Raw genomic sequence first — 57,671 nt, forward strand, 5'->3', positions numbered from 1 at the left:
AAACTTATGAAATTATGCGGGCGGAAGATGTCGGCTGGTCGGCTAACCGTATGGTGTTGGGCAAGCATTCGGGGCGCAATGCGTTTAAGAGCCGCATCACTGAATTGGGTTTTGAATTTGCTTCCGAAGCCGAGATTAACGACGCGTTTGCCCGCTTCAAACTGCTCGCCGATAAAAAACATGAGATTTTTGACGAAGACTTACAGGCTTTAATTTCCGAAACCAGCACCGAAGGCGAGGAAGAGCGCGTTAAGCTGATTTCGTTAAAAGTCTGTTCCGAAACGGGCGAAGTCCCAAATGCGCAAGTGACCTTGCGTATTGATAATAAAGAAGCGGTCGGCTGTGCCGAAGGTGGCGGCGTGGTCGATGCGACCTTAAAAGCCATCGAGCAATTGGTGAAAACCAAGGCCACCTTGGCGTTGTATTCGGTTAATAACATCACCAACGGCACTGACGCGCAAGGCGAAGTGACGGTGCGGCTGGAAAAAGCAGGCCGTATTGTTAACGGTTTGGGCGCGGATACGGATATTGTCGTGGCTTCGGCGAAGGCTTATATTAATGCCGTCAATAAGCTGCACCAGCCTAACGAACGCCAGCATCCGCAGATGGCTGAGGTATAAGGCCGCTCTTGGCTAGCCCAGACGGTTTGGGCGGGATCATGGATTATTATGGATAACACGCTACGTCTGCACTACTTAGAGGCTATGGGTATCGACGTTTGGTTGCCTAGGGTGGCTAGCGTAGTGCCGGAGCTAAGCGCGGCGGAGCCTGTGCCGCCTTTGCCCGAACCGCAAGCGTTGGCCGAGTTGCCTGCGCCGCCGGAACCGCAGCCCTTAGCGGATATTGGCGCGGCTGATGCTGGCGCAGACAATTGGGAGGTGCTGGCTGCCGAAGTTGCCGCTTGCACCCGTTGCGGCTTATGCAACACCCGCAAAAACACCGTGTTCGGGTCGGGCGATAAGATGGCGGATTGGCTGTTGATCGGCGAAGGCCCGGGCCAGCATGAAGATGAACAGGGCTTGCCGTTTGTCGGCAATGCCGGGCAATTGCTGACGGAAATGATCCGCGCCCTCGGCCTTAGCCGTGACGAGGTGTTCATCACCAATATCGTCAAATGCCGCCCGCCCAATAACCGCGACCCGCATGTCGATGAAGTGGCAAGCTGCCAAGGCTATTTGCAACGGCAAATTGCCCTGATCCGCCCGAAAATCATTTTGGCGGTCGGGCGTATCGCCGCGCAAACCTTATTGGCGACTGACGCGCCCTTAGGGAAACTCAGGGGGAAGGTGCATACCTTGCACGGGGTTCCGGTCGTGGTCGTTTACCACCCTGCCTATTTGTTGCGGTCATTGCCGGAAAAGCGCAAAGCCTGGCAAGATTTGCAATTGGCACTGCACACCGTAAAAGCACAACAATAAGAAGAAGAAAAGGAAGCCCACCATGCGCGATTTATTCGATAAACTCAAGACCTTGGTCGTCTATGATGCCGACAAGGAGTTTTATGCCAAAGTCTTTCCCGGTTCGGTGCCGCGCCGCGATTTGTTCCGCATGAGGCGGATGGGCATGGCGGACTTGCCGCAAGTCTTGGCGATTGAAAGGCAAAATTATCTGTTCCCTTGGGAAGAGGACATTTTTGAAGACTGCCTGAAATCCGGCTATAGCTGTTGGGTGTGCGAAGAGCTAGATCGGGTGTTGGGCTATTGCCTGCTGTCGGTCGCGGTCGGCGAAGCGCATATCCTGAATATTTCCGTAGATCCCGCCGAGCAAAAGCAAGGCATAGGCCGGAAAATGCTCCAGCATTTGATTGATAGTGTCAGGGGCAGGGCGGAGACCGTATTTTTAGAAGTCCGCCCCTCTAACGAAGTGGCGATTGCCTTATACGAAGACATGGGCTTTAACGAAATCGGTATCCGCAAAAACTACTACCCCGCCGAAAATGGCCGTGAAGACGCGATTATGTTGGCTTTGCAGTTGTTTTAACACCCGTTAAGCATATTAGGCTAAAAGCCTTTGCCGACGGCTTAAAAGTAATTTATTTTAGTCTCGCCGCCGCCCTTAATAATGGGTAGGAGGTTGGATCGCGGGTATCTTGCCCGCGCCCCAAAGAAAAAACCGCCTCACGATAAGATTTGCCGAGGTTATTTTATGCACGTTCCTTAGCGTCACCCAGCCTAACCATTCCCCCTGCCTTTTTTATTCCGCAACCCCCCAAAACTATCATGCGTGTTTCCAGACTCTACACTGCTTTGCCGTTGGCGCAAGGTGACACTATCGACTTGGACGATGACAGCGGCCATTATTTGCGGACGGTGCTGCGCTTAAAAAAAGCGGATGAGCTGATTTTGTTTAACGGCGACGGCGGCGAGTATTTGGCGCGGGTTGAGGAGGTGGGGCGTAAGGCGGTGGCGGTGGCTATCGGGGTGCGGCAAGAACGCAGTGTCGAATCGCCGCTACAGGTTAATTTAGGCTTGGGGATTGCGCGGGGCGATAGGATGGACTGGTCGGTGCAAAAAGCGGTGGAATTGGGGGTGAACCGGATTACGCCTTTAATGACCGAGCGTTGTGTGGTGCAGTTTAAGGGCGAAAAAAAGCCCCAGCGTTTGCTGCATTGGCAGAAAATCGTCCAACACGCCGCCGAGCAAAGTGGCCGGACGGTTGTGCCTGCTTTGACCGAGATTGCGCCGCTGGCAAGTTGGGTCGGTCAGCAACAGGGCTTGCGGGTGTTTCTTGACCCGTATGCGCAAACCTCGTTAGCTCAGTTGCAACCGGAGGCTATGCAAGTGACTTTGCTGACCGGGCCGGAAGGCGGATTTAGTGCGCAAGAGCGCGAGATTGCCCAAGCGGCGGGATTTATCCCGGTGCGCTTAGGCAGCCGCATTTTACGGACAGAAACGGCCTCGCTGACGGCTTTGGCGGCGGTGCAGATGTTATGGGGCGATTTTAAATGATGCGTTCGGTCTATTACGCGCTGGTGCCGCTGGGGGTGTTGTTGGGTGCGGCGGTTATCGCCAGTATCGGCGGGTTTTTGCTGGTGCAGGTGTTCGATACCTGGTCGGTACAGAAAGTCATCAATAAAACCACCCAAGCCTTGTTAGTGCTGAGCATTTTTCCGGCGATGGCTTGGCTTAAGTTGAATAAAACCGATTTGGGTTTTGCTGGCCGTAAGCAGTTTGGCAGGCAATTGTTGCAAGGCTTCGGCTTGGGCTTTGCCACCTTAATGCCGGTGTTTATTGTCTTGACGGTGCTGAAAATCAATGTCCTGGATGAATCGCAAGCCTGGACGCTGAGTTGGTTTTTCGGCAAAGCCAGTCTGGCGGTATTGTTGTCCTTGTTAATTTCTTTGATTGAAGAGCCGTTGTTTCGGGGCATTTTATTGGCGGGATTGCTGCGCAAACTACCTGTTCCGGCGGCGATTATCATCAGTGCTGCCTATTATGGTTGCCTGCATTTTATTAAAAGCCCACATAACATCCCTGCGTCGGAACTGACTTTAGGCGGCACGTTTGGCCTGCTGGCCGATGCGTTCGCCAATTTGCTCAATCCTGATATTTTTAGCGCGTTTTTGGCCTTGTTGATGGTCGGGGTGTTTTTAGGGTTGCTGAGGACGGAACGTCAAGCCAGTTTAGGCTTGTGCATCGGTTGCCATACCTGCTGGGTGACGCTGATAAAAATGAACAAGACGGTGTTCAACACCGATTTTAACGCCGATTATGCGTTTCTGGTCAGCCGTTATGATGGGGTGATTGGGCCGTTAGTGACGGTGTGGCTGTTGCTGGCGGTGTTGGGGTATGGGTTTTGGCGGCATAGATACAGCACTACTGGCTCCAAAAATGCGTAAAGGGGTAATTCCGTTATGACCAGTCAGGCCTTTCAGGTTGCCAAAACCTGAAAGGCCTGACTGGTGGCTGTGCCGAGGTAGCGGCAAATAGGCTTACCGCTTTACTATTGTCATGGGCACGTCATTGTCTGGGCTTAGGGTGACTTTGCAGATAGGGGTAACTTTTAACCCAGGTTTGGTTTGTGGGCGGAAGTGTTGCGCCAATAGGGCTACGGACAGGGTTAGTTGCAAAGTGCTGAACTGTTTGGCGACGCACTCCCTCGCCCCGAAGCCAAACGGCAGGTAGGTGAAAGGGGTCGGTTTAACGGGTGCATCGGCCAGAAAGCGTTCGGGGATGAAGTGGTCGGGTTTTTCCCAGTAGGCTTTATGGCGGTGCAACAGCCAAGGCACGATAAGTATAGTGGCGCCGGCAGGAATGGGTTTATCGTGAAAGGTGTCGGCGGCAGCGGCTTCGCGTGACAGCATCGGGAAGGGCGGATACAGGCGCAGAGTTTCGTCGATGATGGCGCGGGTGTAGGGTAGTTGTGTGGGCAGGTCAGCCAAGGCCTCAGTGCCGTTTAGCACACTGTCGATTTCTTGGTGTAGGCGCTGTTCGACATCAGGGCATTGGGCGAGCAAATACCAGACCCAGGTGAGGGTAGTGGCGGTAGTGTCGTAACCGGCCAGAAAAAATGCCAGCAGTTCATGGCGGATTTGGGCGGGGCTTAAGTCGGGCAAGCTAAGGAATAACCCCAGTAAGGAGTTGGCGTTAGCTGGGCTATAAGTGGCGATGATTTTGTCTATGCACTCATGCACCGCTTTGGCGGCTTTGCCGCTTTTGTTGCCGCCCAAGCTCGGTACCCAGGTGGGTAAGCCGAAAAAGGTGTTAACGTCCAAGTCTTCAATGCTATGCAGGTACGCGGCCACGCTTTTGGTTAAGGCTTGGCAGTCCGCGTCGCTTATCTGGGAGCCAAAGAGGATGCGGCACAGCATGGTCGCGCTTAAGGCACGCATTTCCGGCAGCATGGGTAAGGTGTTGGTGGTTGGCAGTTTGCCCCAGCGTTCTTGCTGTTCGTGCAGGGTTTGCTGCATCACGGCACTGAATGTAGTGAGCTGTTCGGGGCCGAAAAAAGGTCTGATGAGGTGGCTGTGCTTTTGCCAAAGATCCCCGTGGCTAATCAGCAGGCTGTCCGGTATTAACGGCATCAGGCTTTTTTGCATCAAGGAGCTTTTTTTCTGATAATTATCATAATGTTGGATTAAAATATAATTCACCGCCTCAGGTAAGTTGGCGATAATCAGCGTGCGGTTGAGCAGTTTCATGGTGATGAACTTGCGGGTAAAGGCATTTTCTGTCCAGAATGACAGCAAATCGCGGCGCAGGTGCTTAATGGTATCTAAACCACCTAGGGTTTTCGGGTGGCGGATAGGGTAGGGGGGGATAAAGTCGCTCATGCGGTTGCTCTTCAGTTAATGGTTAAGGCGTTCAGGCCATTCAATTTAGATGCGGGTTAAAAACGACAAGCTGGAGAAGCCGCCTAAGGGTCTAGCCTTTAAGCGGGGGCGGAGGGTTTAATAAGAGAAGTCATGGCAGGCTTTGATGTCGCTGACGATTTGGCCGCGTAAATTAGTGACCGTCCGGTTTGCTACGCCAAACACATGGATGTGTTGTTTGATGATGCGGGTGTAATTTTCATGCAAATGGCCGTGAAAAATATGTTTTACGCCCATAGCGGCGGCCAGTTCGCCAATAACGGCAAAACCGTGCCGGTGTGAGCCTGGTGCCTCGTGAGTGACGAGGATGTCGGCCTTAAGGCTTCTGAGCGCTTCAAATTCGTCATGCCAAATTGCCGAACGGTATTTCAGCGACATATCGGCATTTTTGATATGGGCGGCTTGATGCTCTAAGTATTCCTGCTTGTTGCGCCATTTCGGCACTTGCGGCGGATACCAGACCCGCCCTAAGAAAATGCCGCCTAGCCCGGCAATCCGTAGTCCCGCCACTTCGGTGACTTTAAGGTGCAGGCTCTTATGGGCCAGGGCGGAATGGAACAGGTTATGGTATTTGCAGGGCGTTTCAAAATCGTGATTACCCGCAATCCACCAGACCTGGGTCAGGTCGAGAATCTCCGCCAAATAGGTTTCTAAAGGCTGTTCAAGATCATAGTCACCCAGCATCACCACCGCTTCCGGGCGGTGCTTGTGTACGGCGGTAATCAGGGCGTTAAAGTTTCCGTGCGGGTCGCCGGCAAATAATAGTCTGTCGTATTGGCTCATGTTGTCACACCATCTGTGGTATTAACCCTCATGCCAAAAATAACAGTGTATTGCCGTTATTGCCCGTGGGTTTTTGTGTCCTCTGGTATCAGTATAGTTGCTGAATGGGCAATTGTCAGGATTGCCCATTCTAAAAAAAAACGCCTTAAACAAGCTCTCTGGCTTTGCCAAATGCCGCCCTAAAATCCAGATACTGCGGTTTTTCGGCGGTTAGCATCAGCCTTAACAGCTCATTTTGCAACTGATATTTCACATTGCCGACGGCTAAGGCACCGACCCCGACTGCATTCAGGTCGGGGTTGGCATGACGCAGGGGTGTGCCTAGGTCATTGCGCTTAATACCTTCAATGCCTGCTGGCGGCACGGCATTGACATCACCCGCAACTTTAAGCTGTAAGGCGGTTTCCAATGTGGCGGCGTTCAGCACTTGGATACCGGCTTTAGCGGTACAGAAAATAATGTCGGCATCACGCAGCAGTTCGGCCTTTTCGGCATCCGTGCGTCCGCACGCCCCGGTCAGGGTGCAGGCAAACCGGCGGTTGTAGGCTTTGGCGACATCGTCGGCGGTTTCTGCCGAGAGATGGTCGACTAAGGCAGTTTGCGCCCCTGCCAGGGAAGCAATCACGCCGGTGGCAATACCCACCGGCCCGGTACCGCCAAACACCAAGGCCTTGCAGTCGGACAAAGCCTTACCATGCTGGCTTTGGAGTTGTTTTTCCACGCAGGCGACCAAGGCGGCGGCCGTAGTGAATGCGCCGCTGGGGTCGGCAAACACCGACACTTCAAAAGGCGGTACCATCGCTTGCTGGCTGGCTTTAAGCATATCCATCGCCAGCCCCAGATCACGGCCACCGATAAATATGCCGGTGCGTCTGACACCCGCAGGGCCCCGTGAAAAGATAGCGTCCTGAGTCAAGCCATAAACGCTGTCGAGTTTGACATTGCTATAGGGCATCAGCACATCAAAGCCAGCGTCCATGGCCATATTAATGTCGAACGGGCTGTTGTGCGGCATGGGGTCCAGCATGTGTAAAATGCTACGTTTTTCCATTAGACATTCTCATAAAGTGACGGGTTGAAAGGTAAGCGGATTAGGCTTGGGATTTTATGTAATCTCTGGCCACAGCAAAAGCATGTTCAAAATGCAGGTATAACGGTTTGTCGGTGCTGAGCATACTTTTTAATAAAAGATTTTGCGCTTGGTATTTAATGTTGCCTATCGCCAACGCGCCAATGCCGACTGCGCCGCTGGTAGAGGCGGGTATGGGGGTGCCGTTATCGAAGGCATCGACACCCGCGATACCGGCAGGCGGTACGGCGTTAACGTCGGCGGCAACTTTCAGTTGGGGGGCGGAAGCGATCAGTTCGGCGCTTAACAGTTCGATACCTGCCGCGCCTGTGGCAAACACCACGTCGGCAGTTTTGATGTATTCGGCTTTGTCGGCATCCGCACCGGCGGTAATGGTGATTTTACCATCGCCAAACTCATTGCTGCATAAATCGGCAATGGCTTGGGCTTTTTCCAATTGTCTGCCGATAATGCGCACATTCGCGCCGGCTTGTGCGGAAATGACCGCCGCCGCTTGGCCGACCGGACCGGTGCCCCCCAGCGCCAAAATGGTTTTGCCTTCTAAGGTGGTGTTAAATTTGGTGAAGAGTTCATGTTCGACAGCGGCGACCATGCCTGCCGCTGTGGTGAACGCGCCGCTAGGGTCGGCAAATACGGATACTTCAAAAGGCGGTACCATCGAGCGTTTGGCGGTTTTGAGCATGTCCATCGCTTGTTTGGTGTCGCGTCCGCCGATAAAAATGCCTGTCCGCTTGAGGTTTTTGGTGCTACGCGAAAAAATCGCATCCTGAACTAAGCCCTGTACCTCGCTAGGTTCAACATTAATGTAAGGCAAAGCGGAAACCCAACCGGCATCCAGAGCCATGTTAACATCGAATGGGCTGAGGTTTTTTGCTGTCGTCAGCATGTGTAAGATAAATGGTTTTTCCATGATAGCTCCCTGTTGGTAGATAGGCGTAAAGTTAGCTGGCAAGTATAAAAGAAAAAAACCGAGAATAACAATGCCGTTATGTATTTCGGGCATTTTGAGGGTTATTTTTGTTAGTGGACGGGTAAAAATAGGCGGGAAAGTTGACAGGCGGGTATTTGTCGCCCATAATTAAATCAAACGATTGATTTAATTATGGGCGACTGATGATGTATGGGATAGATGGCTAAGCATACCGATAATCTGACCGAACCGCAGGATGCGCGTAGCTGTTTGGTGATGGCGGCGTTGCGCATTTTTGCCGAAAAAGGCTTTGCGGCGGCAACGACGCGTAATATTTGCCAATTGGCGGGGGCGAACATTTCGGCCATCCGCTACTATTTTGGTGACAAAGCAGGCTTGTACCGGGCGGCATTTATTGAACCGATGGGCGACACGCCTTGCCATTTGGCTTTGGCGGCTTGTGCGGACTTGCCTTTGCCGCAAGCCTTGGCACTCTTTTTCCGCGAATTTTTAGCGCCGTTAAAGCAAGGTGAAACTTCGCGATTGGCGATGAAATTGCGTTTTCGGGAAATGGTTGAGCCTACGGGGGTTTGGCAGGAAGAGATAGATGCTGAAATTAAGCCGCTGCATGATGTTCTGCTTGCATTGCTCCAGCGGCACTTTGCCTTGGCAGAGCCGGATGACGATTTGCAGCGCTTGGCGTTTGCGGTAATCGGTATGGCGGTGCATTTTTATGTCGGACAGGATGTGGTGGCTTGTCTTGCCCCGCAGTTGCTAGCTACGCCCGCTGATATTGAGATATTAGCGGAACGTTTGGTGGGCTATGCGGTGGCGATTATTGCCGATGAGGTGCAGCGCAGGCTTTCAGTGGGCAGTGACTCATTAAGCGACACAAAGACAAGCTAACCGGACATACTGGATTAGGCGCGAGGTTAAAGCCCTCGGCAAAGGCTAAAGACCTTTGTACTCCACCGAAGACGCCGCACCGGACGGAGTGCGATGCTCTTCAGCCATTGCACGATGGCCTAACCCGTGTGTACCAACATTTAGTCTGTCGTTTGCTTAACATCGGACTTTATAACGGTGTATTCACATTGTGGCGGATAGAATCGGTAAGTTTTTCTGCCGCTGTTCATTTGCCGCGACAAATACAGCATTTTTAGGTGTGCCCTGCGTGGTAAATAATTTTTGCAATGACGGTTTTCACGATATTTAGAGCAGGTTTTATGAAAAACTTGAACATCAAGTGTAATGCCCTCCTGAGTGGGGTGATGTTACCGTTACTATTGTCCGGTTGCGGTTTAAAAGGTGGTTGGTTAACGACAGTGGGGCCGGATTACCACACACCCGAACTGCCGGCCGCCAAACGCTGGTATGCGCCACCCCCGGTGTTGGCGCATCACGGCGAATTGACGGAATTGGCGCACTGGTGGGAAAAATTTAATGATCCGGTGCTGAACCGTTTACTGGCGGCGGCACAAGCGGAAAGCGCCGATGTCGCCAATGCCAAAGCGCGTATTGGGCAGGCGCGGGCTAGTCTGGTCAGCAGCGGTTCGCAGTTTTTGCCGAGTGTGGATGGCAGTTTAAGCAGTACCCGTTCGTCGTTTTCGTTCGGGCAAGCGCCGTTTATCCGTAACCAACATCAATTGGAGTTGCAGTCCAGTTGGGAGTTAGATTTGTTTGGTGGTCTGGCGCGGCAGCAAGAGGCCGGGCTGAGCCAGTTGGCTTCGCGCACGGCGGCTTGGCACGACGCACGGGTGGCGGTGGCGGCGGAATTGGCAAATGCTTATCTGGCGCAACGCTATTGTGAGGCGCAGTTGCGTCTAAATCAGGCCGACGCACAATCTAGGCAGGCCTCGGCGCGGGTGGTAGGGATTGCTGCCCAAGCCGGGTTCCGCACGACCGCCGATGCGGCTTTAGCCCGCGCCAGTGCCGCCGAGGGGCAAAATACCTTATTGCAACAACAGGCGAGCTGTGACCGCTCGGTCAAAAGTTTGGTGGCGATGACTGGGCTGGAAGAGCCGCAACTGCGGCAACTATTGGCGCAACCCTCAGGGGCGGTCGCCAGTTTGCCTAAACCGCCACCGTTTCCGATTAATGCCGTACCTGCCAAGATGCTGTTGCAACGCCCGGATGTTGCCGCCGCCGAGCGGGATATGGCGGAAGCCAGTGCCAAGATCGGGGTGGCGCAAGCCAAGCGTTATCCTAAGTTGAGTTTGTCGGGCAATATTGCGCCGGTGCTCCAAAATATTAACGGTGGGGCGTTGACCTTAGCGCAAACCTGGTCAATTGGCCCGACGCTGAGCTTGCCGTTGTTTGATGCGGGGAAACGCGCTGCTGATGTCGAAGCCGCGAAGCAGGATTATGCCGCTGCCACCGCGCAATTCCATGCGGTTGTCCGCACGGCGGTGAAAGAGGTGGAGCAAGCCTTGGTGCGTTTGGCGAGTGCCGGGCAACGCTTGCCTCAAGCCCATGCGGCTACCCGTGATTATCAGAGCCATTATCAGGCCGCTAAGCAAGCTTATGAGGTGGGTTTGGGGAATTTGTTGGATGCGGAAACGTCGCGGCGTTCGGCAGTGGCGGCGGATTTGGCGGTGAAGGATTTGGAGCAGGAACAAGTTAGCGCGTGGATTGCTTTGTATCGTGCTGTGGGCGGCGGTTGGGTGGATTGAGGGATAAGGATAACCTTATCGGACTATGGACGGTTAATCCTGTTTTGGCTTTTTTGAAAAAAATTTAACGGCAACACATTGATTATTAATTATCGGATTAATGGCAGTGGGCGCTGGGCGTGGGAACGGGAAAACACCTATTTGGATAACGCCTGTGCGGCAACTGTAACTGGAGCAAGAGCATGAAAACAGCCAATGTGTTGGCGATAGTGACGGGTATTTGTTTGGCCTTAAGTGTGGGCGAGAGTATCGGGCAAAGCGATGCGCCTGCCGAAGGTAACGCGGCGGTGCGCCCAGCCTTGAGCGTTACCGTTAGCCGACCTAGCCAACGGGATATTCCGTTGACTTTAACGGCCAACGGTTCGGTTTCGGCGTGGCAGGAGGCCATTATCGGTGCGCAAATCAGCGATTTACGTTTAGATGAGGTGCGGGTGCAAGTGGGCGAAACGGTGCGTAAAGGCCAAATTTTGGCGGTATTTGCCGATGATCGGGTGTTGGCGGATGTCGCCCAAACCCAAGCGGCCTTGGCGGAGGCGGAGGCGAATCTTGCCGATGCCCGCGCTAATGCGCAACGGGCGCGGCAAGTGTCCGGTTCGGGGGTGTTGAGCGGCCAACAAGTCGCCCAGTATGAAACCAGTGAAAAAACCGCCGCTGCGAAAGTGCAGTCGGCTAAAGCCCAGTTGGATAGCCAGTTGCTGCGGAAAAAGCATACCCGTGTGGTCGCCAGTGATGACGGCGTTATTTCTTCGCGGTCGGCGACCTTAGGGGCGGTGGCGACGCCGGGTCAGGAGTTGTTCCGCTTGATCCGGCAAAACCGTTTGGAATGGCGGGCGGAAGTGACGGCGGCGGAAATGGCGCGGCTTAAGCCGGGGGTGGCGGTTACAGTGATTATCCCCAACGTGGCAAAAGTGGCGGGTAAGGTACGGGTGCTCGCCCCGACCATAGATACCCAAAGCCGTAATGGCTTGGTCTATGTCGATCTGCCTGCTACGGCCAGCAGCCAAGGGCTACGCGCCGGGATGTTCGCCCAAGGGGAATTTGTCTTGGGCAGTAGCTCTGCTTTGACTGTGCCGCAAGACGTTTTGTCTTTACGCGAAGGCTTTAGTTATGTGTTCCGTCTGAATGCAGGGCAGCACGATCAAGCGACGGTCAGCCAAGTCAAAGTGCAATTAGGGCGGCGTTGGGCTGAGTATTATGAAATTTTATCGGGCATTAGCCCTGATGACCGTTTGGTGGCCAGCGGGGCGGCGTTTTTGGCGGATGGCGATACCGTGCGGGTGGTGGGCAAATGAATATTTCAACCTGGTGTATCCGTAATCCCATTCCGGCCTTGATGCTGTTTTTACTGCTGAGCATCGGCGGTTTGCTATGTTTTAAGGCCATGAAAATCCAAAACTTCCCGGATTTGGATTTGCCGACTGTCGTGGTGTCGTGCAGTTTGCCCGGCGCGTCACCGGGGCAGTTGGAAACGGATGTGGCGCGGAAAATTGAAAATTCGTTGGCGACACTGCAAGGTTTAAAGCGTCTGACCACCACAATTAAGGACGGTAGCGTTACGATCACCGCCGAATTCCGGCTAGAAAAACCCGTACAGGAAGCGGTCGATGATGTGCGCTCGGCAGTCAGTAAAGTGCGGTCGGATATGCCCGCCGATTTGCGGGATCCAATTGTCAATAAATTGGATTTGGCATCATCGCCGATTTTGGCATTTACGGTGGCTTCGGCGCAGCGGGATGAAGAGGCTTTGTCATGGTTTGTCGATGACACCATTACTAAGCGGCTGTTGTCGGTGCGCGGGGTAGGGAATGTACAGCGGGTTGGCGGGGTGACGAGGGAGGTGGCGATTGCCTTGGATCCGATTAAGTTGCAGTCTTTAGGCGCGACGGCAACAGGTATTTCCCAACAACTGCGGCAGATTCAACGCGAGAGCTCCGGTGGGCGCACCGATTTGGGCAACGGCGAACAGCCGGTGCGTACTTTGGCGAATGTCACGTCGGTAGCACAACTGCGGACGCTAGAGATTTCCTTGCCGGATGGGCGGCGGGTGCGTTTGGATCAGATTGCCGAGATTAACGATACGGTTGCCGAACCCCGCGCATTGGCGTTTTTTAACGGTAAACGTGTGGTCGGGTTTGAGGTGACGCGGAGCCGGGGGGCGAGTGAGGTGGAAGTCGGGGCTGGGGTGCAAAAAACCTTGGCACAATTGCGCCTGAGCAATCCTGATGTGGAGTTGAACGAGGCATTTAACTTTGTCGTGCCGGTGCAGGAAGAATTCGACGGTTCGATGGCTTTGCTGTACGAAGGTGCGGTTCTGGCGATTTTGGTGGTCTGGTTGTTCCTGCGCGATTGGCGGGCCACTTTTATTTCGGCGGTCGCCTTGCCCTTGTCGGCGATTCCGGCCTTTATCGGCATGGATTATTTCGGCTTTTCTTTGAATGTCGTCACCTTATTGGCCTTGTCGCTGGTCATCGGTATTTTGGTCGATGATGCGATTGTTGAGGTCGAAAACATTGTCCGCCATTTGCGCATGGGCAAAAGCCCGTATCAGGCGGCGATGGAAGCGGCGGAAGAAATCGGTTTGGCGGTGGTGGCAACGACGCTGGCCTTAGTGGCGGTGTTTTTGCCGACCGCTTTTATGAGCGGTATCGCCGGACGGTTTTTTAAGCAATTTGGCTGGACGGCGGCGTTGGCCATTTTGGCCTCGTTGGTGGTGGCACGGATGCTAACCCCGATGATGTCGGCATATTTGTTAAAGGATACAGGCCATAAAGCCCAAGCTGACGGGCTTATTATGCGCCATTATTTAAGTTTGGCGGCGTGGTGCTTGCGGCACCGGTTATTGACGATGGCAGGGGCGGTGGCGTTTTTTATCGGCTCGCTCATGTTAATCCCGTTATTGCCGACTGGCTTTGTCCCAGCGGATGATAATCCGCAAAGTCAGGTGTTTGTCGAATTGCCGCCCGGAGCGACGTTGGCGCAAACTAGCGCGACAGCGGAAACAGCGCGGCAGTTAGTCGCTGCCATACCTTATGTGCATGCCATTTATACCACGATTGGCGCAGGTACGGCAGGGGCTGACCCGATGGCGATCCAGGGTGGCGGTGAGGTGCGTAAGGCGACCCTGACCGTTTTACTGGCGAACCGCCAAGATAGGCCCGTGCGCAAACAGGTTATTGAAAAAGATATTCGTACCGCTTTACAAGCGTTGCCTGGAGTGCGCACGAAAGTAGGCTTGGGTGCGTCTGGGGAAAAATATGTGTTGGTGTTGAGCGGGGAAGACCCGCAGACGCTGTTGACCGCCGCCCGCGCGGTCGGGAAAGATTTACGCACGATACATGGCTTGGGCAATATTGCGTCCAGTGCGTCGTTGGTCAGGCCGGAAATTGCCGTGCGGCCAAACTTTGCCCGTGCCGCTGATTTGGGGGTCACGTCCGCCGCTATTGCCGAGACGCTGCGTATCGCCACTATCGGCGATTACGATACCTCATTGCCCAAGTTTAATCTGGCGCAACGGCAAGTGCCGATTATGGTCAAGCTGACGGAAGACGGGCGGCGTGACCTTGCCATATTGGAGCGTCTGGCCGTACCGTCAGGTAAAGCGAATAGTGGCCCGGTGATGATTGGGCAGGTCGCCGATTTGACCCTGTCTAGCGGCCCTGCGGTGATTGACCGTTATGATCGGGCGCGCAATATTAATTTTGAAATTGAATTGGCCGATTTGCCCTTAGGCGATGTCGCCGCCGCTGTGGAACAATTGCCCAGTATCCGTAACTTACCTGCGGGGGTGAAGCAAGTGAATGTCGGCGACGCGGAAATGATGATAGAACTGTTTACCAGTTTTGGCACGGCGATGCTGATTGGCGTGTTGTGTATTTTTATTGTGCTGGTGCTGTTGTTTAAGGATTTTTTACAACCGATTACCATTTTGGTGGCGTTGCCGCTGTCGTTCGGCGGCGGCTTTGTCGCCTTGTTGCTGGCGGATAAAAGTTTTTCCATGCCGTCTTTAATCGGCTTGGTGATGCTGATGGGCATCGCTACGAAAAACTCCATCTTATTGGTCGAATACGCCATTGTCGCCAGACGCGACCACGGCATGAGCCGCCATGAAGCCTTGTTGGATGCCTGCCATAAACGCGCCCGCCCGATTATTATGACCACGATTGCGATGGGCGCGGGAATGTTGCCCATTGCTATGGGTTGGGGAGATTCCGATTCGTCTTTCCGCAGCCCGATGGCGGTGGCGGTGCTGGGCGGCTTGGTGACCTCTACCTTGCTAAGTTTATTGGTGATCCCGGTGGCGTTTACTTATATGGATGATGTGAAGGAGTGGGTTTTGCGGTGGTCGGGGCGGGGTACGGCCATTAAGTTGAAAAATATGGCTTGATCATCCGTTTGTTGTTAGGAAATAAGCGGAGGCTTTTTGTGTAGGGCGAGGTTGGTGGTGATAGTGCGTACCCCAATAAAATTCGGGCGCATGGTCTGGAAGGTAAAAAGGACACGCGGCTATAGCCGGGTGTCCTTTGGGGGGGTACTAGAGGTTTAGGGTGTAATCACCCTAGTCTTTTGGGCCTATCAGTCGTCGCCGCCGAATACGCCTAAGATTTGCAGCAAGCTCAGGAACAGGTTATAGATGGACACATATAAGTTGACGGTCGCCATAATGTAGTTGGTTTCGCCGCCGTTGACCATCAGGCTGGTTTGGAACAGGATCATGCCGGACATCAGCAGGATAAACATCGCCGATACCGCCAAGGACAGGGCGGGGATGGAGAACACCACCGCGCCGATACCCGCCAGAAAGGCCACCAAGATGCCGACCATCAAAAAGCCGCCCAAGAAACTGAAATCTTTGCGGGTGGTCAAGGCGTAGCCGGACAGGCCTAAGAAAATCGTGCCAGTGCCGCCTAAGGCCATCATAATCAGCTCATGGCCGTTAGTGAAAGCTTTGATGTACATAGTCAGGATAGGGCCTAAGGTCAAGCCCATAAAACCTGTCAGGGCAAACACCAGGACAATGCCGACCGCGCTGTTGCGGAATTTGGTGATCGCGAACAGCAGGCCATAGAAACCGACTAAAGTCAGGATCATACCAGGGTGGGGCAGGTTCAGATACATGGACGCACCGGCGGTCATGGCGCTGAACAATAAGGTCATGGACAATAACAAGTAAGTGTTACGCAGCAACTTATTGGTTGCCAGTACGCCCGCTTCGGGGCGTGATAAAACGGTATCGGCTTTCATAAAGGATCCTTAAAGAGTGGTTAACGTTACAGTGACCTGTAAATGCGGGTAGAGTTTCGTTAGGGGTTAAGATTGTGCGCGTTGGCTGATGGTTGTTTGCCAGTGTGGCTAGGCCAGCGGCAAGCGCGGCACGGGTTAAACCCGCAGGTCTGAAACATCATAAAACGCTTTCGGGTCTGATGCAAACCCTATTACTAGGGTTTCTGGCGATAACAGGCCGCCAGCAAGGCCTGCATCTGGTTTAGGCCAAGTTGGCGGGTATGCCGGATATTGCGTTCGGGTATGCCGTCCGGGTCAGGATGGCTGCTGACCGCCTGTTCGATATCGCTTTCCCGCAGCAGATGCAGCATGGGGTAGGGTGAGCGGTTGGTGTAATTGGCGGCATCGTCGGCGGCGGCTTGGGCAAAACAATAATCGGGGTGGAAACTGGCGAGTTGGTAAACGCCTTCATAGCCTTGGGAGGCTAATAAGGCTTCGGCCAAGGCCAAAAAATCCAAGTAAGCATAAAAATCGCTAAAGCCGTGGCTGTAAATGATTAGGGTGGTGGCGATATTGCTGTCATTATCTAGCCGGACGCATTCGCCGATCAGTTGGTGCAGGCAGGTTTCGGGGTCGGTGTCGGCTTCGGTGCAAAAATGGATGCTGCCGCGCTCTAATTCGCGTTTGGCGAACGGGCACAGAGTATGGCCGATAATGACGGATTCCAGCCATAAGCGGGTGGCTATGATAGGGGGGTTGGGCATAATAGGAAGTAAATGGGCAAAACAGCTATTTTAGTCTGAACCGTTGGCGCTATAACAGTTACTTTTTTAACGCTATCTTCTGCTACACTGTCCATTTTGCAAAAGGATTGATGACAATGGCATTTGCCTCCGCGTCCGCTTGCCCGCATTGCCGGCTCGCCGAATTATGTTTGCCCTACGGGTTGCACCATGAGGCGGTCGCCCAGCTTGCCACGGCGGTTAAAAGCCAACGGCTCTTACAGGCGGATGAGTATGTGTATCGTCAAGGGGGGGATGGCCTCTATTGGTATGCGGTAAAATCTGGCTCATTCCGCAGTTTTATGGCGGATTCGGATGGCTTTGAGCAGACAGTGGGCTTTTATTTGCCGGGTGAGATCATGGGCTTGGACGCTTTGCAGCATGGCCGTTTCAGTTGTTCGGTGGTGGCTTTGGAGACGGCGGCGGTGTGCGAGGTGCCGGTAGCGCGGCTACAAGAGCTGTGCACCGAAATTCCCGGCCTGCAAATGCAGATGATGCGGATTTTAGGCAAAGAAATCGCCTCCGACCATGAGCAGATCGTTTTGCTGGGGCACCGTAGCGCGAAGGAACGGGTGGCGACCTTTTTGTTGATGCTGTCAAGGCGCTATGGGGCATTGGGTTTTTCCGGCACCGCGTTTAATTTAAGTATGCGGCGGCAGGACATCGCCAATTTTTTAGGCCTGACGATTGAAACGGTGAGCCGCCAGCTTGCCGACCTGAACCGGCAGGGGATCATCCGTATCAGGCAGCGCAATGTCGAGATTAGTGACTTGGCGCTGTTGACCCTGATTGTCGAGTCCTGCGCTTTGTGGCGCTCAGCATAAGAAAGGCCACGCTGTGCCTTTCTATGTTAGGCAGATAATGCGGTTGTTATTGCGCAGAAGACGCGGCAGTGGCGCTGGCTGGTTTGCTTGGGCCTTTACCTGAATCGCAAGCGGTTAAAGTGGCGACAGCGATAACTAACAAAATGATTGAGCTGATTGATTTCATAATTTCTTTTCGCAAGTGATATTAAAGGATGTAGTGGCCCCGTGCTTAGGGTGGGGCTATTGTGCCACGCCCTTTTTCGGATGGTTTTGATATAGATCAAATGGGGCTTAAATACTGTTTCGGCGCTTGCAAAAACCGCCCGACTTCCGCCAAAAACGCGGCCGGTTGCTCGACGTGTAACCAGTGTCCGGCATTGGCGATTTGGCTAAAATGGGCGCGGGGAAATAACGTTTGCGCTTGGGTTTGCCCTGCCGATAAATACGCGGAACGGGCCCCGGAAATAAACAGGGTCGGCCCGGTAAATGGTTGCAGGTGTAGGGCGGGCGGAAAGGCGACAATGTGGTGGGCGGTGCGGGCGAAAATATCCAAATCTATCCGCCATTGGTAGTGGTGATCTATCAGTACCAAGTTTTGCAGCAAAAATTGCCGGTAGCTTAATTCGGGTATGGCGGCGCAGAGATAAGCCTCCGCTTGCTTGCGGTTGTCCAGATCCGCTAAAGGCAGGGCTTTTAAGGCGGCAATGAGTGAGGCGAAGCTATGGCTATAGCTGACTGGGGCAATATCGGCGACAATCAGCTTATCGACGTACGTCGGGTAGTTGAGTGCGAACCACATGGCGGTCTTGCCGCCCATGCTGTGCCCTAGCAGATTGACAACCCCTAAGTCGTGGCAGTCGACAAAGCGGCGGACATCGGCGGCCATTGTCGGATAATCCATGGCCGGATGATGTGCCGACGCACCGTGGTTACGCATGTCCAGCACATAAACCTGTTGGTGCTTCGCCAATTTTCCGGCCAGTTGCCGCCAATTGCGTGAGGAGGCGAAAAAACCGTGCAAGATCAGCAGGGGCGGTTGTGAGCCAGGGGTACCGAAAACTTCAAAGGCAAGGTCAAGCGCCGCCATTTAGGCGAACCCGAACAATGCGCCCAACAGGCCACCGAATACCCCGCCCCAAACCACTAACCAGCCTAGATGTTCGCTGATGATGCTTTGCACCATTTCTTTGACCAATTGCGGGGTCAGTTCGCTCAGGCGCTTGTCGATGACGCTTTCGATTTTATTGACAATGTCGGCACTGATCTTGTGTGCATCCAAGCCTTGTTGCAGGGCGGTGTTGAATACTTCGGAATGCACCATTTCGGTCAGCGTGTCACGCATTTTTGCGCTGAACGGCTCTTTAAGCGGGGTTAAGGCTTCAGCACCGCCCATCATCAGCAACATGCCGCCGAATGAGGATTCCATGATTGATGACACTAGGCCGTCATAAATTTTGTCATAATTGACCGCATTGAGCAGTGGTTCTAGGTTGAGCAGCTTACCGCCTTGTTTTTCTTCATTTTCAATAAACTGGCCGATATTGCGTTCGGTAAAAAACTGCTCCATCATCAGGCGTTTGATAGATTGTTTAAATTCTTCAAAACGTTCGGGGATAACCCCTGAACCGTACAGGTAAGGGACTTTTTCAAACAGCATGTAAATGGCCAGCCAGTTGGTGATGGCACCCGACAAGGCAAAAAAACCAATGGATTTGACTAGTTCCTGTTGTACCGGGCAAACGTAGCCGACAACAATAATGAGTGCCGATAGCGCATTAGTCAGTAAGCTTTTGTTGAGATATTTTTTCATGACATTAAAATAATTTTTTAAATCAAAAGGTTGATTTTTTATGTGGCAATACCCCGGAGCAGGGGGGCGGTATTATAACCTGCTTAGTTTGGCTAATTCGATATTAAGCACGTTATATACCCAATATCTATAAAAAATCGCAAATAAATAGATAGATATCTTATAGGGATAGAATGTTAGAATGGTAACAATTAACATTAACCGATGTAAACTCCTCTCCGATTATGATCGCCCAGTGGTATCCAGCAAGTATTAGGCTCATCGTTAAGATTACTCTTCAAGAGATAAAGCTATGGTTGAATCGAATAGAGTGATGGCGGATATTCTGGATTATTTCAGTGCGGAAATTGCTAGCCAGACATTTCGTGTCAAAATCAGTTCCCTAACCCGTGAGTTGGGGTTATTTTCGGGTTTTTCGGGGTTGGAACCGCCGAAAATTAACGCTTATTTGCTCCGGTTAAATGCCGACTTGGCGCAAACGGCGACCCGTCAGGAACAGCAGCGCTTATCGGCACTGAGCAGCGCCTTTAGCCAGTTAAAAGATTCGGCGCGTACCCATGCCAAACGTGATTTGGTATCGGGCGCCTTATCCGGTTTTTATAGCCTGTCCAGCATCTCTGCACAAGGCAACACCGGCTCTTTTAGCCATAAGGAATTGCGGTCTTTAGCGTTTCTGGGTCTGGCGGCGGCTTACCATGAATTAGACGATGCCGACGAACTGGTGGCCGAGAAATTGGCCTTAGCCATTTATGAACACCCCCCAACTGCCGCGCAATTTGTCGATAGAAGCTATGCTAAGCCGTTTGGGCATATTTTCGCTACGGCAGGTGAAGACAGCCAGTTTATTCTCAACGGCGGCATTGCTAAAGATGTCCATAACGGGCTGATGTGGTTGCGCTTTGCCTTGGGGCAAGAGTGGTATCATGAGCAAGTTCAGGGGCGCTTGGAGCGCTTTGAGTGGAAAGAGGCGTTTGCAGCGGCTCAGGCGTTTAACCGCCAAGGCGGTTATGAAGGTTACACCGATTGGCGGTTGCCCTTAGTCGAGGAGCTAAAGACGCTGATCGACTTCGAAGCGGGCGATACCCGCAAAGGCCTACATTTTATCAATAACCGGGTGTTCCCTGGCCATTATGACTTGATGTGGTCGGCCTCGGCCGGTTCTTATAATAACAATGTCGCGTGGATTGTCGATTTTACCAGCGGCAGCGCGTTTTATGGCAATATCAATTACGGTTATGGTGTCAGGCTAGTGCGTAAGGCCTAAACATTGCCGGGTGTCTTTTTTCCACTTTTATTATCCCCTCTTCTGCATGACCTCTTCACTTTTGCGTATTGCCCTGACTCCTGGCGAGCCTGCGGGTATCGGCCCTGACCTTTGTATCCAATTGGCGCAACAGGCGTTGCCTTGTGAGTTGGTGGTCATTGCCAGCCCTGAGTTGATGGTGCAACGTGCGGAGCAATTAGGCTTGCCTTTGCAACTGCATAATTTTGATAGCCAATTGGCGGCTCGGCCGCACCAGCCCGGCAGCCTGACCCTGTTACCCGTCGAATTGGCGGCGGCTGTGCAGGTGGGTCGCTTGAATGCCCTGAATAGCCGCTATGTCTTAAAAACCATTACTAAAGCCACGAGAGGCTGTTTGGACGGGCACTTTGCCGCAATGGTCACAGCGCCTGTCCATAAGGGCATAATTAATGATGCCGGCTTACCGTTTACTGGCCATACCGAGTTTATTGCCGAACTGACCGGAGGGCATCCGGTGATGTTGCTGGCCACCGAGGGTTTGCGGGTCGCTTTGGTGACTATCCATTTGCCGCTGGCCGAAGTCAGCGCGGCTTTAACCCATAGCCGATTAAGAACGGTCATCCGGGTTTTGGAACACGATTTGCGTGAGCGTTTCCATATCGCTAAACCGCGTATTTTGGTCTGTGGCCTGAATCCCCATGCGGGCGAGGGAGGGCATTTGGGCAGGGAGGAAATTGACGTTATCGAGCCGGTTTTGGAGAGCTTCCGTCACCAAGGTATTGATGTGGTCGGCCCTTTGCCTGCCGATACCTTATTCACCCCGAAATATCTCAGCCAGGCCGATGCTGTGTTGGCCATGTACCACGATCAAGGTTTGCCTGTGCTCAAGTATAAAGGCTTTGGGCAAGCCGTCAATATCACCCTCGGCTTGCCGATTATCCGTACTTCAGTTGATCACGGCACGGCTTTGGATTTGGCCGGGACTGGCCAAGCCGATGTCGGTAGCTTGTCCGTCGCCTTACAGACTGCTTTAATGATGGCTTCGCCGTCGCTTGCCGCTACTTCTTCGCCATTATGACCCATATCCCCCGCAAACGTTTCGGGCAGAATTTTCTGCATGACCATTCAATTATTAATGACATATTGTCCAGCACCGCCGCCCACCCCGATGAGCATTGGGTAGAGATAGGGCCGGGCATGGGGGCGTTGACCGACCCCCTGCTAAAGACGGGTGTCCGCTTGGATGTCGTAGAACTGGATAGGGATTTGGTCGCTTTTCTGACAGATAAATTCGGTGCCAGGCCACGTTTGACTATCCACAGCGGCGATGCCTTAGCGTTTGATTTTGCGCGGTTGGCGGAAGGCGACGGCAAACTACGGGTTATCGGTAATTTGCCTTATAACATTTCCACACCGTTGCTGTTCCATTTGCTGGAAAATACCGCCTGTATTGAAGATATGCATTTTATGTTGCAAAAAGAGGTGGTCGACCGTATGTGCGCACAGCCGGGCAGCAAGCAGTACGGTAGGTTAAGCGTTATGATGCAGTATTACTGCGAACCGGAGCTATTGTTTGTGGTGCCGCCGGAAAGTTTTGACCCTGCCCCCAAAGTCATGTCCGCCGTGGTCAGGCTGATACCGCACCCGCAACCGCCAGTGGCGGTGCGTGATGTCGCCAACCTGAGCCGTCTTGTTACGGCGGCCTTTTCGCAACGCCGTAAGACTTTGCGCAACGCGCTGGGCAAACTTTTAACTGCCGAGCAAATCCAGGCCGCTGGTGTCGACCCTAGTGCCCGCGCCGAAACGCTGGCCTTAAGTGATTTTGCCAGATTGAGCGACTTGTTGTAACAGATAGCCTGCTGCGACAATCCGCCGCGCGGCAATGTGCCACATTTTCATGCCGCACATTTGCGCGTAAGATTAGCCCAACTCTTGAGATGCGCTCCCCCCTAGGGGGTTTAGAGTTTTTATATCCTTCTCTTTAAGCGGCTTATCTAAGCCGCTTTTTTTTGTCCGCAGAATTCCCCCTTGCTGTTTATGTGACCGTTAGCTGCGACAATCCGCCGCGCGGCAATGTGCCACATTTTCATGCCGTGCATTTGCGCGTAAGATTAGCCCAACTCTTGAGATGCGCTCCCCCCTAGGGGGTTTTAGAGTTTTTAAATCCTTCTCTTTAAGCGGCTTACCTAAGCCGCTTTTTTTTTGCCTGCAATTTCCTATTTTTTTCTGGCATTCTTAGTGCTTTTCTTGGCGTCGGCAGAATTTTTGATGAAAATTTTTTTGAAATGTGAGATTGTTACTATCAACTGTCGGGCTGCCATGCTAGCATTCTAAACTGGGATGTTTATCCGGTGCGATAAAGGCTATCGGATACGTTTTTATTAAAAAATGACTCTGATAAGGGTCTATGAGCGTTGAAAACAATAGGAGAGTGTTGTCCATGTTAATAATTTGTGCTGATTGCGCGTGTTCGGACGGTGCGCTGCATGAGCCGTTTTGCACCCAAGAGATTTGTCCGTTTTGCGGCACACCATTAGTGTCGTGCGACTGTATGTCTAAAGTGCTGGCCCTTTCGCCAGAAGAGCAACATGCTGTCGATGCTTATATTGATGATGAAATGGAGCCGTTGAAGAGTATCAACGAGAGGTGGGCGGCGGCCTTGGATAAAAAAGGCCGTGTGCCGTTTATTGCTCAGGAACATAGGGCCGAAGCCTTATAAGTGCCTTAAAAATTGCTATAATTTCTTGACTTGCCCGTTATTTTAGTTCAATAGTAGGGCTGGGAAGAAAGGGCTTCGCGTTGCCTGCGGTTGAAAAAAATCGGGGCAGGTGGCTTTTCTGACTGCATTTGTTGGTGGCGATCTTAAATAGAATAGGGTGGCCGCCCAGCTTAAAATAATGACAAGAATAATTTTATTCAATTTTGGAGGAACTATGACCCAACAACATTCCACTGTCTTAATCATCGGCGGCGGCGCGGCGGGCGTTTCGGTAGCCAATAACCTGCGCCGCCAAAACGCCAGCATCGCCATCACGCTGGTCGAACCTTCCGAGACTCATTACTATCAGCCCGGTTTTACTATTGTCGGTGGCGGGGCTTATACCTTAAAGCAAACGATACGTAAGGAAGCCGACCTGCTGCATCCGTCGGTCAACTGGCTGAAAGACTATGCCGAGACCTTCCAACCCGAAGCCAATACCGTAACATTGCGTTCCGGCGCAGCAGTGACTTATGACTATCTGGTGGTTTGCCCTGGTTTGCAATTGGATTGGGGGAAAATCGAAGGCTTGCTTGATACGTTGGGTAAAAATCAGGTGTGCAGCAATTATTCGCCGGATACGGTGGAATATACTTGGGAATGTATCCAAAAATTGGAAGGGGGTACGGCTTTGTTTACCCAGCCGCCAATGCCGATCAAATGCGCGGGTGCTCCGCAAAAAATCATGTATTTGGCCGCTGACCGCTTCCGCAAAAAAGGCATCTTGGACAAATTCGCCATTGAATTTTGCAACGCCGGGCCTGCGCTGTTCGGTGTGCCATTTTTTGCCAAGGCCTTAAGTAAAGTGGTCGCCGATTATGGTATTACTACATCATTCAACCATAATCTGGTCGCTATTGACGGCCCTGCCAAAACCGCCATTTTTGAAGTCACCGACAGTAACGGCAATAAAGAACGGGTCAGCAAAGCCTTTGATATGATCCATGTCACGCCACCACAAAGTGCGCCGGATTTCATTAAGCAAAGCCCTTTAGCCAACGCGGCGGGCTGGGTGGATATTAATGATAAAACCCTACAGCATAACAAATACCCGACTGTTTTCGGCTTAGGTGATGCCGGTTCGACCTCGAACGCCAAAACCGCAGCGGCGGTACGCAAACAAGTGCCGGTGGTGGTGGATAATATTTTGGCGCTGATCAACGGCAAAACGGTTGCCGAAGGCTATGATGGTTACGGTTCCTGCCCGTTGACCACTTCACTGAGCACCGTCATGCTGGCGGAGTTTGCTTATGCGGGTAAGGTTACCCCATCGTTCCCTTGGTTAGACCCTAGGGCGAACCGTCGGATCTGGTGGTGGGGCAAAACCACCGGCTTTCCTTGGCTGTATTGGCATATTATGATTAAAGGTTACCGCATTGACATCCCGCATCTGGAAGCCTACGCCAAACGTTTTGTCAGCCAAGACTGACGAAGTGCTGTTGTCTCGGCTCAGGGTAGGGATTTGCCTGATAGAGGCCGTCAGTTTATAGGTGCATAGTGCCTAGCGCTTATCTGCCGTCCTAAGGGGCAATTAATAAAATACGTCCGTCACTAACAGGCCTTTCAGGTTGCCAAAACCTGAAAGGCCTGTCGTGTTTGCCCGATTGCTCATGGTTGCCTTTTATGGCGATGCACATAGGGGACGGTTTTTAATGCGGTTGGGGTGGCGATAAATCGGAACTGAAATAGATTAGGCGTATACTAAGGGGTGGTGGATATAGGGTAAGTCCGCCCAACCCCGCCGCTTGAACAGCCTAGCGGCCTATCAGGCGCGGTATTTTCCAAATGCTTTCGAGGTGAGACATGACGACAGAAGACACGGTAATTTCAGTATTTGACACCCATACCGAAGCGGAAGCGGCCATTAAAGGCCTGCATAAATTGGGTTTCGATATGGCCAAACTATCCATTGTCGGTAAGGGCTATCAAACGGAAGAGCATCCGGTCGGTTTTTATACTAAAGGCGACCGGGTGAAGACATGGGGCGGCATCGGTGCAGTATGGGGCGGCTTTTGGGGTCTGCTGTTCGCGCCAGCGGTATTTTTCATTCCTGGCGTAGGTTTGATCGCCCTCGCAGGGCCTGTTGTCACTACCTTAGTGGCAGCCTTGGAAAGCGCGGCGGTCATGGGGGGCTTATCAGCCTTAGGGGCGGCGTTAATCAGCATGGGCTTGCCGGAAGAAGACGTGATTAAGTATGAAAAAGACCTGATTGCCGATAAGTATCTGCTGATGTTGCACGGTACCGAAGAAGAAACCACCCAAGCCCGCGAAATGCTTAACGCCATTAAAGCGTAAAGCTCTTGTTTATATTAAAAAATACTATTAAAACAGTGATTTAATAAGAAAAATTACAGCGCAGTGAGTGTCTGTTAGCCAGACCTTTTAGGTTTTTTACTTCCTTGTTTCCGCAGGGTCATAAGAAAGCCGAAAGGTCTGGGCTTTATAAACACAGCCAGAACCTTGCAAAAATTTCCGCTACGGCGGTAATAGTCGCCAGTAGCCAGCTAATCTATGCGATAATGTGAGCCATTGCATCCAATTTTCCGTCGCCTTTTTTTGCCTGGCTCACCTGATTGGTGCTTGAGCTTACGCAATTGATGCGGGCAAAGGGAGGTTCTTTTTACGATCACCTGTCACTTATCATGATTCCTGATTTTCTGGTTATCGGTTCACAAAAAGCCGGTACGACCTGGTTAGACCGCAATTTACGAAACCATCCTAATATTTGGCTACCCCCTGAAAAAGAACTGCATTTCTTTGATTTTCCGCCGTTAGTCCCCTTTTTTTTTCTGCTGTTTGCCCCGATGCGCCCTATCCGCCATTGGGCGAAAAATCGGATGGTGCGGGATTTTGCTAAAGTGCGGGAAGGCCAACAAGCCTTAGGGTGGTATGTCAGCTACTATTTTTCTATCCGTACCCAGCACTGGTATCTTTCCTTATTTAAGCCAGCCAAAGGCCAGGTTGCTGGGGAAATTACGCCGCGCTATGCCATTTTAGGTGAGGCGAAAATCGCCAAAGTCCATGCCTTGGTGCCGGATGCGAAAATCATTTACCTGCTGCGTAACCCTATTGATAGGATATGGTCGGATTTGGCGATGTTCCACCGCCCTAAATTCGGTAGCCAAGGCTTGCATACGGCTGATCCCGAAGCCATTGAAAAATTTATCGGCAATGCTACGCATCAGGCCAGTTCGCGGTTTCTCAAAAATTTACATCGTTGGGAAAAATATTATCCGCCCGAGCAGATATTTATCGGCTTCCAAGAACAAATTCGTGACACGCCTGAGCAATTGCTAAAGGATGTGTGTTTATTTTTAGGCGTTGATGCATCTGATGAGCATATTTGTGCGATGGCTAAGCAGCGCATCAATTCCCATCAATATCCCGACATTCCCTCTGACATTGCTTACGCGTTAGCCAAATTGTTTATTAGTGATATTGAGCAATTGCATCGGCGTTTTAATAATCCGCATACGGCACAATGGTTAGCGTCGGCGCAACAGCAGTTGGCTAAAGGGGCATAAGCAGAAAATGCTGGCTGCCGATAACTGTATTTTTTAATGCTAAGATCAATGGCTTTGTACTGGAATTGCTTAATCAAAGGGTAAGCCCACTTGGCTGAGTCTGCTGGCTTTATGTTCTCTTAGCCTGTAAACAGTGGCTTGTACGGCTTTTTTTGCCTGTTTTTGGCACAGATAAGAAAAAACCGACTACAATTTAAAGATTGGTCTTGGCAGCGGTTTTGGCAATAGGCATACCTTGGCGATGACTTCTATATTCCTCCCCCCTGTTCAGGAGACCTATACATGATGACACTATTGCGTTTGGCTATTTTTTCTGGCTTGTGCCTAGGTGCTGTAAGCTCTACCGCTGGTACGTTGACTAAAGACGGTTGGGAACCCAGCGAGTGCGGGCCTAAGCCGATAGCCCCCGCGTTGAATTATGATTCTGTGCCGGGATTTAACGACAGCGTCGCCGCCATTAACACTTGGCAGCAAGAGGCGCTGGTTTATTATAGCTGTATGACCAAAGAAGCGAATGCCGATGTGAAGCGGATTCATGATAAGGTCGAGCAGCAGCAAAAAGATCATAAGGATTTGGTTGAATCCATTAATGCCGAAACCTTGGACGTTAAGCAACGGGTGGAAAATGCGCCTGTGGTGCAGCCTGGGCAGTAAAGGGCAAGCTCAGGGGCTCTCTGTTAGCCCGATAATAATGCGCTAAAGGGTGTCCGCCGGAGGTTAGGCGCTTTTTGCTTAAGCGGATAGGTGCCCGCTGCTAGCTGTCATGGCGGTCAATACGTCCCGGTCTTTTGCAGTACCATAGCGACGGCGGCGGCGCGGGTGGTTACGCCGAGTTTTTCGTAAATATGTTCCAGATGCTTATTGACGGTGCGGTGGCTGCTTTCTAAGATCAGCCCGACTTCTTTGTTGGTTTTGCCGCGCGATATCCACATTAATATTTCCGCTTCCCGGAACGTCAGTCCTAAGGCATCTTTTAAAGACTCCAAATTCCAGTCGGCGGCAGTTTTTTTCAGCAATAACAGGTACTCTCCAGCATTTTGGCAGGCGCTCATGCGGATAGTGATGCCGTTAGGGCTACGGAATTCATCGGTATTGTGGTCGGTATTGAGGCGGCTGCTTTTAAACCAATCCAAGATCGGTTTGGGTAACGGATTGCCGATCTGAAATAGGGCGTTCGGTGCCAGTTCTGTCAGCAATACCTCCGTCGCGGGGGTCAACCAAGTGAGAGAACCTTGATAATTCACCGCTAAGGCGCAAAACGGGCTATGGGTTAAGGCGTTTTCGGCGCGTTGCCGATCACGCGCCAAAGCCAGATGCACTTCGATCCGCGCCAGCACTTCGGGTGGGCGTATGGGTTTGACGATGTAATCCAAGCCACCTTCATCAAAGCCGCGCAATAAATTGTCGAGTTCGCTTAGGCCTGTCATAAACAGTACCGGAATGGCCGCTGTTATCGGGTTGGCTTTTAGGCGGCGGCAAGTCTCAAACCCATCTATGCCCGGCATCATGACATCCATGAGGATAATATCCGGTTTCAGGTAGTCGATTTGCTCAATGGCCGACAGCCCGTCAGTTGCCACTAGCACCCGATAATTGGCTTCCGAGAGTGTGTCGGACAGCAACGCCAAATTGCCGGGGGTGTCGTCAACAATCATAATCGTGCCGTTAGCGGAGGATGTGGTGGTGTCCAAAGCATAATCTCCTATGCAAAAGCGTCAAGTATAGTAGGGGGGGGGGCAGGTTACTTAGGAACGGGCATAAACCGTCCGTCACTTAATACCTTGTAAGGCCTGCCCCGTATGGCTCAATTAGCTTATGCCCTTTTTCGGGAGGGGCATTGCCTAGGCTGAGAAAATTTAAGCCAATAATTTTTTAATTTCCGCCAACCGGAATTCGCTGGTTAAAGTTTTGATGCGCAGGCTTAACGGCTTGTATTCTGGATTGTCTTTAATGAGTTCATCGAGTTTTTTATTCAACCCCAGCAAATCACCGATACGCACAAATGCCTGGAGTTTTTGTAACATCTCGGCAGGCGGCAATTGTAACGCCTCATCTGCCGCGATGCTCAAATCTGGTTCTTCGTTTTGGCAAATCCAAGTCAATCCTAAATGGAGTTTGAGTTTATAGAGCAAGTCGCCGACTTGGATGGGTTTTGCCAAAAAATCGTTGCAGCCGGCTTGGATGGCGGTCGCCCGGTCAGCCGGATAGGCGTTAGCACTAAGGACAATAATCGGTTTCAGCAAGCCGTTTTTACGCAAATGTATCGCCGTTTCCGCTCCGCCCATGCCTGGCATGGTCAAGTCTAACAGTACCACATCGGGTTTATGGGTTTGGGCTTGGGTCAGGCATTCGTTACCGTCACTGGCGGTCAGCATAACAAAACCTAGGGGTTCCAGAATCGACACCATCACATCACGGTGTTCTGGCTGGTCGTCAACTACTAGGGCGGTTTGTCGCCGCCCACGATAGCCGGTAATGTTGTCTTGGGGTTCAGGGGCAGTGGCTGCGCCTAAATTAGGTAAAAACAGCCGCACGGTAAATGTGGAGCCTTTGCCGACAGTGCTGGTCACCGCCAAATCGCCGCCCATAATTTCCGCGAGGATTTTACTGATGGTCAACCCCAAGCCGCTGCCGGAAATGGCATTGCCGGTGGTGGTATTCAAGCGGGTGAAGGGTTGGAAAATAGCGTCCAATTGGCTAGGCTCTATGCCTTGCCCGGTATCGATAATCTGGAAATTTGCCACCCCGCCGCTATAACCTATGCGTAAGGTGATTTCCCCCGCTTGGGTAAATTTGACGGCATTGCTGAGGATGTTCATTAAAATTTGCCCGACCCGCTTTTCATCAGCCCGCACCCGCTGCGGTAAGGTGCTGAGTATCTGGCAGCGGAACGCCACGCCTTTATCTTCGGCTTGGACTTTGTAGATGCGCACCAGATGTTCGATAAAGGCCTGAAAATTGATCGGCTCGTAGTTTAGCTCAAATTTCCGCGCTTCGATGCGGGCAATGTCGAGGATGTCTTCAATCAGTGCCGCCAAATGTTCACCGCTGCGTTTTAGGGTGTCCACGGCTTGGCGGCGGTGTTCGGGGATGCTGGGGTCTTTATGTAGGATGTATGAATAACCGATGATACTGTTTAAGGGTGTGCGGATTTCGTGGCTCATATTGCTTAAAAAACGGCTTTTCGCGCTGTTGGCAGTGTCGGCCATTTTAATGGCTTGCTCCAGTTTGGCATCGGTTTTTTTATGTTCTTCAATTTCGGTTAATAATAAATGCGTCTGCTTGCCCGTTTCTTCGTGGGCGACGCGGCGGCTTTCGTCATTTAAGATCAGCCACCAAGTACACAGGCCGATAAACACCATCAACGACGTGTAGACTTTGACAAAGTTAGCCAGAAGCAGTTCAAAAGCCTTTAGTGACGTTTCCGCCGCCAAGAGATCCTGATAATAAATGATGCCGATGAAAATGCTGGTCAGCACCGACAAAAAGCCAAACAGCAGGACGAAGCGTAACAGTCGCAAACGCGCGGTGAGATTCATGGCGGAAGGCATAAAGCGTCGGGCGAACAGTTCCAGATAATCGTCCAGCCGCGCCCCCGGTTTGCAGGCATCCAGGCACCGGGCATCTAAGGTGCAACACAATGAGCATATACTGCCGTTGTAAGCCGGGCAATAGGCGATATCTTCATGCTCGAATTCATTTTCACAAATGCAGCATTGGTTATGGCTGCGGCGGTTCTGCTTATTGCGGTCACGCGCCAAATAGTGCTTGTGGCCAGTAAAATAGGCGATGCTGGGGACGAGGATAAAAGCCAGACTTAGCGAGATGAACGCAGAAAATGCTTTTGCGGCCTCGCCAAATAGACCGATATAGGCGAGTATCGACACCAGTGAGGCGACAAAAGTGGCGATAATGCCGACCGGATTTAAGTCGGGCAGGTAGGCGCGTTTAAATTCGATGATGTCGGGGCTGAGTTTGAGCGGCTTGTTAATCAGCAATTCTGCCGCGACCGCACTGATCCAGGCGATCGACATATTGGAAAACAGCCCCAGGACTTTTTCCAAGGCGCCGAACACGCCAAATTCCATCAGCAATAAGGCAATCAGCACGTTGAACAGCAGCCAGATAACCCGCCCAGGGTGGCTGTGGGTAATACGCGAAAAAAAGTTCGACCAAGCCAATGACCCGGCGTAGGCATTGGTGACATTGATTTTTAGTTGGCTAATCACCACAAACAAGGTGGTCGCCGCTAAGGCCCATTCAGGGTTAGGAAACAATTCCTGATAGGCGATGAGGTACATTTGGGTCGGTTCGTGGGCATGTTCGGGGGGGATGCCGTGGCGCATGGCCAGATGCGCTAAGAGTGCCCCGCCCAATTGCCTGAGCATCCCAAAAATAATCCAGCCCGGCCCGGCGCTGATGGTCGCCAACCACCAGCGCAGTTTGTTGTCGGCGGTTTTTTCCGGCATAAAGCGCAAAAAGTCCACTTGTTCGCCGATTTGTGCGACCATCGAAAAGGCCACTGTGGTGGCACTGCCGAACAACAGCCAATTAAAGCCTTGACCGCTACCGGCTATCCAAAAATAACTTTCTACCGTCAGCAGGGCATCTTGCTCGCGCATGACCACGGCGATATAGGGGGCGATTAACAATGCCAGCCAAACAGGTTGCGTCCATAATTGCATCCGACTAATAGTGGTGATACCGAAAGTCACTAAAGGGATGACAATAACGGCGCTGATGACATGGGCGAGGGCAATGGGGATATGGAAATACAGTTCTAAAGCCAAGGACATGATCGAGGCTTCTAGGGCGAACAAGGTAAAGGTGAATGACGCATAGATCAGTGAGGTGACGGTGGAGCCGATGTAACCGAACCCGGCACTGCGGGTGAGCAGGTCGATGTCAATATTGTAACGGGCGGCGTAATAGCTGATCGGGAAGCTGGTGATAAAAATCACCAGTCCGACAATTAAAATCGCCCAAAAAGCGTTGGTGAAGCCGTAATGTATCGCCAAAAAGCCGCCGATGGCCTCCAGCACCAAAAACGATGTCGAGCCGAAGGCGGTGTTGGCAACCTGAAACTCCGACCATTTGCGGAAACTGCGCGGGGCAAAACGCAAAGCATAGTCTTCCAGGCTTTCATTCGCCACCCAAGAATTATAATCGCGGCGGATTTTTGAGATGTTTTGGTAAATGTTTTTGTTTTTCATCGGCTGGTGTCGTGTATGTGCATAACCTAATCGTAAGCCAAGGCTTAGATCCTCTAAGGGTTTTTATACTCAACGCGGGCAAATAGGTCGGATTTTTCTCTCTATCTCCTCATGAAACGTGTTCTGATGGCAAGCGCAAAACCCATATATGGTGCAATATAAGATTTTGCTTTACCCAGTAGGCACGGTAATAAGCACGGTTCTACCCCAAACATCGTCGGGCAGTAGCCGCATTCAGGTTAAATGCTGAAGGGGTCTGATGTCCACTGTATAAAAAACTGATCTTACCAGCTATCCGTCAAATGACTCATGAGTCATTTGACGGATTGTATGTGTTGATGATTAGGGGTGGGGGTAAACTGAGGGGATAACGGTAATGGCTCAGGATGAAAGGAGGCGGATAACACGGAGCGACAAGCCTTCTGAGATTGGCATCTTGCTGGCTTTTGTAAGGTCAAAATTAAGCAAGAACTTGTGGCTTGTTGGAAGTAATGTGGGCAGGATAATAGCGGGATAAAGCAGTGCTGATTGTAGTTAAAAGGTGCGTTTGGGCGGTTTTGCACTGGTAACTGATGTTACGCACCCCATCCCAAAAAGAGTATCATTGACGGATGGAAAAAGAAAAAATAGAACTCTACACAGACTACCTGATCTGCAATCAAGGCTTTGCAACGGCGACGGGCTTGTCGGCGATGCCGCGGCCTGCGTGGCGAACGCCATCAAGTTCCGTTATGTCCTGACCGACAGCTGGTTTGCCGCCAAGGAGAACTTCGAGTTCATCCTCAAGAAAGGCAAGCACTTCATCAGCGCCTTGAAGGACAACCGCTTGGTGGCGCTGACGGAAGAAGACAAAAAAGAAGGACGCTATGTACGGATCAGTCAACTGGAATTGGCGGATCAACAGGCGGTGCGCGGCTGGATGAAAGGCTTCCCCCAAGAAGTGCTGTTCGTCCGGCGGGTCTTTACAAACAAAGACGGCAGCATCGGCTTGTTGAATCTGGTGTGCAGCGACTTGGCGTGCGACGGCGGACAAGCCTCGGCGATCTACCAAAAACGGTGGAAAGTCGAAGAGTTCCACAAATCGCTAAAATCCAATGCGGGGCTGGCAAAATCACCCACCCGCACAGTCATCACACAAAACAACCACATCTTCATGTCCATCTATGCCGTGTTCAAGCTCGAATGCCTGAAGATAAAACATAAAACCAATCATTTCGCTATGCGGGCCAAGCTGTTCGTCAAGGCCAACCAAATGGCTTATGAAGAGTTGCAAAAACTAAGGGCTGCGTAACATCAGTGACAAAGATTACGCTCTGATGGCTCTGCAAGCCAGGGAAAAAGAAATTCTTATATTAGATGCACCGATCCAGCCAAATGACGAAGATTACGCCCTGATGGCTCTGCAAGCCAGGGAAGCGGAGCTTTTTTATTACAGCATCTATCTAAAGCCAGATTCATGCGCTTTGGCTCAACATCGAGATAAGCCGCCTGTAAAAACGATCACCCTGCCAAATGGTGGCTTTAAATTGCTAACATGTGAGGAGTTGCTGTCAGGGCAATCACCCTTAAACGAATGGCTTATCCATGGCATGATTGAAAAGGGTAACCTAGGTCTGATATTCGGCAATCCGTCTAGTGGTAAAAGCCTATACGTCCAAGATATGTGTTTTTGCATCGCCGCTGGCTTGATGTTTCATGGGTTGGAAACCGCCACAGGGAATGTGGTCTACATTGCGGGCGAGGGTTTTAGTGGGCTTAGAAAAAGATTCAGCGTTTTGGCTAAAAAATATGAAGTGCCGCCACCGAACAACTTGCATATTTCAGAAATGCCCGCCGCAATTGTCGACCAAAAAAGCATAGAGAGCGTGCGCAATGCGATTGATCAGGTTGGGAAAGTGGCATTGATCGTTATTGATACATTGCACCGCAATTTTGGTGATGGAGATGAAAATAGTGCCCGGGATATTTCTCAGCTACTGTCGAATATTGACACTTACCTGAAGACCACAGGCGCAACAGTGCTTATCATCCATCATTCAGGCCATGAGTCGAAAGGACGTGGACGGGGGAGCAGTTCCATTCGTGCTGCAATGGATGTTGAATATAGCGTAAAAAAAGAAGGCGACACGGTTACGGTAGAAAACACGAAGGTAAAAGATTTTGACCCTCCATCCCCTATGAGCTTTAAGCTGAAATCCATTGAGCTTAATAAAGATGTTGGCGGTGTAGTGTTGGAACCAACCGAACAAATCCCTTCAAAACAAAAGGGTTCCACATCATCTGATATTGAGAACACCATATTGGCGGTATTGGCAAATGCGCCTAGCGACCAATTTGTCCATGCGACAGATGCTTGCGTGGTATCTGGCAAGATACCAGCAAGGGCATTGAAAGCCGACTATGTGAAAACTGAAACGTACTCGAAAATGGACAATCCTACGAAAGAAGCCAAGCGAAAAGCGTTTCAACGAGCTATTGAGCGTTTGGTCGAGACCCAAAAAATTGGCAGTGGCGACAATTGTTATTGGCTGCCGCCCTCACCGTAACGTTATAGATACCATCACTAATTGAGCGATACAGAGTGGAGTGCAATGGTCTTTAGCCATTGCACTATGACCCTAACCGAGCGCACCAACATTTAGCCTGTCGTTTGCTTAACGCCGGACTCTATAGCAGTGCAAGGAAAGAAATGAGCATCCTGAAAAACGCGATAGATTCTATAGCCATCGGGCTTGAGGATTATCAGTCTCCAGATGAGAGGCGAATAGTATCCTCAACGAGAAATATCTTTGCTGGGATACTTTTACTCTTTAAGCATAAACTTTGCGAATTAAGTCCTCCAGATTCTGATGAGGCTTTAATTAAACAGAGGGTTCTGCCTGAAATAGATGTAACGGGGGCAGTTAGGTGGATAGGAAAAGGCAATAAAACAGTAGATGTTCAAAATATCAAGGAGCGCTTCGACTCTCTTGGTATATCCATTGACTGGAAACGCGTTGATAATATCAATAAGTACCGAAACGATATTGAGCATTACTTTAGCTCTCGTAATACTCAATCGGTACAGCAACTAATATCTGATTCATTTTTGATAATAAGAGATTTTATATCTGAGCATCTTAGCGAAGATCCTAAGCAACTTTTAGGAGATGATGCATGGGGCGTACTTATTAAAGTCAATGAAGTCTACGAGAAAGAAAAAACGACATGCGTAGAAGCCCTTGAAACACTAAGCTATTTCAATGATGAAATATTGAATGCCTTTGAAAGCTATTCATGTGCCAAATGTGGTTCTGGCTTAATAACTCCATCGGAACGAAATGTAGAAGCAATAGAAGTTGAATATACATGTAAATCATGTGGCAAGGCTCTTCCGTATGAAGATATTGTGAAACCTGTTATTTCCGACTATTTTGGCAGTGAAGTCTATTTAGCGCATACCCAAGGCGGAGAACTTCCGATAACTGATTGCCCCGAATGCGATGGCATTTACTTATATAATGAAGGCATATGTTCATCTTGTGGGCATGTTGCAGAGCATGAATGCCAAAGATGTAGCTCGACCATCCAACCAGAAGAATTATATACAGAGCCATTCTGCGGTTACTGCGCTCATGTAATGTCTAAAGATGATTAATATTGCTAACGATCACATGCCGTCGGACAGCAAAAAATAGTGCTTGTTTCCCGCGCCGCTTTTTGCCGCTGGTGATGTGAAGCATGAGCGCCCCAAGTAGAGAAATCCAAATATGAGAAACTTAGAACAATATAAAGATTACTTCAACCAGGCATACCCCGACTACGCCGATAGTGAATATGGGAAAATTTCTACTTTAGTTGCTACCCTGCCAACTATTGAAAAAGTGCAAAGTATTTTGGATTCGGATAATGCTAAAGCTGTTCTTGATTTGGTTGTTCCACTTATAAAAATAAAGAATTACAAATCACAAATACCATTCCCAGTAAATTTTTATGATGCGGTAAATCTAATAGCAGAAATTAAGAGTACCGAACCATCAGAAGATAAACTCTCTAAAGCACATGCAAAGTTATTTGAAAATTTTTTGAGTATAAAAGGGTTTCAATTGCCTACTATTTCAGCAGTTTTACACTTTTGCCATCCAAGTACTTATCCAATCGTAGATCGAAATATCGAGGCAGCATGTGGTTTGCTTTCAAAGGAGTTCCCCGATGATTTTTGTAACATAGGCACACCAAGATTGCCTGCATCAACTACCTCGATAAAAAACAAACTGTCAAAATATCAAGGATTCATATTATTTCTTCGAAGATTGAAAGAATTGCACAATGAAAAGCACTACACCAATTACAACTTTCGTGAATTAGATAAAGCCCTAATGGTATATGGTGTTTCCGATTATAAAATAGCCGCTGAAAATTGTAACATTACGGCAGGGATAAGCATCTGAATGCTACGCTAGTTGAATATTAGCTTTCCGACTCTCTCCTATCATTGACCTGATACGTTAGTCGATCGGTATGAGCCGATCTTTGTCTGTCAGTGTAAGATCAAACCGAAACTAGTTTCCCGAATTGTCAGATTATATCAATACTTTTTACAAATAAGCTGAGTAACAATTTTAGAGCTAAAAATATCTAAAATCTAAAATAGTCATTATCCAGATTAACGTCCAGTCTAAGCATGTGCCTACTTGGCAAAGGAAGTTTGCCACACAGGCTGATTTCAGCAATCAGGTACTTTTGTAACCTATTGATTATAGGTGATTGACGCTATGTTGTTATAGTCAATTTTCGATGCAACTCATGTTAAATGCTAATCTGGATATTGACTAATGTAGCCACATCAAAAATATTTTTCATCCGGTACTCTTCTGGGGGACGAAGCGACGGTCTTTTTCCGGTCTTTGCCGGAACTTGACAGTGGAAATGGGATAGCGGATAATGCGGAAGATCCTTAAATCCCGTAGGATGATGCAGAAGAGGGCGCAAGAAAGTCACTGTTTCTTGTACTGTTAATCACTAGGTCGGCGGTTCGAGCCCGTCCGGGGGAGCCAAGTAAATGAAGGCCCTGCATGAATTATGCAGGGCTTTTTTTTTGCCTTGCGTCCGGCCATCCGGTGCGGGCGATTATCGCATCTGAATACAGCCGACCTGATGAATGCTACGTTATAAGCAATAGCCCTAACCTAACATCAGTGGTGGCGTTCAAACAAATGGATTGACCACTTTAAGCTGCCCATCAAAGACTTGCCCGTGCTGCATATCCTGCGAATACAGGATTTCACAGCCTGCCAACAAGGCCGCCGCCACGATCAGCGAATCCCAATGGGAAAGCTGATGGCGGCGTGTCAGGCCAATGGCCTTACGGATGGTTTGCCCGTTCACGGGGGCGACTTGGCATAGTTCCAACAGGCTTTCGGCAACTTCATGGGCTACCGCCAAGCTGACACCCTGTTTACGGGATAATACGCTCACGGTTTCGTTAATGACTTGCGAACTGACGGTCAGGCCTTCGGCAAGGATTGCCCTGGCTTTGGCCTGTCGCTCAGAAGGGTGGCCTACGGCGTACACCACGATATTGGTGTCGGCAAACTCAAGGGCGTTCATGCAGTTCTTCCCGATTAAACGGTGTGCCATCGTAAAGCCCCCGATACCTATCCAAGGTCGCCAAGGCCTTCTCCCTATTCCCGTGTGGCTGTTGCGCCATTTTGGCTTGTAAGAATTCGGCAAAATCCAACACTTCCGCCGCCTGTTGTTCGGGTAGGGTTTTGACGGCGGCAAAAATTTTTTCAGCGATGATGCTCATGGTATTGGCCTATTTTTGGGTTGTTATGCGTCCGGTTTGTCTTGGTTATGTGGGTTTGCGGGGCATGTCCATTACGCCATCCTTCGATTAGGGTATTTTAGAGAATGCCAGAGAAATGTACAGCAATAAATTAATATTAAATATCAACTATTTAACTAGATTAAGACAGACATTACAAGAGATTAAAATTTATAAGTCGGCGGTTCGGACCCGTCTGGGGGAGCCAAGTAAATGAAGGCCTTGCATAAATATGCAGGGCTTTTTTTGCCTTGCGTCCGGCCTCCGGTGCGGGTGATTATCGCATCATTAACTTAGCCGTTTTTCACCCCGTCCTTTTAACTGGACTTTATTTTGTGTGTCCAAGAAATTAGTTTAAACTCTTGATAGTGGTAAACCCCGTCCATATTGAAAGCCGTAGTTTCAATAGACCGTCGGGGATTAACCGTTCGCCCTGTGGGACAGGCTGACCACGAACGGATTAACCTGCAACCCTCTTAAGTTAAACTATAGCTGACCTGATGAATGCTACGCTATAAGTGGGTGCGCAAAAAATGTGGTTAAAAAATTTTTGCACACCCACTTACAGATAAAAGCACTACATTCAATAGCACAGGAGAAAACCGTTATGCAAACACGTTATAAGCTGGAGCCAGATGAGTTGAATGACAACTTCTTGCAAGCCCTAAAATTATTATTTAGCGGTAAAACTGTCGAAATATCGGTACGCGAAGCCGATCCCATGAATGAACAAAATGACATCTGGCAGGCCATCCAGCGTTTCCGGCAGCAAATGAATCCGGCTGATTTTCCTGAAGATGAGGATATTTTTGCAGATGTGCGTGACCGCTCCATGGGGCGCGAGGTTGAACTTTGAGCGTCATTTATTTACTCGACACCCATATCCTATCAGAACCAACGCGAGCGCATCCTCATTCGCACGTCATGCAAAGCCTACAGCAGCATCGGCACCGCATTGCCAGTGCCACTATCGTGTGGCATGAACTACTGTTCGGCTGCCAACGCTTACCCGTTTCCCGTAAACGGGAGCAATTGGAAAACTATTTGCAATATTTGTTGCTCTCAGGCTTAACCCTATTACCCTACACCCAAGCGGCTGCCGAGTGGCACGCCTCCGAACGCGCCAGGCTGACAAAAATGGGGCACCCCCCTGCTTTGATGTGGCTACACTAAACCGGACACACACTTTAAAATATCTTAAAAAGTGTGAGCCGAAAATGAGCCAAGAAAAACCGAAAACCTATGCGGCAGAATTTAGGGTATCTGCTGTCAAGATGGCAACCGAATCCGAAAAACCAGTCGCCGAGACAGCCAGTTGGGGATCAACATCAATACCTTGCAGACTTAGATTGGCAAATATAGCCGTCCCCAACCGAAACAGGCGTTTGACGCGACGCTTGCAAAGTGGTTGGTTACCGGTTCGGCAGAATTTAGGATATAAACTGTGTACTTTAAAAAAGCCCCCAAAACCAATATGAGCCTACATTCATCCCTAAAAATGCACACATTACGGCTATGACCTCCGATAACACCAACCCTATCATCTTCGTGCGCGGCATTAACAAGACGTATAGCGGCGGCTTCCAAGCACTGAAAAACATCAACCTGGACATCAAACGCGGTGAAATATTCGCCTTGCTTGGCCCTAATGGGGCGGGCAAGACGACGCTGATCAGCATCATCTGTGGTATTGTCAACGCGACCTCTGGCACCATTACCGCCGATGGCCATGATACCGTGCGGGACTACCGCGCGGCGCGGGCAAGCATCGGTTTAGTGCCGCAGGAACTGCATACGGACGCGTTCGAGTCGGTCTGGGCCACGGTCAAATTCAGTCGGGGGCTGTTCGGCAAAGCCCCCAACGCCGCCTATCTCGAAAAAGTGCTGCGGGATCTGTCGCTTTGGGACAAACGTAACCAGAAAATCAAGGATCTGTCCGGCGGTATGAAACGCCGGGTGCTGATCGCCAAAGCGCTCGCGCATGAGCCGACGATATTGTTCCTTGATGAGCCGAGTGCCGGGGTGGACGTGGAGTTACGGCACGACATGTGGCGCATGGTGCGCGAGCTTCGCGCACAAGGCACCACCATCATCCTGACCACCCATTATATTGAGGAAGCCGAAGAGATGGCTGACCGCATCGGGGTCATCGACAAAGGTGAACTGATCGTTGTTGAAGATAAAGCACGGCTGATGCGCAAGCTGGGCAAAAAGCAGCTCACCTTAGTATTGCGCAAACCCATGACCAGCCTCCCGGCCGGTTTAAACGCTTGGCCGTTAACGCTCTCCGACGACGGGCACACCCTGATTTATAGCTTCGATAGCCAGAAAGAAGAATCCGGCATTGCCGAACTGCTGCGCGCACTTGGGGAACACGGCATTGATTTCAAAGATTTACGCTCAACTGAGAGTTCGTTGGAAGACATATTCGTCAGCCTGGTACATAAACCTACGGAGACACAAGAATGAATATCTATGGCATTCGCGCCATTTACCGCTTTGAAATGGCACGCACCTTCCGCACTATATGGGAAAGCATCGCCGCACCCGTGCTGACCACGTCGCTGTACTTCATCGTCTTCGGCAAAGCCATCGGTTCGCGTATGGGCGACATTGACAGCGTCAGTTACGGCGCCTTCATCATCCCAGGGTTGGTGATGCTAAGTTTACTGAACGAAAGCATCTCCAATGCCTCTTTCGGAATTTACATGCCCAAGTGGGCGGGCACCATTTATGAGTTGCTATCGGCGCCGGTTTCGTGGGCGGAAGCGCTGCTCGGTTATGTGGGTGCAGCGGCGACCAAATCAGTGATGCTGGGTCTGCTGATTCTGGGCACAGCCCGCCTGTTCGTGCCCTACGAAATCGCCCATCCCTGGTGGATGATCGCCTTTCTTTTACTGACCGCTGTTACCTTTAGCCTATTCGGCTTTATTATCGGCCTGTGGGCTGATAGTTTTCAGAAATTACAGGTGATACCGATGCTGGTTGTCACCCCGCTAACCTTCTTGGGCGGCGCATTCTATTCGATCAATATGTTGCCTCCCTTATGGCAGAAAATTACCCTATTCAATCCGGTGGTGTACCTGATCAGCGGCTTCCGCTGGAGCTTCTATGGCATTGCCGATGTGAATGTCGCCACAAGTATTGGCATGACGTTTGGTTTTCTTATTATCTGCCTGACTTTTGTCTGGTGGGTGTTTAAAACTGGCTATAAAATTAGAAATTAACAAAATCCTGCGTATTTTAACTTATCAATACATCCCTGCCGATTTCAAACTGTCATAAACATCTAACCTAACGGTCATAAAATTCACATATTCCTTGTGGTAATGTGGCGGGTGTCCGGCTCTGCGGACAACCCACTCTTCCATTCAACTTGGTTAATTGCGAGGTTTCGATGTTTAAATTAAGACATTCTGTAATGGCCGTAGCGAGCGTACTTTGCGCCCCTGCCGCACTGGCGACGACAACTACCCCTATCGAGCACGTTATTGTTATCGTTGGCGAGAACCACACGTTTGACAATGTTTACGGCGCGTACCAATCGCCAACAGGCAAAAAAGTGGCTAACTTGCTGTCCAAGGGCATTATTAATGCCGACGGCACACCAGGCCCCAACTTTGCCATGGCCGCACAAAAAACGGCCAGAAACGTTTTTGGCGCCAATTACGCTATCGGCTTTGGCAATAAAAAACCTTACGCCTACTTACCTGCACCGAACACCACTTACGCAACCGATTTGCCGTTTGACCAAGAAGATACCCGTTATCCTGCCAATCTGCCCAACGGCCCTTTCCAAATGACCAACGCCAACGCCCCTTACGATCCGGCTCCGGCAAAAACCTATTATGGCGACCCCGTCCACCGTTTTTTCCAAATGTGGCAAATGACCAGTATGGGTAAAAATGACCTGTTCACCTGGGTAGGCACCACTACAGGCATCGGCAACCAAAGCAACTGGGGCGGCCACAGCACACCGACCGATGTCCAACAAGGCGGCGAAGCCATGGGCTTTTACAACATGAGCCAAGGCGATGCCCCCATCTTAAAAGCCTTGGCTGACCAATACGCGTTAAGCGACAACTACCACCAATTCATCATGGGCGGTACAGGCGCTAACTTTATCGGCTTGGTGACAGGCGACGTGGGCTTTTACACCCAAAACGGCCAAGCTGCCGTACCGCCCGCCCTGCAAATCGAAAACCCTAACCCGACCACCGATCCGGCCATTTTCAGCGTCAACAACAACTGGTATTCGCAAGACGGTTACAGCGGCGGTTCTTATGTCAATTGCAGTGACATCAACCAACCAGGCGTAAAAGCCATTTTTGAGTTTATCTGGAAGAAAAACATTTTTAACGGCGGTAACTGCGCGGCCAACACCTATTATTTAGTCAACAACTACGGCTTGGCTTACGACCAATACGGCAACCTAAAACCTTTTCATCCTAAAGCCACCACGCCAGAAACTATCCTGCCACCGCAAACTATCCCGACCATCGCCGACAAATTGGCGGCCAACGGCATCTCTTGGAAGTATTATAGCGGCGGCCGCAACGGTGACGCTGATCCTAACGAATATTGCGGCATTTGCGACCCGTTGACCGGCTTCGCCTCTATTATGACCACAGAGCAAAAATACAATCTGCAACCTATCGCCAACTTTGACAGCGACATCAGCAAAGGCAGCTTACCTGCCGTTGCCTATTTGCGCCCTTACGAAAGCAAAGCCGGCCATCCCGCCAATGCGACTTTACCTGACTTTGAGCAGTACGTCTTAAGCGTGGTAAACCAAGTCAAAGCCAATAAAAAGCTCTGGAAAAACACCGCCATTTTCGTTACGGTTGATGAAGGCGGCGGCTATTATGACTCCAACTACATCCAACCTATCGACTTCTTTGGCGACGGTAGCCGTATCCCGCTACTGGTCGTATCGTCTTGGGCGAAAAAAGGCCATATCGACCACAGCTACGGCGACCATGCGTCCATCTTGAAATTCATCGAGAAAAACTGGGGGCTAAACCCGCTGTCTTACCGCAGCCGCGACAACTTGCCTAACCCGGTTGTCGGCTCAAACGGCGCGTACATCCCTGCCAACCAACCCGCCATTACCGACTTGATGGGCTTGTTTAATTTTAAAATGTAACCATCCGCCGTTAACTTAACCGGACGCAGCTTACCGCGCACCCTGTTAGTTTTCACCAGACCGCCCGGACTTGTAAAAATCCGGGCGGTTTTTTTATGTTGCGGCAAAACCCCGTTATCCCCTGCCCTTCACTCCCTGCGTTGCAAAGTTTCTGCGGTTTTATCCAACGCCCTTGAAGCCCTATCAAAAGCTTGCCATAACGCTTCCGTATCAGACGGTGCTGCGGTAGCTAAATTGCCTAATGCGATTGCCGCCTTAATCAAACTAAATACCGGACTATACAATGCAGGTTGTCCGCGCCCACCTTGCAATGTTTCCGCAATCGCCTGTAAATTTTGCAATTTAGGTTGCCAATTTTTCGGCATTTTAGGCGGAATTGTGGTTTTTTGCGTTGCCCTAAAAGATTCAATAATCTCCCCCCTGCTTTTGGCGGCCAGATATATTTCTTTCAAATCCTCGCTAAGACCACGACCAAAAAACACCTGATGCCTTATCACAATGCCGTCATAAATAACCTTATCGGCAAAAGGCAATAACACCGTGTCGATTATTTGGGGTAAATGGCTTCTGTCTATAATATTATCTAAGGGTTCCATCAAGCCGTGGACAGCATAAACCTTATCTTCAGGACCAATAAAAATGGCATATTTTTTTAAATAGCGTTCGATATAAAACTTACCGCGTACGAAAGTTTTCCAACTTAACACATTTGCCAATTCTTCTTGAGAAAATTGCTGGGGGTTATCGCGGACAAATTCATCAATCAAGCCAATATGCTCATACAACGCATTTCTGACCGGAAACTTCTCCTGCATTGTTAACGCCCTATATTCATCAAGCGAACCAATTGCAGGAACAATATTCAGTTTTTGGTTTATATAATATTGCAATGATGACGTTAAATCATAGAACAACTCGGCTTCTTGTCGGGAAAGGATCACCGTATTTTCCTCGTACTAAAATGCAATTAAAGCGTGGATTATTATGTTTGGGAAATTTTCTGTAAGTTAGACAATCCGTTTACAACAAGCCCAAGAAAGCCTTACTGAAGGGTTAAGGACGAACTGTTTATCCTACTTGGCTTTAGCGGAGAGTTGGCACGAACAAAATACCCCCGCCCCACTATTGCCTTACAACCCGCCACCATAAACGCGATAGCCCTTAATTTCAAGCTTGGTGCGGGTCGCGCCTTCGGATTCAATCGCCAGATAAAGCCCTTTAAGAGCGGCTTCATCCCACGTTTTGGGAGGAGAAACCCAATGTAAAGCTTGGATGGCTTGGCTAAGGGGAATGCGGATATGCGTCCACCCCCGTTTTTTTAGCCGCGTGGCGTAGGGTTGGGCGGCAAAACTCAGTTCCCGGCCTTCGGCATACTTGCCGTCAACGTCGTAAAAACAACGGTCGTAGGCTATGTCTTGGCAGAGCGGGCGCACAGGGTCGCCATAGGATTGTGAGTAACCTGCCGCTTGGCTAAAATCAAATTCGATAAAGTGGGCGCGGTTACTGCGCGGCGGCGCTTCCGCCCAATCCGCCAAGACCCCTAAGAGGATACGTTGGCCGCTGTAGCCCTTATATAAGCGCGGTTTCACGTCGGCACTGATACGCAAATCAAACTCAACGGTTATTGGCTGCGCCAACGGGGCGCTGACTGACGGGTCATTAATGCCGGCAAACAAATGCCCGTATTGTAAAGGCCAACCTGTGACATTTTGCTTGCGGAAGTTAACTGTATCTAATGCCAGCACCAGTGTCGGGGCATTGGGGTTGCCGACCAGATCGGCGCTAACCCAGCGGCCCATATCGGCATCATAGTCGTAATCTGCCATGTAAGACCGGATTTTTTGGTCGTAATTCGCCGAATCCTTGTGATTATTGGCGCTATTTTCATGCGTCACCGAAAAAACCAGCGGCTTGTGCTGTGACCCGCATTGCCCCCGCTGCCGCCCCAACGTTGGCGGACGCGGCGTGTTATCGCCCGCCGCCAAGCCATAGCCTGTCGTAAAAGCCAAGCACGCTTGGGCAAAATCAGGATAAGCCGTCAGTCCGGCCTGGTTAGCGCCATCACGGGCAAACCCTGCCGAAGCGCTCAGGCAGCACCCGATGATAATCGCGGCGGACAAATACCGCCTGTTCAATACCACCACCTGATGCCTTAGCCTCAGCCGTTTACACACACTCCCAATGCCCATCATTACTCCGCAATAAATAGCAATATCATCAATGTCGCCGCCATCAGACAGGCTTGTAGCCCAAATAACGGCGAAATACCTCTAATCCGCAAAAAAACAATATAAATCAATAAAATCAATTTATTGCATAAAAATAAAAAATGCTTTTATTTCTACAAAAGGTATTATTTAACCTATAAATAGGCACTATTTCACTTTATAAAATATTATTAGTTTTTCTTGCGAAAACCTTAATAATAAGTCAATATTATATCGACTAAATAACACGCTTTTAAGTTCATAAACACCGTCAGCGCACAACATTATATTAAGTATTTGTAACGTGAAACATCTTAAGCTTATTAGGCAGAACGTCTCTGGCAAGCCCGCTTCAACAGCACGGGCCATGAGCGGCTATCCGCTTGGAAAGCCGACTTTTTCACGCCATCAACACTGGCAACCGCCGTTATCCTTCACTAATAGGGCTTGCCGACCTAGCCAGCCGTCTAACCCTCATAGCCCTGACCTCTTAATAAGCGGATTTATCCGATTTGTACACTTTCTACCTGACCGCACCACAGTGCAAGCTTATGCTCGCCTGCCTTTTTCTTCTTATAGGCATTTATTTTGACAGGATCTTAAATCATGAAAAAACATTTTAATAGCAGCGAGAATGTTTCTCTCGCCTTCTTATTGGTAACATTAGCAGCTCCGGTATCGGTATGGGCGGAAGCGGGAGCCAAATCCCTGTTTGAAAGCGAAGGCACAACCATCATGCGCAGCGACACGCCTAGCGATACGGAAACAGCACCTATCACCAAACCAACCGTAAAACAGCACACCACAAAAGTCGCACAAAGCTATGCAGGCTTGCAATATTGGATTGATCTACAAACTGAGAGCGGTGCTAGCCAACGGGTTACCACCAACCATACCTTCCAAAGCGGTGACCGCATCCAACTCAAAGTAAAAAGCAATACCCCAGGCTATCTTTATGTGATGAATGCAGGCAGCTCAGGGCGTTTCAATAAGCTGTATCCGGCCCGTGGGCAATTAAGCCAACTTATTCAGCCCGGCATCGTCCAAACCATCCCCAATAACAGCGCCATCCGTTTTGATAACACCCCCGGCAGTGAAAAAGTCAGCATATTACTGACTAAAATGCCTATCTATGATGAACCAACAGATAATGGTTCAGCGGCAGCACCTGTCAGTTACGTCAACCAAACCTCTTATAGCGCGTGTTCCAGTTCCGGCTCTAAGGACTTATTTAACGAGGAAAATGCCGGAGCGGCCATTGATTGCGTCAAAAATAACTATGGCAGCGGCTCTAAAGATTTATTCGCCGAAGAAGATCCGGTTTCAGCGCAACCGGCAAGTTATGCCGTTATTCCCGCCAATACCCTCGATACAGGCAGAATTTTATCCGTCGACTTTAATTTGATTCACCGTTAACTATCACCCACAGGAAAATTATGAAAAAAATGCATTGTAAACTTATTGCCACGGCTGTTACCGGCGCCTTATTACTCAGCGGTTGCAACAGCATCCAGCAAGCCAGTTCGGCAATGGGCTCTACCGGTACGGGTGTGCTGGCCGGTGTGGCAGTAGGCGCAGGCGCGGGAGTGTTATGCGACAAACTGACAAACGGCAAGAACAGCATGGAATGTATCGCCGCCGGTTTGGCGGCCGGGGCATTAGCGGGCTATTTGGCCGCCTCTTTAGATGAAGCGGCAGAAAAATCCGTCCCTGTTATGGATTGCGCTTCGGTTAAAAAACGCATGGCTTATCCTGCTAACGCAACCCAACCTAAAGCGGTTATGCGGCTGGACGCAGCCAATTCGTTGCTGTTGGTTAAGCCGGGTGAAAAACCCAAAATCACGTTTAAAATGGATTTAGCCACCCCAACCATTAACGGTGCTCCCCAAGCTATCCCCGTCAAAATCAGCATTGATAACCAGCTAAGTAAAGCCAACACCAAAGGCTGTGGCGGCGATTATAACTTTCCTGTCTCGCTCGATAGCAGCACTGAACAAGGCCCCCATTACAGCCTGGTCAAATTGCTGAACGCGCAGGATAATACAGAAATTGCCGGCGGCACTTTAAATGTCTGTTACACCGTCGCCAGTGACGGCGTGAACCGATGCCAGTAACATTAACCCATTAACCTATACGTTTGTGGATATTATCCGAACAGCATGTACTATCCACAAACGTTATTTGTAACTGCCAGGCAATAATTATGTCCCAAACCGTCAAATTCCGTTTTTGCATCCGCACTGGGCGACTGGTTGCAGTTGCCAGCCTATTATTGTTAAGCGGCTGTGCGACCGTTGGCTCTAAAATGCTCTACAATATCACCGCCGAGGAAGAAGCCCAAGGTTGCCAAGCATCCCATATTGCCAATAGCAACATTAAAATCGGGGATTGCGAGCGTGCCTCCAAATTAATTAAGCAAGCGGGCATGGCGGGCGGCTATGTGGGCTATGACAGCACCGGACGCTTGCAGTTACGCGGCGATTATCAGGACGAAACGGAAGTTGACCGGGCGTTTTTGGTAGTGCAAACCTTGGTAGGTGCAAGCAGCTTGGCCGTTTCGCCGATAACACCCAGAAATGTCGGGGAAATCACCTTAGAAAAAATTTATACGCCACCAGCCGACCAAGCTTCACTCAGCCAATCCGGGCATAAATATGCCTTACTGGTAGGGGTGTCTACTTTTAGGAATTTCCCCGACAAAGGCATAGAAACCGCTGACGATGATGTTTTGGCATTGGATAAGCTGTTGCGGAACAAAGGCTTTGAAACCGAGCAATTGATCGATAGCGCGGCGACCAAACAAAACATTATTGCCGCCATGAATAAAATCAAGGCGGTCGCTTCTGCCCAAGATACCGTGTTGTTTTATATCAGTACTCATGGTTTGCCGCCCGATAAATTGGGGCAGCTAGAAATCGTGCCTTACGATATGGCCAAACCGTTAGCAACAACAAATCCGCAGCCGTCCGACCAAGAGATTATCGACGAAGCCAATTCCCGTTACCACGTTATGCAAACGGCCATTTCCCAAGAGGAATTGCAAAGTTTCCTAAAAGAGAATCATGCAGGCAAGTTTATCGCCATTGTCGATACCTGTTACAGCGGCGCAGCTATGGGTACGTTTATGAAACCGCTAGGCGGCGACCAATATGTCCAACTCGAAAGCCAATATGCCTACAGCTTACCCATCCAGCAAATCGGCAATCTTATGGGTGCGGGCAGCAAAGACTTATTCACTGAACAGCAATCTGTTACTCAGACATCTTCGGCATCCGCCTATAACTCTGAACAAGAAAGCTCCGTAGAAGTGTTTGATTATCCGAAGCTACCTGTGCCACCAGTCGAACCCCAAAACATCGCCGCCCAGCACCTTGGGCGGGTTTTTTTGACCGCGACCTCCGGAAATGAAACTTCCAAATTCCAAAAACAATCACGGATGAAAAACTCCATATTCACTTATTATCTGGTGGATGGTCTTAAGCGGGAAGACGGGCAAGTCGCCAAAGCCTTCGATTATGCCAAAGCAAGAACCTCCTATCATGTACTGACTCATCCGAGTTATTTTGGCACCCCCAAGGACAAAACACCAAGCCAAACACCGCAAATGGAGAGCTTGCCACACCGCTACGAGAATTTGGGTCTGTTTTACTAAGCGGCAGCCAATATGAATTACTTCATTAACTTCCTTACTGTCTTAGCCAATGCGACGCACTTGCTGGCGGCCAACAATGCTCGGTTGTACCTACTGTTATCCGCCGTCGGCTTAGTGTCTGGCGCGGCGTTATGGTTTGCCAGCAATGTCTTCGGGCAATTATTTTATAAACCTTATCGCCTGACGTGGGGACAACACTGCCTCTGTGGCGTATTAGCCATGATGATGACGTTGTGCATACCCCTGTTTGCCGCATCCACTTATCTGAAACCGAGTTTTGAGGCGATTATTTCGGTTTGGCGGGATCAGCTAAGTAACGACCGCACTTGGCAATACGAGCAATTTAACCGCCAATATTATGCGGTCAAAAAGCAGGGACATGAAGATTTCAGCCATTCCCCACCACCTGAACAGGGCGGCAAAAGTATGCCGCTCACTCACCCGGAAACCATCGTCAGCACCTCAAAAATGACTGCCGAAGCCGCGCTAGAAAATTTCCGGCAAAACTTTCCGTTACTGGCGATCATTATCAATACCTCTGCCAACCTGTCAGCCGAGGCGGTCAGCAAGGATGTCCAAGCGTATTTCAAAGAACACCCAAATGGCACTTATCCGCATGCACAAGGCATCCAGCTTGCCGCTGCCCAATTGTATACGCAATTGGCTCCGCAAATAATCCGCCTCATTTGGCTTACGCGCATCGGCATAACCGGCTTCATTGTGCTGAATTACCTACTATGCCTGCTATGGATAGGCCTCTCGGCATTAAAACAAATCCGCATTCACTCGGCACATTTTAAATAAATAAGGAACCCTAATGACTAACAACCATTTAATTATCGGCCTGGGCGGAACCGGCGGTAAGACCATAAAAAATATGCGGAAGGCCATTTACGAAGAATTTCGTTGCAATGAGCCGAACCAATCTAAATTAAAGCCCGAAAAGCCGATTTATATCAAATACCTTTATGTCGATTCCAGCAAACCTGATTTGGCCGCCAGTGAACAATGGCGCACCCAAGAGGAAATTGGCAGCGACATTGGCTTAAATAAAGAAAGCCTGTTACCTATTTCGCAGAATAATCTGGCCGTACGCCTGAACGATCCGCAAAATTATCCGATAACCCACCGTTATATCGGCAGAAAAGAAGATTGGTCGGAAATTTTTTCCTCCATGAATATCAATGAAACCGCAGGCGGGCAAATCCGCCGTTTAGGTGTGTCTTTATTTGAACCGGAATGTAACAACTTTATCACCCATGTGCTGACGCTGGTCGACCAACTGGAAAACGCCAGCACACAAAAAGGGGTGCAGTTCCATATCTGTTGCGGATTGGCGGGCGGCACGGGAAGCGGTGCCTTTTTACATGTACTGGCGCAACTGCGCGCCAGATTTGCCAGCTCTAGTGCGTATCCTATTTATCTCTATGTGCTCTTGCCCGAAGAAAACTCACCTTGGGCGAGCAATGGCGAAAAAACCAATTATTACGCCAATGGCTACGCGGCACTGCAAGAGTTAAACGCCTATCTGGTCTCCGATGCCAGCGAATCCAGCCATAAAGGTGGCCCGCTATTTGCGCCAATTGACCTGACGGGGCAAACACAACGTTTTGAAAAAGTCAGCGAGAATAATGTTTCCGCCTTAAAAGACCGCGTACAAGGCTGCTTTGTCTTAGATAACGTCAACGAAGCCAATATTAAAATTCCCGTACAGGAAGTCACCCAATTATTTGCCCAACTGATTTATCAGCGCGTTTTTCTGCTGGATGATACCGGCGCACAAATCCCGCAAAATGTTAAGTCCGCAATTTCGCTGGAAAACTTTAATATCCCTGATGAAGCGAAGGCCAGTGACGCGCAGTTTAAATTACGCACTGTGCGCCTACAAACATTTGGTGTTAAAAAAATCGTCATTCCAGATGAAGAGATCCGCGAGCATTTGGCGGCTTGTTTTGCCGAACAATCTCTTTTACAAATGCTGTATAACAACTGGATGCCAGGTGACACCCGCTACCGGGCAGAAATAAAAAACCTGTCATGGGGCGAGTTTGTCCAAAAAGACGCTAACCGCCGTCCTTGGAAACTGACCAATAACCAAATTACGTTATCTGAAGGCTTATTGGAAGGGGAGCGTGAAAATCACTGGCCTGATATTAGCGGCGATTGGGCGCAAACGGCTAACGATTTAAAAAGTACGGCATGGCTGTCACCCGTCAGCAAAGGGCGTGATGACAGGCTGGATAATCTGCAAAAGTCTTTTCAGGACTATTACGACAAGCGCTTTAGAAAAATCGGCGTGGAAGTTTTTTATAAATCCAAGCAAGATGATTTAGGGCGCGAGAACACCCATATTGCCGAAGTCACCCAATCCATACAGGCTTGGATGTTCTACAAATGGCAAGAAGGCGACTATGGCTTTATCGATTTGCAAACCTTGTTAAGCGAACTGGTCGAAGATTTGCGTAGCCGTAGCGTAAAAATTGCCGACCGCTTAAAAGGCATGGAAGCCCGCCGTACCGAACTCCTGACAATTATTTCCAAAAACAAAGAAACTTGGGGCAATGTCGGCATTTTCGGCAAAATGGCGGGCAAACGGGAAGCCTTATTTGACACGCAAAGCGAATGTTTAAAAGAATATTATGAGCTAAAAACGTGGCATATTGCCTGGGGCTTTGCCGAGCAATTGTTGCAACGCTGTGTTATTGAGCTGCGTGATAAGCTACAACCGATTTTTGTCGACCTTAGAAGGACTCTCGAAGACGGCCAAGTTTTTTTTGAGCAACGCCGAGCCGCTACCTGTCGGCTGCAAGAGACGACGGATATTAAGCAAAATTTGCTGAAATTTTACGAGCCTGAGAAAGTGCGGGATTTTAGCCGTAGCTTGTTAGGCTCGGAAAACAAACAGCAGCAATGGGCGCAACGCTCACGCTCCGACTTTATCAACGCCGCCGAAACCAATAAAGTGGATGTGCGTAGCAAAGAAAAATATTTTGGTGCCTTGCTTTATCACGGCAGCTTGAAAAATATTATTGAGCAGGTGGCGCGTGATAATTCCCAACAAGCACATGACGAGGCCACCAGTATAAGTACCCGCCTGATAGGGGCTAATATTGTGTCACGGCTAGCCGGACAGTTTCAAGACCAAGAAAAGTTACGTTCTTATGTCCGCGATATTGTTGCCAGCACCCAAACCTTTATGCGTTTTAACCAAAGCGAAATCACATCTGCCCCTAATGCCGTCATGGCGGTTATTTTACCGCGTTGCGATGAAGTCAAAAGTTTTCGCGATGAGCTTGCCAGCCTCTTTATGAGCAACCAAACCCCCGGCATTACGCTGTGCATTGTTGACAGCAGCCGTAACCTTAACCAAATTTCCCTGATTTGCTTTAAGTATGGCTTTCCCATGCGTTTTTTACAGCCGCTGCAATTTCTTAAAGAAAAATACGATTTGCGCTTACAGCAAAATCCCGCTAGGGCACGTTTGGAAGTGCATATTGAAGACCACCCGGCTACCCGGTTACCGGAATTATTCCGCCCCCGTCCCGATCAAATGGGTAACACAATCTTGCCGTTATATCAATTGGCCAAGGCCTTGGAGTTGCTGCAACCCCAAGAAGATACTGCCACCAATAAACGGCGTTGGCGCTTGGAAACCCGCGATGCCGACAACTTACCCGAATATCACTTCTATCCTAACGAGATAGTGGCCTTACTGGATAGCGGCCCGGAAGTTGAAACATTATCAGCCACCAATTTGCAAGACGTATTGAACAGTGCCACAGAAGAGCAGGTTTTTTATCTGGAAAAAGTGCTTCACCCCTTGCTTAAGTCTGATCACTACAAAATAGCCGCTAATCGGGAAGCCTTAAAAGCCATCTTGCGCTTACAGTTAAGTACAGCTTTAAGCCATCGCGCCCATAATGTTGAAGATATTTTTTACGGTAAATTGCGGGATAGCACAAAAACTGCCATGGCTTTTATCGACAATCCCCTATAACTTTATAATAACTTTTGGAGAAACTAATCATGGCAAGCGCGAAATGTAGAAATCGGGCCAGTTGCGATCTGGCAATGCAGGATGAATGGATAGAGATACCTGAAGATGGCCGCTGTCCAGAATGTGGGACAACGCTGCAAACGCAAGCGAACAATAGCAGCGCTATTGACGACGCGCGTAAACGTCGGAAAAACTTGCTGATGGCAGGCGGTGGCCTAGGAGCGCTGTCACTGACGGGCGCTTTGCTATGGGCATTGAATAGCCCGCCTAAACCGGGGTCAGAACCCTTGCCACCCGCAACAACCATTACAGAGCCGGCACCTGCCGAGCCCGTTGCCTCCACACCTGCCGAGCCGACATCAACCGAACCTACTTTAGAAACCCAGCAGCATATCAAACAGGGCATGATGTTTGTGGCCTTGGCGAAAGGTTCCCCTAAAACACGCGGCGAAAACCTGCAAAATGCGCTAGTCGAATTTAATTTGGCGATTAAACAAGAAGACGATGCGGGCCGTTGCTTCGCCACGGGCTACATGAACCGCGGCATTACTTATTGGCAAGACAACAAAATGAACCTTGCCGAAAAAGACCTGATAAAAGCCACGGAATGTGATGAAGAAAATGCGGTGGCTTTTTATAATTTGGCCACTTACTACGCCACCATAAAAAAGCTCGATTTGGCGCTGGAACCCCTAGATAAGGCACTGGAACTAGGCTTCAGTGACTGCGATGTCTTGCGCAAGGATCCCGATTTGGCAAATTTGCGTAATAAAGGCGATTTCCGCCACATCTTGGAAAAACACAAGCTATTTTGTTTGAAATAAATACAGTGTAATCGTATGCTTGCTGCCTTGCGGGTCATTAAAACCTGCAAGGCTCTTCTGCATGTTGGGCTACTGTTGTCACGCCCTACCCTCAAGCCACTTTCAAAACCCCCACGCCATTGGATTTTTTCACCACCTGCACTTGGGTCTTTATGCGTTTGCGCACCCCTTCCAGATGCGAGATAACGCCGACAGTTTTACCGTAAGCAGGGAGTTTCTCCAAAGCGCTCAGCACGACAGTAAGCGAGTCGCCATCAAGACAGCCAAAACCTTCATCAATAAATAACGATTCGACCGATTTATTGTTATTGGCAAGTTCCGACAAGCTTAACGCCAAGGCGAGGCTGACCACAAAGCTTTCTCCACCGGACAGGGTTTTGGGGGCACGTCGGCGGTTATTTTGGGCGGTGTCTTCCACTTCTAAAGATAAGCCCGGCTGCTCGGTATTGTGGCGCAGATAATAACGGTGGCTGATTTTCTCTAAAATACGGTTAGTCTTTTCCAGCAATTGCGCGGCGATGCGGATTTGCACCCGGCGGCGGAAGGCCATACCGTTTTCGTTGTCGAGAATGGCGCGTTCTGCCAAAGCCGGTTGCGCCTCCTGTTCGCGCTGTTGTAGTTGGGCGGTCAGTTGTGTGTAACGTTGCTGGGTTTGTTGGTGTTGTGCCAAACGTTTTTGCAACCGTTGAATCTCCAGTTGGGCAATGTCGGTCTTTTCCGCCAGTTGGGTCAATTGCCGATAAATGTCGTCCGGGTCCGGGGCGGTTTCCGCCAGCATAAAATCCGTATCCAGTTCGGCGGACAGATTCTCCAATTGCTGTTGCTTGGCGGTAAGCTGAACTTCAATATCGCCCTGGCGTTTCAGGTATACCGGTTCTTGGGCGGCAAATTGCAGGGCTTGGCGCAATTCGGCCAAGCCGGCGAACGGTGAACTTTGCAAGCGGATTTGCAACGCTTGCAGGCACGCGCCCACTACGCCCTCCTGCTCGCTCAGGACGCGCTCTTTTTCGGCGATCAACTGTTGCTTTTCGATCAAAGCAAGGTGTACGCCGATCAGTTCTTCACTTTGCAGGCTAGCCATCAAGCGGTCGATGTCGGCATCGGCTTGCTGGAGCGTGGCTTGGTTAGCCGCGTATCGGCTCTCCAGTCCGGCCACTTCCTCAATAAAATGGCTGCTGTGGAATTGATGAGTCTGGTAATCTTGGCGGCGGCTGTTAAGTCGGTCAAAAAACGCGTCTTCTTTGCCTTTGCCGGGCATGGTTTCGCCCAAAGCGGTCAATTGCGCCTGCACCTGTACGGCTAAAGCCTGTTCTTGTTCGCGGCAGGGAATTAAAGCGGCTTCGTTGACCAGATGGGCTTCGTTAATGTCGGCGGTAGCCGCCGCCAGTTGCTCGGCCTCGCTGTGCAATTGGCTCAACGTGGCTTCATTTTTGGCAATTGCCGCATTGATCTTATCAATAGTAGCGGTTTTTTTGCGGTACTGCTCTCCTAAAGCGATGATGTTTTTTAATTCATCACGCTCTTCTTTCAACCATTGTTCCATCACCGCCAATTGCCCGATATCGGCATCGGCAGTGGCCTTGTTCAGGCGGTTGCACTGGCTTAACCAAGCATCTTTAATGCTTTGCAATTGAGCTTGGGTGGCGCGGTTCTGCTCGGCATACTTTTGCGCGGCGACAATGCGCTTATTGAGCTGGTCGGTTTGTGCCGCCAGTTGGCGCAACTTCATTTGCTGGTCGGTCAACGCCTGTACCGAATTGCCCAAGACCGGAGCATGTTTCAAATAAGGGTGTTCTTTCGCCCCGCATAAGGGGCACGGCTTGCCGTCGACCAAATGGACACGCTCGCCCAACAGCTTTTTCACCAAGGCTTCACGGCTGACGGCACTCTCAAGCGCCAGCTTAATATTCTCTTCGCGTTTTATAATATCGCGCAATTGTGCCAATTCGGCTTTTAAAGCATCCGGGTCTTCGATTAACGGCGGTTTGCGGCCAAACAGGCTTAACAGACCACCGCCCGGTTGGCTGATTTTTTGATACTGGTTTGCCACGTCCAATACTTGCTGAAATTGTTTCAGCCGTCCTTCTTGTTCGGCTTTCAGGCTGTCAATTTCATCAGCATGATGGCCTTGCAGCAAGGCGGCACGGGCTTGCTCTTCATCGGCAAGCTCTTGCTGGAGTGCGGCAATATCCGCTTGGGTTTGGCTCAGGGCAGTTTGGGTGTTTTTTATTGCCGTAGAGTGGGCTTTGAGCGCATTCCCTGATTGCTTATACGCATCGCTCAGCACATTCAGTTCGGCGCGGAGTATTTTCAGTGGCGCGGTTTCGGGAAAGTTATCCAACAATATCCCATCACCTGCATGGTCAGCCAGCCAAGCCTGCACCTCGGCCAAAGCGGCGTTTTTTTCGCCCAATTGGGTTTCTAAAGCCTGTAATTGCGCTGCGGCTTCTTGCTTGTCCAAACGGGCTTGGTTAATGGCGAACTTAATCCCGTCTAGGGTCTGATGCTGCTCGGAAAAAGACAGGCCAGCAGCTTTGGCGGCCAAGTCGGAATTATCGCCCAATTGCTCGCGCAGAAAGTGCTGCTCGTTTTGCAGGGCTTCCCAAGCGGCTTTATGTTGTTGTAAAGTCTGTTGTTGGCTCTCCAGCGCCTTTAGGTCATCCTGAAAGTTTAACGCCTGTTTGGCGACCGCAATCTCGGCCAAGGTTTGCCCGTTGGCCGCCAATTGGGTTTGCAGGTCTTTCAGGCGTTTTTTCTGTTCGACGACTTGGGTTTGCAGATTGGCGGTGTTCTTCAAAGCGTGCTGTTGCTGCTCCAGCTGTTTTTGGGCTTCTTTAAGCTCTTGGATTTGTTCCTGATAATCTTGCAGATCCTGTTCCGACGCTTCCTGCTCGGCGGGGGTGAGCGGTTTTAGGCTTGCCAATTCTTGTTTCAGGGCATCGACGGCCTGTTGCGCCTTGTCGGCGTTGCCGATGATTTCATTACGGTAATCGGCATAAATGTCGGTGCCGATTAACGTCTCTAAAATATCCATGCGTTCGTTGTCGAGCGCGTGTAAAAAAGCCGTAAACTCATTTTGTGCCAACAGCATGGAGCGGGTAAAGCCGCGGAAACTCATCCCCGTCAAATCCCTGATAGCCGAGCATACCGCAACAGAGCCATCCGCCAGTACCGCACCGTCAGACAAACGGGTCAACTGCATAGCAACAGTTTGCTCTTCACCGTCATGGGGTGCACGTTGGGCTTGCCAAGTGGACTGATACTTGTCATCCCCCAGTTTAAACTCGACCTCAGCATAAGCTTCATTCGCGTTTTGGCTAATGACCGTCGCAGCCGGGCGGTCAAAACGGGCGGTTTCCCCATACAGGGCTAAGGTGATGGCATCTAAAATGCTGGATTTTCCCGAACCGTTCGCGCCAGTAATTGCAAAAACGCCCGTATTGGCTATCGGGCCTTTACTGAAACTGATACGGCTTTCGCCCATTAAGGAATTGATGTTTTTAAAATAGAGTGAAAGTATTTTCATGGTTTGATACTTTTGCCAGGCGACCGGGATGTTGATCACACCATTATAACGCCGTGGCAAGGCTTTTTCTCAAACTATCGCTTAGGAGAGGTAATACAGAGGGGCGGAACTTAACGGCATCAGCGTCAGCCGCCTGGCCTTTCAGGTTTTAGCAACCCGAAAGGCCTTCGTGACGGACTGGCTTTAGCGGCGTTTGTTAAGAAATTTTTGCCGGAGCGGAACTTTGCCAAGCCGGGATTTGCTCAATGGCACTGTACCAGCGGGCAATTTCCGTATACCCTTCGACAGGATATTTAGCCAATGCCGTCAACTCCAAGAAGGAGGCGATGGAGAAATCCGCCAAGGTAAACGTATCGCCAACCAGCCAAGCACGGCCCGCCAAATGCCCATC

At 50.3% G+C, this 57,671-nt stretch carries 48 protein-coding genes and 2 pseudogenes (2 of these 50 cut by a window edge); 34 read left to right on the forward strand and 16 right to left on the reverse strand.

Annotated elements, in window-relative coordinates; genetic code table 11:
* The 5 genes from CEK71_RS02140 to CEK71_RS02160 all read left to right on the forward strand — a co-directional run.
* On the forward strand, window positions 1-620 hold the final stretch of the coding sequence (locus CEK71_RS02140) for a 2-isopropylmalate synthase (protein ID WP_088617843.1). Its footprint begins 925 nt before the window's first position; only the last 620 of its 1,545 coding nucleotides appear in the window; its start codon lies off the left edge, out of view; its stop codon occupies window positions 618-620.
* 48 nt (window positions 621-668) lie between these two features.
* A complete protein-coding gene (locus CEK71_RS02145) occupies window positions 669-1,418 on the forward strand; it encodes a uracil-DNA glycosylase (protein ID WP_088617844.1) in 750 nt (249 codons plus the stop codon).
* Window positions 1,419-1,440: 22 nt separating this feature from the next.
* Window positions 1,441-1,980 (forward strand): ribosomal protein S18-alanine N-acetyltransferase, encoded by a 540-nt coding sequence (gene rimI, locus CEK71_RS02150; protein WP_088617845.1) that lies wholly within the window; start codon window positions 1,441-1,443, stop codon window positions 1,978-1,980.
* A 239-nt stretch (window positions 1,981-2,219) separates the two neighbouring features.
* The gene (locus tag CEK71_RS02155; protein WP_088617846.1) at window positions 2,220-2,948 is read left to right on the forward strand and encodes a 16S rRNA (uracil(1498)-N(3))-methyltransferase; all 729 of its coding nucleotides are present in this window, start codon (window positions 2,220-2,222) and stop codon (window positions 2,946-2,948) included.
* Window positions 2,945-3,838, forward strand: coding sequence for a CPBP family intramembrane glutamic endopeptidase (locus tag CEK71_RS02160; protein WP_332455531.1), 894 nt, complete (start codon window positions 2,945-2,947; stop codon window positions 3,836-3,838). The genes CEK71_RS02155 and CEK71_RS02160 overlap by 4 nt, the downstream gene beginning before the upstream one ends.
* Window positions 3,839-3,931: 93 nt before the next feature.
* Here CEK71_RS02160 and CEK71_RS02165 read toward each other — a convergent pair whose 3' ends face one another.
* From CEK71_RS02165 to CEK71_RS02180, 4 genes are all read right to left on the reverse strand, one after another.
* Window positions 3,932-5,272, reverse strand: a complete 1,341-nt coding sequence (locus CEK71_RS02165; RefSeq protein ID WP_088617847.1) for a cytochrome P450 — start codon at window positions 5,270-5,272, stop codon at window positions 3,932-3,934.
* 117 nt (window positions 5,273-5,389) lie between these two features.
* Complete coding sequence (locus CEK71_RS02170; RefSeq protein ID WP_088617848.1) at window positions 5,390-6,094, reverse strand: metallophosphoesterase family protein; 705 nt, start codon at window positions 6,092-6,094, stop codon at window positions 5,390-5,392.
* Window positions 6,095-6,239: 145 nt separating this feature from the next.
* The gene (locus CEK71_RS02175) at window positions 6,240-7,145 is read right to left on the reverse strand and encodes an NAD(P)-dependent methylenetetrahydromethanopterin dehydrogenase (RefSeq protein WP_088617849.1); all 906 of its coding nucleotides are present in this window, start codon (window positions 7,143-7,145) and stop codon (window positions 6,240-6,242) included.
* A 40-nt stretch (window positions 7,146-7,185) separates the two neighbouring features.
* Entirely contained in the window at window positions 7,186-8,094 is a 909-nt protein-coding gene (locus tag CEK71_RS02180; protein WP_088621471.1) for an NADP-dependent methylenetetrahydromethanopterin/methylenetetrahydrofolate dehydrogenase, read from the reverse strand.
* A gap of 219 nt (window positions 8,095-8,313) precedes the next feature.
* Between CEK71_RS02180 and CEK71_RS02185 the strand changes: the two genes are divergently transcribed.
* The 4 genes from CEK71_RS02185 to CEK71_RS02200 all read left to right on the forward strand — a co-directional run bounded on the left by CEK71_RS02185 (window position 8,314) and on the right by CEK71_RS02200 (window position 15,150).
* Window positions 8,314-9,000, forward strand: a complete 687-nt coding sequence (locus tag CEK71_RS02185; protein WP_088617850.1) for a CerR family C-terminal domain-containing protein — start codon at window positions 8,314-8,316, stop codon at window positions 8,998-9,000.
* Window positions 9,001-9,320: 320 nt separating this feature from the next.
* Window positions 9,321-10,766, forward strand: coding sequence for an efflux transporter outer membrane subunit (locus tag CEK71_RS02190; protein ID WP_088617851.1), 1,446 nt, complete (start codon window positions 9,321-9,323; stop codon window positions 10,764-10,766).
* Between the two features lie 182 nt (window positions 10,767-10,948).
* Window positions 10,949-12,058: an efflux RND transporter periplasmic adaptor subunit gene (locus CEK71_RS02195; protein ID WP_088617852.1), complete on the forward strand. Its 1,110-nt coding sequence runs from the start codon at window positions 10,949-10,951 to the stop codon at window positions 12,056-12,058.
* Window positions 12,055-15,150 carry an efflux RND transporter permease subunit gene (locus tag CEK71_RS02200; protein ID WP_088617853.1) on the forward strand — a complete coding sequence of 1,032 codons (3,096 nt, stop codon included), beginning with the start codon at window positions 12,055-12,057 and terminating at the stop codon, window positions 15,148-15,150. The genes CEK71_RS02195 and CEK71_RS02200 overlap by 4 nt, the downstream gene beginning before the upstream one ends.
* Window positions 15,151-15,338: 188 nt before the next feature.
* On the opposite strand, the gene CEK71_RS02205 is transcribed toward CEK71_RS02200, so the two are convergent.
* Both CEK71_RS02205 and CEK71_RS02210 read right to left on the reverse strand, forming a co-directional pair.
* On the reverse strand, window positions 15,339-16,007 hold the full coding sequence (locus CEK71_RS02205) for a Bax inhibitor-1/YccA family protein (protein WP_088617854.1): 669 nt from the start codon (window positions 16,005-16,007) through the stop codon (window positions 15,339-15,341).
* A gap of 194 nt (window positions 16,008-16,201) precedes the next feature.
* Window positions 16,202-16,750 (reverse strand): DUF1415 domain-containing protein, encoded by a 549-nt coding sequence (locus CEK71_RS02210; protein WP_088617855.1) that lies wholly within the window; start codon window positions 16,748-16,750, stop codon window positions 16,202-16,204.
* Between the two features lie 116 nt (window positions 16,751-16,866).
* On the opposite strand from CEK71_RS02210, the gene CEK71_RS02215 reads away from it, so the two are divergent.
* Window positions 16,867-17,592: a helix-turn-helix domain-containing protein gene (locus CEK71_RS02215; protein ID WP_088617856.1), complete on the forward strand. Its 726-nt coding sequence runs from the start codon at window positions 16,867-16,869 to the stop codon at window positions 17,590-17,592.
* A gap of 262 nt (window positions 17,593-17,854) precedes the next feature.
* On the opposite strand, the gene CEK71_RS02220 is transcribed toward CEK71_RS02215, so the two are convergent.
* Both CEK71_RS02220 and CEK71_RS02225 read right to left on the reverse strand, forming a co-directional pair.
* Window positions 17,855-18,661 (reverse strand): alpha/beta fold hydrolase, encoded by an 807-nt coding sequence (locus CEK71_RS02220; RefSeq protein WP_088617857.1) that lies wholly within the window; start codon window positions 18,659-18,661, stop codon window positions 17,855-17,857.
* Window positions 18,662-19,384, reverse strand: a complete 723-nt coding sequence (locus CEK71_RS02225; protein ID WP_088617858.1) for a DUF445 domain-containing protein — start codon at window positions 19,382-19,384, stop codon at window positions 18,662-18,664.
* Window positions 19,385-19,676: 292 nt separating this feature from the next.
* Here CEK71_RS02225 and CEK71_RS02230 point away from each other — a divergent pair, with 292 nt between their 5' ends.
* From CEK71_RS02230 to CEK71_RS02265, 8 genes are all read left to right on the forward strand, one after another.
* A complete protein-coding gene (locus tag CEK71_RS02230; protein ID WP_088617859.1) occupies window positions 19,677-20,648 on the forward strand; it encodes an Lcl C-terminal domain-containing protein in 972 nt (323 codons plus the stop codon).
* Window positions 20,649-20,694: 46 nt separating this feature from the next.
* Window positions 20,695-21,705 (forward strand): 4-hydroxythreonine-4-phosphate dehydrogenase PdxA, encoded by a 1,011-nt coding sequence (gene pdxA, locus CEK71_RS02235; protein ID WP_088617860.1) that lies wholly within the window; start codon window positions 20,695-20,697, stop codon window positions 21,703-21,705.
* A complete protein-coding gene (gene rsmA, locus CEK71_RS02240; RefSeq protein WP_088617861.1) occupies window positions 21,702-22,475 on the forward strand; it encodes a 16S rRNA (adenine(1518)-N(6)/adenine(1519)-N(6))-dimethyltransferase RsmA in 774 nt (257 codons plus the stop codon). Before pdxA ends, rsmA begins: the two co-directional genes overlap by 4 nt.
* A 592-nt stretch (window positions 22,476-23,067) precedes the next feature.
* Complete coding sequence (locus CEK71_RS02245; protein ID WP_088617862.1) at window positions 23,068-23,346, forward strand: hypothetical protein; 279 nt, start codon at window positions 23,068-23,070, stop codon at window positions 23,344-23,346.
* Between the two features lie 214 nt (window positions 23,347-23,560).
* The gene (locus CEK71_RS02250) at window positions 23,561-24,814 is read left to right on the forward strand and encodes an NAD(P)/FAD-dependent oxidoreductase (protein ID WP_088617863.1); all 1,254 of its coding nucleotides are present in this window, start codon (window positions 23,561-23,563) and stop codon (window positions 24,812-24,814) included.
* Window positions 24,815-25,188: 374 nt separating this feature from the next.
* Window positions 25,189-25,680, forward strand: a complete 492-nt coding sequence (locus CEK71_RS02255) for a DUF1269 domain-containing family protein (protein WP_088617864.1) — start codon at window positions 25,189-25,191, stop codon at window positions 25,678-25,680.
* 347 nt (window positions 25,681-26,027) lie between these two features.
* Window positions 26,028-26,909: a sulfotransferase gene (locus CEK71_RS02260; protein WP_157678927.1), complete on the forward strand. Its 882-nt coding sequence runs from the start codon at window positions 26,028-26,030 to the stop codon at window positions 26,907-26,909.
* A gap of 282 nt (window positions 26,910-27,191) precedes the next feature.
* Window positions 27,192-27,563, forward strand: a complete 372-nt coding sequence (locus CEK71_RS02265) for a hypothetical protein (protein WP_088617866.1) — start codon at window positions 27,192-27,194, stop codon at window positions 27,561-27,563.
* Window positions 27,564-27,679: 116 nt separating this feature from the next.
* Here CEK71_RS02265 and CEK71_RS02270 read toward each other — a convergent pair whose 3' ends face one another.
* Window positions 27,680-28,600 carry a response regulator transcription factor gene (locus CEK71_RS02270; RefSeq protein WP_232463744.1) on the reverse strand — a complete coding sequence of 307 codons (921 nt, stop codon included), beginning with the start codon at window positions 28,598-28,600 and terminating at the stop codon, window positions 27,680-27,682.
* A gap of 165 nt (window positions 28,601-28,765) precedes the next feature.
* Complete coding sequence (locus CEK71_RS02275) at window positions 28,766-32,122, reverse strand: hybrid sensor histidine kinase/response regulator (RefSeq protein WP_088617867.1); 3,357 nt, start codon at window positions 32,120-32,122, stop codon at window positions 28,766-28,768.
* A 697-nt stretch (window positions 32,123-32,819) separates the two neighbouring features.
* Here CEK71_RS02275 and CEK71_RS02280 point away from each other — a divergent pair.
* From CEK71_RS02280 to CEK71_RS02295, 4 genes and pseudogenes are all read left to right on the forward strand, one after another.
* A pseudogene (locus CEK71_RS02280) lies at window positions 32,820-33,413 on the forward strand (transposase); the annotation flags it as partial.
* A 25-nt stretch (window positions 33,414-33,438) separates the two neighbouring features.
* On the forward strand, window positions 33,439-34,668 hold the full coding sequence (locus CEK71_RS02285) for an AAA family ATPase (RefSeq protein WP_088617868.1): 1,230 nt from the start codon (window positions 33,439-33,441) through the stop codon (window positions 34,666-34,668).
* A 143-nt stretch (window positions 34,669-34,811) separates the two neighbouring features.
* Window positions 34,812-35,759, forward strand: a complete 948-nt coding sequence (locus tag CEK71_RS02290; protein WP_088617869.1) for a hypothetical protein — start codon at window positions 34,812-34,814, stop codon at window positions 35,757-35,759.
* A gap of 112 nt (window positions 35,760-35,871) precedes the next feature.
* Window positions 35,872-36,552 (forward strand): hypothetical protein, encoded by a 681-nt coding sequence (locus CEK71_RS02295; protein ID WP_088617870.1) that lies wholly within the window; start codon window positions 35,872-35,874, stop codon window positions 36,550-36,552.
* A 757-nt stretch (window positions 36,553-37,309) separates the two neighbouring features.
* Here the strand turns inward: CEK71_RS02295 and CEK71_RS02300 are convergent.
* Together CEK71_RS02300 and CEK71_RS02305 are read right to left on the reverse strand one after the other, a co-directional pair.
* Window positions 37,310-37,711 carry a PIN domain-containing protein gene (locus tag CEK71_RS02300; protein WP_088617871.1) on the reverse strand — a complete coding sequence of 134 codons (402 nt, stop codon included), beginning with the start codon at window positions 37,709-37,711 and terminating at the stop codon, window positions 37,310-37,312.
* Entirely contained in the window at window positions 37,698-37,910 is a 213-nt protein-coding gene (locus CEK71_RS02305; protein ID WP_088617872.1) for a DUF2281 domain-containing protein, read from the reverse strand. The genes CEK71_RS02300 and CEK71_RS02305 overlap by 14 nt, the downstream gene beginning before the upstream one ends.
* Before the next feature lie 625 nt (window positions 37,911-38,535).
* On the opposite strand from CEK71_RS02305, the gene CEK71_RS02310 reads away from it, so the two are divergent.
* The 6 genes and pseudogenes from CEK71_RS02310 to CEK71_RS02330 all read left to right on the forward strand — a co-directional run bounded on the left by CEK71_RS02310 (window position 38,536) and on the right by CEK71_RS02330 (window position 43,074).
* Window positions 38,536-38,784, forward strand: coding sequence for a hypothetical protein (locus CEK71_RS02310; protein WP_088617873.1), 249 nt, complete (start codon window positions 38,536-38,538; stop codon window positions 38,782-38,784).
* The gene (locus CEK71_RS02315; protein ID WP_088617874.1) at window positions 38,781-39,101 is read left to right on the forward strand and encodes a PIN domain-containing protein; all 321 of its coding nucleotides are present in this window, start codon (window positions 38,781-38,783) and stop codon (window positions 39,099-39,101) included. Before CEK71_RS02310 ends, CEK71_RS02315 begins: the two co-directional genes overlap by 4 nt.
* A 44-nt stretch (window positions 39,102-39,145) precedes the next feature.
* A pseudogene (locus CEK71_RS24265) lies at window positions 39,146-39,273 on the forward strand (IS3 family transposase); the annotation flags it as partial.
* Window positions 39,274-39,443: 170 nt separating this feature from the next.
* Window positions 39,444-40,397: an ABC transporter ATP-binding protein gene (locus CEK71_RS02320; protein WP_088617875.1), complete on the forward strand. Its 954-nt coding sequence runs from the start codon at window positions 39,444-39,446 to the stop codon at window positions 40,395-40,397.
* The gene (locus CEK71_RS02325; RefSeq protein WP_088617876.1) at window positions 40,394-41,155 is read left to right on the forward strand and encodes an ABC transporter permease; all 762 of its coding nucleotides are present in this window, start codon (window positions 40,394-40,396) and stop codon (window positions 41,153-41,155) included. Before CEK71_RS02320 ends, CEK71_RS02325 begins: the two co-directional genes overlap by 4 nt.
* A gap of 194 nt (window positions 41,156-41,349) precedes the next feature.
* Window positions 41,350-43,074, forward strand: coding sequence for a phospholipase C (locus CEK71_RS02330; protein ID WP_198328432.1), 1,725 nt, complete (start codon window positions 41,350-41,352; stop codon window positions 43,072-43,074).
* A 128-nt stretch (window positions 43,075-43,202) separates the two neighbouring features.
* Here the strand turns inward: CEK71_RS02330 and CEK71_RS02335 are convergent, their stop codons facing one another.
* Window positions 43,203-43,988 carry a hypothetical protein gene (locus CEK71_RS02335; protein ID WP_146054627.1) on the reverse strand — a complete coding sequence of 262 codons (786 nt, stop codon included), beginning with the start codon at window positions 43,986-43,988 and terminating at the stop codon, window positions 43,203-43,205.
* 216 nt (window positions 43,989-44,204) lie between these two features.
* Window positions 44,205-45,209: a hypothetical protein gene (locus CEK71_RS02340; RefSeq protein ID WP_146054626.1), complete on the reverse strand. Its 1,005-nt coding sequence runs from the start codon at window positions 45,207-45,209 to the stop codon at window positions 44,205-44,207.
* A gap of 678 nt (window positions 45,210-45,887) precedes the next feature.
* Here CEK71_RS02340 and CEK71_RS02345 point away from each other — a divergent pair.
* The 6 genes from CEK71_RS02345 to CEK71_RS02370 all read left to right on the forward strand — a co-directional run bounded on the left by CEK71_RS02345 (window position 45,888) and on the right by CEK71_RS02370 (window position 53,754).
* Window positions 45,888-46,697 carry a DUF4384 domain-containing protein gene (locus CEK71_RS02345; RefSeq protein WP_088617880.1) on the forward strand — a complete coding sequence of 270 codons (810 nt, stop codon included), beginning with the start codon at window positions 45,888-45,890 and terminating at the stop codon, window positions 46,695-46,697.
* A 20-nt stretch (window positions 46,698-46,717) separates the two neighbouring features.
* Window positions 46,718-47,395, forward strand: a complete 678-nt coding sequence (locus CEK71_RS02350; RefSeq protein WP_088617881.1) for a hypothetical protein — start codon at window positions 46,718-46,720, stop codon at window positions 47,393-47,395.
* Between the two features lie 89 nt (window positions 47,396-47,484).
* The gene (locus CEK71_RS02355; RefSeq protein ID WP_088617882.1) at window positions 47,485-48,933 is read left to right on the forward strand and encodes a caspase family protein; all 1,449 of its coding nucleotides are present in this window, start codon (window positions 47,485-47,487) and stop codon (window positions 48,931-48,933) included.
* 12 nt (window positions 48,934-48,945) lie between these two features.
* Entirely contained in the window at window positions 48,946-49,737 is a 792-nt protein-coding gene (locus CEK71_RS02360; protein WP_088617883.1) for a hypothetical protein, read from the forward strand.
* Between the two features lie 13 nt (window positions 49,738-49,750).
* A complete protein-coding gene (locus CEK71_RS02365; RefSeq protein ID WP_088617884.1) occupies window positions 49,751-52,930 on the forward strand; it encodes a tubulin-like doman-containing protein in 3,180 nt (1,059 codons plus the stop codon).
* A 29-nt stretch (window positions 52,931-52,959) separates the two neighbouring features.
* Window positions 52,960-53,754, forward strand: coding sequence for a tetratricopeptide repeat protein (locus CEK71_RS02370; protein ID WP_157678929.1), 795 nt, complete (start codon window positions 52,960-52,962; stop codon window positions 53,752-53,754).
* A 91-nt stretch (window positions 53,755-53,845) separates the two neighbouring features.
* Here CEK71_RS02370 and CEK71_RS02375 read toward each other — a convergent pair whose 3' ends face one another.
* Together CEK71_RS02375 and CEK71_RS02380 are read right to left on the reverse strand one after the other, a co-directional pair.
* Window positions 53,846-57,280, reverse strand: a complete 3,435-nt coding sequence (locus CEK71_RS02375; protein ID WP_157678931.1) for an AAA family ATPase — start codon at window positions 57,278-57,280, stop codon at window positions 53,846-53,848.
* Window positions 57,281-57,476: 196 nt separating this feature from the next.
* Window positions 57,477-57,671 carry the 3' end of a glutathione S-transferase family protein gene (locus tag CEK71_RS02380; protein WP_088617887.1) on the reverse strand. The gene runs 432 nt beyond the window's last position, so only the last 195 of its 627 coding nucleotides appear in the window; the start codon falls outside the window, past its right edge — the gene reads right to left on this strand; the stop codon is at window positions 57,477-57,479.

The sequence above is a fragment of the Methylovulum psychrotolerans genome, assembly GCF_002209385.1.
GTDB classification, from domain to species: Bacteria; Pseudomonadota; Gammaproteobacteria; order Methylococcales; family Methylomonadaceae; genus Methylovulum; species Methylovulum psychrotolerans.

Bases quoted from the DNA above. Each gene is read 5' to 3' on its own strand.
- CEK71_RS02145 (WP_088617844.1), top strand. From the start codon at position 669: ATGGATAACACGCTACGTCTGCACTACTTAGAGGCTATGGGTATCGAC.
- rimI (WP_088617845.1), top strand. From the start codon at position 1,441: ATGCGCGATTTATTCGATAAACTCAAGACCTTGGTCGTCTATGATGCC.
- CEK71_RS02155 (WP_088617846.1), top strand. From the start codon at position 2,220: ATGCGTGTTTCCAGACTCTACACTGCTTTGCCGTTGGCGCAAGGTGAC.
- CEK71_RS02160 (WP_332455531.1), top strand. From the start codon at position 2,945: ATGATGCGTTCGGTCTATTACGCGCTGGTGCCGCTGGGGGTGTTGTTG.
- CEK71_RS02165 (WP_088617847.1), bottom strand. From the start codon at position 5,272: ATGAGCGACTTTATCCCCCCCTACCCTATCCGCCACCCGAAAACCCTA.
- CEK71_RS02170 (WP_088617848.1), bottom strand. From the start codon at position 6,094: ATGAGCCAATACGACAGACTATTATTTGCCGGCGACCCGCACGGAAAC.
- CEK71_RS02175 (WP_088617849.1), bottom strand. From the start codon at position 7,145: ATGGAAAAACGTAGCATTTTACACATGCTGGACCCCATGCCGCACAAC.
- CEK71_RS02180 (WP_088621471.1), bottom strand. From the start codon at position 8,094: ATGGAAAAACCATTTATCTTACACATGCTGACGACAGCAAAAAACCTC.
- CEK71_RS02185 (WP_088617850.1), top strand. From the start codon at position 8,314: ATGGCTAAGCATACCGATAATCTGACCGAACCGCAGGATGCGCGTAGC.
- CEK71_RS02190 (WP_088617851.1), top strand. From the start codon at position 9,321: ATGAAAAACTTGAACATCAAGTGTAATGCCCTCCTGAGTGGGGTGATG.
- CEK71_RS02195 (WP_088617852.1), top strand. From the start codon at position 10,949: ATGAAAACAGCCAATGTGTTGGCGATAGTGACGGGTATTTGTTTGGCC.
- CEK71_RS02200 (WP_088617853.1), top strand. From the start codon at position 12,055: ATGAATATTTCAACCTGGTGTATCCGTAATCCCATTCCGGCCTTGATG.
- CEK71_RS02205 (WP_088617854.1), bottom strand. From the start codon at position 16,007: ATGAAAGCCGATACCGTTTTATCACGCCCCGAAGCGGGCGTACTGGCA.
- CEK71_RS02210 (WP_088617855.1), bottom strand. From the start codon at position 16,750: ATGCCCAACCCCCCTATCATAGCCACCCGCTTATGGCTGGAATCCGTC.
- CEK71_RS02215 (WP_088617856.1), top strand. From the start codon at position 16,867: ATGGCATTTGCCTCCGCGTCCGCTTGCCCGCATTGCCGGCTCGCCGAA.
- CEK71_RS02220 (WP_088617857.1), bottom strand. From the start codon at position 18,661: ATGGCGGCGCTTGACCTTGCCTTTGAAGTTTTCGGTACCCCTGGCTCA.
- CEK71_RS02225 (WP_088617858.1), bottom strand. From the start codon at position 19,384: ATGAAAAAATATCTCAACAAAAGCTTACTGACTAATGCGCTATCGGCA.
- CEK71_RS02230 (WP_088617859.1), top strand. From the start codon at position 19,677: ATGGTTGAATCGAATAGAGTGATGGCGGATATTCTGGATTATTTCAGT.
- pdxA (WP_088617860.1), top strand. From the start codon at position 20,695: ATGACCTCTTCACTTTTGCGTATTGCCCTGACTCCTGGCGAGCCTGCG.
- rsmA (WP_088617861.1), top strand. From the start codon at position 21,702: ATGACCCATATCCCCCGCAAACGTTTCGGGCAGAATTTTCTGCATGAC.
- CEK71_RS02245 (WP_088617862.1), top strand. From the start codon at position 23,068: ATGTTAATAATTTGTGCTGATTGCGCGTGTTCGGACGGTGCGCTGCAT.
- CEK71_RS02250 (WP_088617863.1), top strand. From the start codon at position 23,561: ATGACCCAACAACATTCCACTGTCTTAATCATCGGCGGCGGCGCGGCG.
- CEK71_RS02255 (WP_088617864.1), top strand. From the start codon at position 25,189: ATGACGACAGAAGACACGGTAATTTCAGTATTTGACACCCATACCGAA.
- CEK71_RS02260 (WP_157678927.1), top strand. From the start codon at position 26,028: ATGATTCCTGATTTTCTGGTTATCGGTTCACAAAAAGCCGGTACGACC.
- CEK71_RS02265 (WP_088617866.1), top strand. From the start codon at position 27,192: ATGATGACACTATTGCGTTTGGCTATTTTTTCTGGCTTGTGCCTAGGT.
- CEK71_RS02275 (WP_088617867.1), bottom strand. From the start codon at position 32,122: ATGAAAAACAAAAACATTTACCAAAACATCTCAAAAATCCGCCGCGAT.
- CEK71_RS02285 (WP_088617868.1), top strand. From the start codon at position 33,439: ATGGCTCTGCAAGCCAGGGAAAAAGAAATTCTTATATTAGATGCACCG.
- CEK71_RS02290 (WP_088617869.1), top strand. From the start codon at position 34,812: ATGAGCATCCTGAAAAACGCGATAGATTCTATAGCCATCGGGCTTGAG.
- CEK71_RS02295 (WP_088617870.1), top strand. From the start codon at position 35,872: ATGAGAAACTTAGAACAATATAAAGATTACTTCAACCAGGCATACCCC.
- CEK71_RS02300 (WP_088617871.1), bottom strand. From the start codon at position 37,711: ATGAACGCCCTTGAGTTTGCCGACACCAATATCGTGGTGTACGCCGTA.
- CEK71_RS02305 (WP_088617872.1), bottom strand. From the start codon at position 37,910: ATGAGCATCATCGCTGAAAAAATTTTTGCCGCCGTCAAAACCCTACCC.
- CEK71_RS02310 (WP_088617873.1), top strand. From the start codon at position 38,536: ATGCAAACACGTTATAAGCTGGAGCCAGATGAGTTGAATGACAACTTC.
- CEK71_RS02320 (WP_088617875.1), top strand. From the start codon at position 39,444: ATGACCTCCGATAACACCAACCCTATCATCTTCGTGCGCGGCATTAAC.
- CEK71_RS02325 (WP_088617876.1), top strand. From the start codon at position 40,394: ATGAATATCTATGGCATTCGCGCCATTTACCGCTTTGAAATGGCACGC.
- CEK71_RS02330 (WP_198328432.1), top strand. From the start codon at position 41,350: ATGGCCGTAGCGAGCGTACTTTGCGCCCCTGCCGCACTGGCGACGACA.
- CEK71_RS02345 (WP_088617880.1), top strand. From the start codon at position 45,888: ATGAAAAAACATTTTAATAGCAGCGAGAATGTTTCTCTCGCCTTCTTA.
- CEK71_RS02350 (WP_088617881.1), top strand. From the start codon at position 46,718: ATGAAAAAAATGCATTGTAAACTTATTGCCACGGCTGTTACCGGCGCC.
- CEK71_RS02355 (WP_088617882.1), top strand. From the start codon at position 47,485: ATGTCCCAAACCGTCAAATTCCGTTTTTGCATCCGCACTGGGCGACTG.
- CEK71_RS02360 (WP_088617883.1), top strand. From the start codon at position 48,946: ATGAATTACTTCATTAACTTCCTTACTGTCTTAGCCAATGCGACGCAC.
- CEK71_RS02365 (WP_088617884.1), top strand. From the start codon at position 49,751: ATGACTAACAACCATTTAATTATCGGCCTGGGCGGAACCGGCGGTAAG.
- CEK71_RS02370 (WP_157678929.1), top strand. From the start codon at position 52,960: ATGGCAAGCGCGAAATGTAGAAATCGGGCCAGTTGCGATCTGGCAATG.
- CEK71_RS02375 (WP_157678931.1), bottom strand. From the start codon at position 57,280: ATGAAAATACTTTCACTCTATTTTAAAAACATCAATTCCTTAATGGGC.